This window comes from Sodalis sp. RH22 (assembly GCF_047324165.1).
Classification (GTDB): Bacteria; Pseudomonadota; Gammaproteobacteria; order Enterobacterales; family Enterobacteriaceae; genus Acerihabitans.
Genome location: NZ_CP178731.1, coordinates 3048025 through 3104160, shown reverse-complemented (window position 1 = coordinate 3104160; position 56136 = coordinate 3048025). Strand labels below are relative to the sequence as shown.

Below are 56136 nucleotides of genomic sequence, written 5' to 3'. Positions count from 1 at the left end.
CTGGTGCAGCGATTTCAGCAGCGTGGGTAAATTAACCTGGGGCAGGCTGAAGGTCACCGCAATCGGCTGGGTCTGGGTAATAGTGACAATGCCGGTGGTATCGCTGCTGTGGACCATATTGCCGGGGTCCACCAGCCGCAGCCCCACCCGGCCGGACACCGGCGCGGTAATGCGCGCGTACTCCAGATCCAGCTTGGCGGCATTGATTTGCGCCTGATCGGCTTTGATCGTGCCCAGGTACTGGCCGACCGTGGCGGTTTGGGTTTCCAAATCCTGCCGCGACAGCGAGTCCTGCGCAAACAGGGTCTTGTAGCGCGCCAGGGTCAGCTGGGCGCTTTTCAGCAATGCCTGGTTTTGCGCCAGTTCGCCCTGATATTGCTCCAGGGTGGCCTGGTAGCTCCTGGGGTCGATTTGCGCCAGCAGCTGGCCTTTGGCCACTTTCTGGCCTTCGACGAAATAGACCTGCATCAACTGGCCGTCCACCCGGCTGGTCACCGTGACGCTGGCGTTGGCCACCACGGTGCCGAGCGCGGAAAGATATACTGGCACATCCGCCTGTTTCGCCGTCCCGCTGTGCACCGGCGTGGCCAGGCCGCCCATGCCGGCGCCCGCCCTTCCCGGCCCGCCCGCCCGGGGATCGGCATTCGTGCCGCCGCTATGCCTTGGCAGAAAATAGAACAGGGCGGCTGCAATCAACAGCACGACGATTAACAACAACAGAATATTGCGCCATTTGATTTTACGTTGTGAGCGGATTTTCATGCGATACGGGCGGCCATCAGTGGTCAGGGAATTATCATCGTACTAGGATAAAGTAATTCAGGCCGCGTTATTGTAAAAGTTTCGTCAAAAAGCATTTCACTTATACGGGGAAACAGGCATAACGATAAAGATTCTCCCCGCCATCAGCGCTGCTTTAACCACGCTTTTACCCGAGATAAAGACTCTGCTGAGCAGCACAATGAAGGATGAGAGTGATTGATTTAAAATAACATTAGGTAACCAGGTGCATTAAATATGCAGGCAAATGGCGCGTTGTCACCCCCGGTGTTTGTAAACTTGATAATATAATTGTCGGGTTTTTGCCCTGTTGGCCAATGATGCCGGTAACCGCTGGGAATCGCTGGCTTTTTAATCGCTGCTCACGGATTTTGCGGCATATTGACGGTTGTTTACCCCGGGCTATCATGTTTCACTCTGGTTAAAAATGTTAACGTTATGTTTTTAATGGTGGCGAATCCCCATTTTTATTCGCTATTTTGTACTGCAATTCACGTTTGTTATTGTTATTCCCCACCGCTTATGGAGATAACTTTACTTTTCCCCCGCCGGCTTATTTGACAGTAAGCGTGCTCACTATATAATCCGTTTTAATTTTACAGGGCGTCCCAGCAAAAAATAATTTATGCCTTGGGTGTATGATTGAATATATTCATTTTTTTAATACACAATATATGAAATGGAATTAATATTTTTTCGGCAACGATGCTCACTGTATTGTTAAAATAAAGAATAATTTATTAATTTTTTGATCTGCCCTGCAAATATGGATACCGTATCCTTGTAAGCTGGCGTTAAATGAACCGGGCCTTAATCCTCCAGCATAAATCGTGGTTTGCGGCAGACTTTAACGCTGGGTTGACGCTGGGTTTAAGCATAATCGCCCGGCGATGCATATATAACACCAAGGTGGATTAATGTAATTAACATAAACCCCATCTGGTTACATAAATAATAACTTCTCTCATTGTTAAAGTGGATCATTAATTTTTGTATAGTAGTTTTAATGTAAGGCTATTGTGGGCGGCAAAAGGCTATATGAATAAGAAATGATCGGTGTATTGATGAAATGTGCACAGGTCATGCCCTAGGCTTATCCAGGGGCGAACCGCCATTTTAATCCGTCGTCATTCTCGGGTAGGAAGAAAATATGAGTAATGTATTTAATCGACCGCGTGCCATGAATATTCCACCGACGCCTCTGCCGATCAAAGGGATCAGGAAAGAGGTGGTGAACCATTTTAAAGTCCAGTACAGCTTTGGTGATTTTATCCTTCACTCTACCCGCGTTCTGTTTCATAAAGATCGGAAAATCAGCGTGTCGCCAAAAGAGCTGGGGGTGCTTATCCTGCTGCTGGAATCCGCCGGCGAGGTGGTCAGCAAGGACCGGCTGATCAATGAAGTCTGGTCCGGCGGCAATGTCGGTGAAGAATCCCTGACGCGGTGTATCTATGTCCTGCGCCGTATTTTGCAGGAAGGCAAGCATAACCGGTTTATCGATACCGTTTATGGTAAAGGCTACCGTTTTACCCTGCCTGTTACCCGCGTCACGCCCCGTGAACGCATGACCACGGCCAGCTGCATTTTTGCGGTGCTGCCATTTCACCTGGACGCGCATCTGGATACGCTGGAACTGCATGATGCAATAGTGCAGGAAATGACCGGCTACGCTGCGGCCGGGCTGCACGTTCTGCCTTCGTCGCTGACGCTTGGCTGCACATCACTGCAAACGACCCTGGAATTGATGGAAAAGATCAAGCCGGATTATTACCTGACCGGCTACCAGCTGAGCCAGACAAGCGGGCCGCTGATGCGTGTTGAACTGATGCGCGCGCAGGATCATCTGGTGCTGCACCGGGAGGCGATAAACCTTGACGGCCGGCTGACGGTGGCGTGCATAAACCGCCGTATCAAGCCGCTGCTGTTGAAGCATATTCCCTGTCTGCGCGAGGACGGTCAAACCCTAAACACGCCTTCGTCCACGCTTGATGCGCGGGCCGTTCACCGTGCGGGGCGCGACGCCTTCCTGGCCTACACGCCGGAAAGCCTGGGCAAGGCCCTGGACCTGCTGCAACAGGGGCGCCGGCAGGCCCCGGATGATATCGACCTGCAATACCATCTGGCGGAATGTTATTTCGCCCTCGGGCAAATGGGCATGATGGATTTTGATCATGCGTTGCGCGAATGCGGCGCGCTGATCGACGGCGTACTGGCGCGCACGGCGGATCACCCCGAGGCGCTGGCGTTAAGCGGGGTGCTGCAGGGACTGAATCGCGCTTTCAGCGAGGCGGCCGAACGGTTTAAACAAGCGCTGGCGATGTCCGGGGATAATCCTTCGGTTAATTATTATTATGCATGGCATCTGCTTATTGTCGGCGACACCGGCAGAGCGCTGTATTTCGCGCGCCAGGCCCGGAAAATGCTGCCCGAGATGATGGCTGTTCAGGTATTGATGATGTGGCTGGAATATTGCGACGGTAATGCGCAGGCGGCGCTGGATATCGCCGGGGGCCAATCACCGGAGGAGCGCGCTCATCCGGTGCTGCTCAGCATGCGGGCGGTCATCCTGTGCAGCGAGGGGCAACCCGGCCGGGCCGCGGAGCTGATCCCCCATCTGATGAACGGCAGCGAACAGGACGGCATTGTCTACCTGAACGCGCTTTATACACGCATGTTCTCGCAGTCGGCGGCGGTCAACGGCGAGCAGGTCGCCACGTTGATGCGGCGGGCCACGCATATGATGCCGTCGGCGCTGCTGCCGGTTATCCTCCAGTGCCAGGGATACCGGGCGGCAAAAAAATGGTATGACCAGCTTTCCAGCACTTCCTCGCCCTGCCTGATGTTATGGCGCAACGACCCCCGGGTTAAACCCCTGCGGGCCGAGGTCCCGGAGTGTTGAGCACCATGCCCGCAGGTAAATATTTCATCGCGCTCGGTTTGCTGTTAAGCGCCACCGCCGTGTCGGCGGACTGCTGGTCGCAGGCGGAACGTCATTTTTCCATCGAATCCAGGCTGCTGCAGGCCATTGCGCTGACGGAATCGAATATGAACCCGCGCGCCACGGGCAAAAACGCCAACGGCACCCGCGATATCGGCCTGATGCAGATCAACAGCCTCCATTTGCCCCGGCTGAGGACGTTGGGCATTGATGAGCAACGGCTGTATGAAGATAGCTGCGTCTCGGTAATGGTGGGCGCCTCGGTGCTCGCGGACATGATGAAGCGCTACGGTTATTCCTGGGAAGCGGTGGGTGCTTATAACGCGGGAACCGCCGCGGGCCGCAAACACCTGCGCATGCGTTATGCCCAACGCGTTTGGGAACACTATAAACGCCTGGATACGAGCAGCGCGCCGGTGATGGCGCGACCGGCTGCATCCTGAATATGTGATTAATCAATATATGCAAATGTATATTAGTCCTGGTTATTAATGTTTTGTTTAACGACTTTCGCTCTGGGCGGTTTTATACATCATTAAATTTAACTCGATGAATCAGATTCCCATCATGATTTATGGAAGACACAAAGGCATTATCATGAGTATCAAGGTTAATCAAAAACGCATGGGGTTAATAATGAACAAAGAGAATATCATATTGCCCCACAGGCCGCTCGCGGAAAATTATAAACAGGATATAACCGAACCCACATGCTGGCTGATGCAAACCCATAATCAGGCGTGCCGCATCCATTTCCAGTCGGGCCAGGAATCCTCCACCCTGAATCTGTCGCAGGATTGGCACGGTATTCTGGTCATGAATAAAATCAACCTGGAAATTATTTCCGGTGCGCCCATCCAGCAGGAGCTGCCTTTATTTGCGCTGGTGAAATTGCAGGTATTTATTGATGAATCACGCCGGGTGTCATTGAAATACGATCCCTTACAGCCTTGGGACAGCATTAAACTTAACAGCGATCCGCTTATTGCCAACTGCGGCGATGTCGAGCGCTGGCTGTTGACGCAAAGCAACCTGCTGCCCACCGAAATGGGCATGCTGGCATCTTTTCTGCGCCGGACGGAATGGTATTGGCTCATCCGCTTTTTATTAAATGAATCGGTCAGCCACGGCAAAATACATGAGCTGGGCGCGCGTTATGGTTTGTCCTATTCGCATTTCCGGCGGTTATGCCGTAATGCCTTGGGCAATTCAGCTAAAAACGAGCTGCGCGGCTGGCGTATCGCCAGGGCCTTGCTCGATGTGGTCGAAGAGGGGCAAAGCCTGACGGAGGTGGCGATGCGGTACGGTTACGCGTCCTCATCCCATTTATCCAATGATATCAGGGATGCTTTTGGCGTTTCCCCCCGGGGATTGTGGAACATCATCAACAAGAAACTGGAAAAATGAAAGCGCAAAAATTTATACAGCAAAGCCTGATATGTTGGTGCCTGATCGGCGGAATGGTTCCCCTGCTGGCGCAGGCCAATCCACTCACCGGGGGAGCTATCGCCGCCGAAGGTTATGTCGCCAATAAAGACGGCTTAAAAATGTTTTTCGACGCGCTGTCGTCGCGTCTGGGCAAGCCGGTCATTGTCAGCAAGCTGGCGGCGCGCAAGCAAATCAGCGGCGAGTTTGACTTCAGCAATCCCCAGGATCTGCTGGAGAAAATTTCCCAGCAGCTGGGCCTGATTTGGTATCACGACGGCCAGGCGATTTACGTTTACGACGCCAGTGAAATGCGTAATTCGATGATGTCGCTGAATAATACGTCCTTTACGGCGCTGGACAACTTCCTGCGCAAATCCAAGCTGCTCGACAGCCGCTATCCGCTGCGCGGCGATGACAGCAGTGGCACGTTTTATATTTCCGGGCCGCCGTTCTATGTCGATCTGGTGATGAATACCGCCAAAAATATGGACGAGCAGTCCGCCACCGGCATCGGATCCGGTGATGAGAAAACGGCGGTTATCCATCTCAGCAATACCTTCGTCACCGATCGGGTCTATGAGCAGCGAGGAGAAAAAATTACCATCCCCGGCGTGGCCACGGTGATTAACGAACTGCTGAAGGGCGGCACGAAAACGGCCGGCACGGCGGTGCACTCGCTGATGCCGGACGCCATGCCGGCGCCGAAAATGCCCGAGTTCAATCTTGAGGCGCTGGGTGCCGGGACCACGGTCTACCAGCCCCGGTCGAGCCTGGCGGAAGCGCTGCGCGTCGAATCCGCCGCCAGTCCGATCAACGTGATTGCCAATCCCAATACCAACAGCCTGCTGGTCAAGGGTACCGCCAAACAGGTGCAGCTGATCACCAATCTGGTGGCGGCGCTGGATACGACAAAGCGGCATGTCGAGCTCTCCTTATGGATTGTCGACATACAACGGGACGATCTGGATCAGCTTGGCGTCAATTGGCAGGGGAGCGTGAATATCGGCAACCAGTTAGGCGTGTCCTTTAACGGCGGTTCCTATTCCACCCTCGACGGCGCGCGTTTTGTCGCCTCCATCCAGGCGCTGTCGCAGAAAAACCGCGCCAATATCGTCTCGCGTCCGGTGGTGCTGACCCAGGAAAATATCCCGGCGATCTTTGACAATAACCGCACTTTTTATACCCAGCTTATCGGCGAGCGTAACGTCGAGCTGCAGCATGTTACTTACGGCACCATGGTGAACGTCCTGCCGCGCTTTACCGCCGACGGGCAAATTGAAATGGTGCTCAATATCGAGGACGGCAACGAACTCAATGAGACCACGGTATCCGCCGGCAATATTCTTCCCAAGGTCGGGCGCACCAATATCAGCACCGTGGCCCGGGTGCCCCAGGGAAAAAGCCTGCTGATCGGCGGTTATACCCGTGATGAAATCTCCGGGCGTGAGGGCAGGATCCCGGGGTTGGGCAGCATCCCCCTTATCGGCGGCCTGTTTAACTATAAGCAGAATACCCAGTCCAATATGGTGCGTATTTTCCTCATAGAGCCGCGGGAAATCACCGAGCCCCTGCAATCCGACGCCAGCAACGTGGCGGACAGCCTGATTGCCGGCCGCCGATCCGCCCCCTTGCCGGACTGGTCGCGCAACCTGCTGGATAGCCAGAAATGGCGGTAAACGCCACCGGCGGCATCGGCAACGCCGGCGCGTTCAGCCTGCCAGACGCCAGGTTGCCCGGCCGGCAGCCCGGGCAGGATGTCGCCACCAAGGTTAAGGTAAAACGCAGCGCCGCCAGCCTGGTCAAACTGGCGGAACAATCCGGCAAAAGCGCGTCGTCGGCGGCGGCCCAATTCGCCAGCAGGCGGCAGTACGAGAAATACGCGCGGGATACGGAGATGAATTTCGCCCGTATCCTGGAAAACGATGCCATCCCCAAGGTGGATCAGCTGCTGCGTATGCTTAACAGCGGCAATCTGTTCCAGAAGAACGCGTTTTTGCTTTTTGCCCGCTCCCTGTTTCCTGATGATAGTGATTTGGTGGTGGTGCTGCGCGAACTGCTGCGGCGCCGTAAGCTGAACGAAACGGTGGGAAAAGAACTTGCGCAACTGCTGGACGAGGTGGAGGCGCAGGCCGACCCCCGGCTTGTCAACGCCGGCATTAACTGTGCGCTTAAGGCCCGGTTATTCGGGCAGGCCCATCTGGAACTGAATCCGGCGATGTTGCGGGGAAGCTACCGGCTATTTTTACAACAGGAACGCCGGGCGCTGGAGGAGTACCAGGACTGGATCGCCTGTTATGGACACCAGTATCGCAACGTGATACTGGCGTTTATCGAGGCCGCCCTGATGGCCGATGTGTATGCGGTAACGCCCAGCTCGGCATCGGTATACGGCGATTTTATCGGTAAATTGGGCCAGCTCAGGTTGATACGCTCCGGGGATGATCTGTTTATGAAACAGCTATTATCAAATAAAGTGATTAATGGTTTAAATAAAAGTGAAACGGATTGGCTGATATTTTTATTCTCGCTATTGCAGTTCCCTGAAGATATAGATGATCATCTTCATTATTTAATTGGGGAAACGTTTTTATTGCGCCGCCATGACGAACGCTCCGCTATTTTGCAGCCTCTGTTTCGTGCATGTAAATTATTGCCACATGAATTATTTGTCTGCAATGAATCTGCGCAGCGTATGTTTATTGAGTTCGAATATCTTGCCGGCCTGGCGTATAAGCGCGAAGTCATTGAAAACAGATTAAATCGAAAATGACGGTGAAAGTTCATCGTCTTTGCATGGGATAACGACGTGTTGACAAAATTTCTGCATAATATGCATTCCCGCCCGGAGCTGCTTATCCTGGCGCTGGTGATCATGATCATCAGTATGTTGATTATTCCTTTGCCGACATACTTATTGGATTTTCTTATCGGGCTGAATATCGTTATCGCCGTGCTGGTGTTCATGGGCGCGTTTTACATTGATCGCATCCTGAGCTTTTCCACTTTTCCCTCCGTGCTGCTGATCACCACGTTGTTCCGGCTGGCCCTGACCATCAGCACCGCCCGTCTGATCCTGACCGACGCCGACGCCGGTGACATCATCGCCTCCTTCGGCCAGTTTGTTATCGGCGATAACCTGGTGGTGGGCTTTGTCATCTTCGCCATCGTCACGGTAGTGCAGTTTATTGTCATCACCAAGGGGTCGGAACGCGTGGCGGAGGTCGCGGCCCGTTTCTCACTTGACGGCATGCCCGGCAAGCAGATGAGCATCGACGCCGATCTGAAGGCCGGCACGATCGACGCGGACGGCGCGCGCGAACGGCGCAGCGTGCTGGAGCGGGAAAGCCAGCTGTACGGCTCGTTCGACGGCGCCATGAAATTTATCAAGGGCGACGCCATCGCCAGCATCCTGGTGACGTTCGTCAATCTTATCGGCGGCATGGCCGTAGGCATAAGCCAGCATCAGATGGATATGTCCACGGCGCTGGATACCTACACCATGCTGACCATTGGCGACGGGCTGGTCGGCCAGATCCCCGCCTTGCTTATTTCCATCAGCGCCGGGCTTATCGTTACGCGCGTCAACGGCGACGGCGACAACATGGGCCGCACGATCATGGAACAAATCATGGGCAACCCGTTTGCACTGATGATTACCGCGTTCCTGGCCCTATCGATCGGCCTGCTGCCGGGGTTCCCCTTGCCGGTGTTTATCCTGCTGGCCGGCGCGCTGGCGGCCGTGTTCTATTTCCGCCATCGCAGGCAGCGCAGGGCGCAGGCGGCCGACGTGGATGGCCGTGCCGGAACACTCCCTCACCAGGATGCGCAAGGCGAGAGCGGCATGGACACCCGGCTGAACATTATCGACGATCTTGACAAGGTGGCCGCCGAGACCGTGGCGCTGATACTGGTGGTATCGCGCGCCAATTTTGCCTTATTGCAACAGGAGCGGCTGTGCGAACGCCTGCGCAGCCAGTTTTTTGTCGATTTCGGCGTAAAACTGCCGGAACCGATTCTGCGCGCCGCCGAAAATGTCGATGAATCCACCGTCATGGTCTTGATCAACGAAATTCGCGCCGACGCCTTCACCATTCATTTCGATATGCTGCGCGTGGTCAATGCCTCCGATGAGATTCAACATCTCGATATCGACATGCGCGTCGACAAAGATTGTATCTGGGTGGCGCGCGAGGCCAGGGAAACCCTGCTGCAGCTGGGCTTCCAGCTGCGTCCCGCCGTGGATGAGGTATACCACTGCTTTGCGGTATTGATGTCCCATCACGTCAGCGAGTTCCTCGGCGTACAGGAAACCAAACATATGCTGGACCTGATGGAGAATAAATATCCGGACTTATTGAAGGAGGTGCTGCGCCATGCCACGGTGCAACGTATTGCCGAGGTGTTGCAGCGCTTATTAATGGAGCGCATATCTACCCGCAATATGAAATTGATCATGGAGTCGCTGGCGCTGTGGGCGCCCAGGGAGAAAGACGTCATTACCCTGGTGGAGCATGTCAGGGGCGCGCTGGCGCGTTATATATGCCATAAATTCGCTATTAATAATGAGCTAAGAGTAATTATTCTGTCGGCGGAGGTGGAGGAAACGATCCGCGGCGGTATCAGAAATACGTCGTCCGGGGCATTTTTACACCTGGACCCGTCGGTCTCGGATGAATTAATGGATTTGTTTACCGTAGGTTTAGAAAGCATATTGATTGCTCAAAAAGATATGGTTTTATTAACCTCGGTGGATATCAGACGCTTCGTCAAAAAACTCATCGAGTCGCGTTTTCGCGATCTCGAGGTCATGTCTTTTGGGGAATTAACTGAAGCTGTAAATGTTAATGTTATTAAAAGTATCTAATTAACCTGGAGTATAATACATGTATGTTGATATTGCCGCTTTAGTGCGCGAAGCCTTATTGGGAAATGGTTGTGATCCCAAACTGTTGGCTAATTTTGATAGCCATTCAACTATTGCGCTCGATTTTCATGATTTGCCAAGTATCTACATCAGCAGCCAGGATGAGGATATCTGGTTTTGGTCGCGCATTGCCGAATACGATGAGGCGGCCTTGCAAAAATGCGGATATTCCTTATTGAAGGAACATATGGAAGGCGAAGCGTTTATCCGCAGCCAGCAGTTTCAGTTCGCCCAGAATGAAGGCTATCTGGAATTTAAAGCATTATTACATCCGGACTCTCTGCAAAGCGCGGAAAACTTTAGCAAGGCGTTGGAAGGTTATTTTGAGCGTCTGGAACGTATCATCGAGGTTATGCATTAATGACCGCCCGGATGAGGCTGCTGCGGCGCCAGGCCCAGCCTCTGCGTTTAGCGGGGCCGATTATCGAGGCGGAGCTGCCGGGCGTCGCGGTGGGCGAGATGTGCGAAGTGCGCCGCGACTGGCGCACGGCGGAGATTGTCGCTCGCGCCCAGGTACTGGGCTTTCAGGGCAATCGCACGGTGCTGAGCCTGATAGGCCATGGCCGTGGTTTATGCCGGGATGTGGTTTTGCATCCCACCGGCGCCCAGTTGGGCATTACCGTCGGCATGGACCTGCTGGGCACGGTCATTGATCCCATGGGGAATGTGGTCGAACGGCTGCATTCCCCGGCGCCCGGCCCGCAGCCGGAAATCCGCCCCATCGATATCGACGCGCCCCCGTATCTGGATCGCGCCGTTATCGACACGCCCTTTATTTCCGGGATCCGCGCCATCGACGGCCTGCTGACCTGCGGCACCGGGCAGCGGGTCGGCATATTCGCCTCGGCGGGATGCGGCAAGACGGTGTTGATGCATATGCTGATCGACCGGTCCGAGGCGGATGTATTTGTTATCGGACTGATAGGCGAACGCGGGCGGGAAGTGACTGAATTCACCGAATCCCTGCGCCGCTCAGGCCGGCAGGATAAATGCGTGCTGGTGTACGCCACCTCGGATTTCTCCTCCCTGGATCGCTGTAATGCGGCCAGGGTGGCCACCACGGTGGCGGAGTATTTCCGCGATCGCGGGAAAAAAGTGGTGCTGTTTTTAGATTCCATTACCCGCTATGCGCGCGCGTTGCGGGATGTGGCGCTGGCCTCGGGAGAACCCCCGGCCAGACGCGGCTACCCGGCCTCGGTGTTCGACGCCATGCCGCGTATTCTCGAGCGGCCCGGGAACACCCGTCACGGCAGTATTACCGCGTTTTATACCATCTTGCTGGAAAGCGACGACGAGCCGGACCCGATTGCCGACGAAATACGCTCCATTCTGGACGGACATTTTTACCTGAGCCGCAAGCTGGCGGCGCAAAATCATTATCCCGCCATCGATATATTGCGCAGCATCAGCCGGGTCGCCGGCCAGGTGACCGATGGGCAGCACCAATCCCTGGCGGGCGAAGTGCGCCGCCTGATGGCCCGGCTTGAGGAATTACAGATATTCCTGGATATGGGCGAGTACCGCCCCGGCGAGAACGCTGAAAACGATCGCGCCATGAATAAGCAGCAGGCACTCATGGCCTTGCTGCGTCAGTCCACGCAGGAAAGCACCGACTTCGCCACCACGCTGCGGATGATGCATGCCGTCGTTGCGTAATATCAAAGTCCTCATCGGCCGCTGCGACGCCGGCCTGCGGCGCTGTGATATGCGGCGCATCGCCGCCGAGCGCCAATTGCGGGAGAACGAGGCGCAAGCCGATGCGCTGGGCCAACAAAAAAGCGGCTTGCGGCAATTGATTGAGCAGGAGCGCCCCAGCGGCAGGCTGGACAAAGCCCGGATTTTTTTGTGTCAGCACCGTATCGCGGTATTCCGGCAAAAAATTAAAGAGCTGGAAGCACAGGAACACACATTGCTGCATAAGCGCGAGGAATTCACGCGGCAGCTCTCCGACCTCAAGGCGGAAAAGCAGCATTGGCAGCGTAAACATGAAAAGTACCTGACATGGGCCGAAAAGCAGAAAAAAGCGCTCAGGCTTGCCGGCTTACGTCAGGATGAAAATGAAACGCAGGAGATTATTACATGGTCGCCGTAACTAACTTCGGCCGCGGGCATAATTACCCGGTCAAATTCGTGCAGGATATCAAGGATATTGCCCGCCAGCGGCAAAGCGATGTGAATGAGCGCCAGCGTCTTAAGAAACCATTCTCGCCAACTGAGCACCAGCACCCCGCCGGCGCCTTCATCGCGCAGATGATAGCGCGCGAAGACGGTGTCTTTTCCAGCCTGGGCGCATTATCGGCGGTGGAAACAATGATGGGCATGCATTCGGCCCTGGTGTCTGATCAAGCCCATGCCGAGGGGGCGAATGCCGGCGCGGCCAGTGCCCGCCCGGCCCACGTCTCTGCGTTTCTGGCGCAGCGGAATCTGGGTTCGGCGCCATCAAACCTCATCGCCGGCGGCAGCGAATTACTGCCAGGCCAGGTGGAAGAACCTGGCGCCGCGCCTGCGGGCGATGTGAATAACAGCGCTCAGCCCGGAAAGGGGACGCGCGCCCTGGCTGCACACACGCCGGCGGTGTTAGCGGAGGGGAATAAAATAATTGCGCCTGACGCGCACGTCGCAGGCAACCTTGCACCGACCGATGGCACCTTGGGCGAAGCCGCCGATGCGCGCCTGTTAGCCGATTTGCTATCAAGCGCGGCCGCGGGCGCGACAATCCCGGCGAATAATCATGCCGCCGAGGTTAGGGCCGGCCAGCCGGCCGTGGATCGGCCGGCGAACCACGGCCACGAGGCAACGATGCCTCAGCCAAACCAGGCTGCCAACACCGACCGCACCCTGACCTATGCCTTCAGTTCGGTGCCGGGCCATCATCACGTACAGGTATCGGCCGGTCAGAACATCACGCTGTTGCCGTCGAGTCAGGAAGTGATTAAGCAAATGGCTACTCATCCTATGCCGGAAAATTACCAGCTGTTGCCCGTGCGGGATGAGCAACACGGGCAACAGCCGAACCAGGATCCGGAGCAGGAGGAGGACGAGTGAGTACACTTTCGCTGCGCAAGCTGCCAAAGGCGCAGGCGTCCTGGCACCCGGCTCTGGCGGGATGGCGGGCGGGCGGCGTCGCTGTCGCTCTGGCATTACCTCCGGCGGCGGGACCACTGATGATGGTCATCGCCGACGATGGCGAGTGGCGGGCGCTGCTGGATCCCCGTGAATGGCTGGCGCAGACCGCGCCGGCGCTGGCCGCCATGGCTGTCGCCGCCTGCGACGACCGGCAAATCATGGCGTTGTTTAACGCCATGCCCCGGCCGCTGACATTTGCCGACGGCGCGCTGGACTACCGACATATACAGGCGTGGGAGCCTGCTGCGTCTAGCCAGGGCCGCGACCTGCCATTGCCCCGGCTCAGCGCCCGGGAATGCCCGGTCTGGGTGACGGCGCTGGATCGCAGCAGGATCAGGCTGCCGGATCCATCCTGCCACGGCCTGCAGGACCTGCCGCTGGCGGTGGAATTTATTCTTGGCGCCAGCCGGCTGCCGGTGGCAATAGCGCGCGATGTGGCGGTTGGCGATGTGGTATTGATTGCCGCGCTTTCGCGCTATGTGAAATGCCAGGGACGGCGGATAGGACATTTTTGCCAACGAGAGGACATGATAATGATCGATGAAAGCCAAGATGGAATGTATGAAGAATATCCTTTGACGGAGAGTGACCCTGCGCCCTCATTGGATAACACGGCCTTGCCCGGCGTACTGACCGAGCTGCCGCTGAATGTGGAGTTTATTTTGCAGCGGCGCTTCCTGTCGATAGGCGAGGTCAACGCGCTGTTTGCCGGCAAAATTCTGGAGTTAGACCCGGCGTGCGAGCACAGGATCGAGCTGCGAAGCAACGGCCATTTGCTGGCGCGGGGTGAATTAGTGCAATTGGACGATCGCCTGGGGGTCGAAATAATGCAACTTTACCCGGATGATCCCCATGCCTAATGAAATCGGGATAATTGCCTCACTGGCGTTTTTATCATTATTGCCGTTTTTGATTGCTGCCGGTACCTGTTACGTTAAGTTTTCCATTGTATTCGTCATCGTGCGTAATGCCTTGGGGCTGCAACAGGTGCCTTCGAATATGACCTTAAACGGGGTGGCGCTGATATTGGCCATGTTTGTGATGTCCCCGGTGGCGCGGGATGCTTATAACGCTTTTACTGAAGAAAAAGTCCAGTTCAACAGCGTGGAGACGGTGGTCGACTTTGTCGAAAACGGCATGAGCGGCTATAAAGCCTATTTGCAGAAATATGCCGATCCCGACCTGGCGCAATTTTTTGAAAAAGCGCAGTCCCGGCAGGGCAGAGACGACCCCTCCTATGAAGATGAGGAAACAACGCCTTCAATGCTGGCTTTGCTGCCGGCCTACGCATTAAGTGAAATCAAAAATGCCTTCAAAATCGGCTTTTATCTGTATCTGCCGTTTGTGGTGGTGGACTTGCTGATTTCCAGTATTTTGCTCTCATTGGGCATGATGATGATGAGTCCCATAACCATATCCGTACCTATTAAGCTCATTCTTTTTGTGGTGCTTGACGGCTGGACATTACTCTCCAAGGGATTGATTCTGCAATATATCGATCTCGCTACCTGAAAAAGTATTAATAGGGTATAAAAATGAATGACGTGGTATTTGCCGGTAATAAAGCCTTGTACCTGGTGCTTATTCTCTCCGCGGGGCCGGTATTGGTGGCAACGGTGGTAGGGCTAATGGTCGGGTTATTACAAACCGTATTACAGCTCCAGGAACAGACATTGCCCTTTGGTATCAAGTTACTGTCCGTTACGCTATGTCTTTTTATTTTGTCAGGCTGGTATGGCGAGACATTGCTCGGTTTTGGCCAGGAAGTGATCAGAATGGCGATGAGCCGCTAGCCTATGAACGATTTGTCTGCATGGCTTGATGTCCAGCATTGGCTCAGTGTCATGATTTTAACCTCCGCCAGGATTATGCCGGTGTTTCTATTATTGCCCTTTTTAACCGGCAATATCGTCAGCGTTAATATCCGCATGCCGGTGGCTATCTTTATCGGCGCTTCGCTGTGGCCTTATTCCCTTGAGCGGATGCCGGTGGAAGAAATCAATTTTTGGGGCGTGCTGGCGCAGGAACTGTTTATTGGTTTGATCCTGGGCGTCCTGTTCGCCCTGCCGTTCTGGATTATGCACGGCGTCGGCTGCGTGATTGACCATCAGCGCGGGGCCACCGTCAGCAGCACCTTTGATCCCATGAGCGGGGTGGATACCTCTGAACTGGCGAATCTGTTTAATCTCTTCGCCGGCGCCCTGTTCCTGGCCGGCGGCGGCATGCTGCTGCTGATGGAAACATTCCAGCAAAGCTATCGGCTCTGCGATCCGCTGCAAACCTGCACCCCGGCGCTAAAACCGGTGCTTGGGATCCTGGGCCATTTAATGACCAGGATTATCATATTGGCGAGCCCGGTGCTGGTCTGCCTGCTGTTATCGGAGGTAATTTTGGGGTTGCTATCGCGTTTTGCGCCGCAAATGAACGCATTTTCCATTTCATTGACGATAAAAAGCCTTATCGCATTTGTGGTGCTGATTCTCTATTTCTCACCCTATTTACCCGACGCTTTCAAAACGCTGGCGCCGCATCCCGGCGTATTGGACATATGGCTGAAACCTGATTAACCATGGCAAACAAAACGGAAAAACCAACGCCGAAAAAGAAAAAAGACGCGGCGAAAAAAGGGCAGACCTTTAAATGCCGCGAGTTGATTATCGCTTGTCTGCTGTTAAGCGGTATCGTCTTCCTTACCAAGACCACCACGCTGGCGCCGTTGCTTGAGGCCTACAGAAATATCATTGCCGGCAACTTCCACATGGATATCAAGGCTTATAGTGCGGCCATTATGCTGCTGGGGCTAAAAATAACCCTGCCTATCGTGCTGGTCTGTCTGCTGGCGTCCGCGCTGCCCACTTTGCTGCAAACCGGATTTATGCTGGCCACCAAGGCACTGAAAATCAATTTCGGCGCGTTAAATCCCATCAAAGGATTTAAAAAAATCTTCAGCATCAGGACTATTAAAGACGGCATAAAAGCCATCCTGCATCTGGGCTGTTTCATTGCGGCGGCCATCATCTTCTGGCACAACAATAAGCTGCTGATCTTCGCCCAGTTGCACGGCACCGTGGGCACTATGATCACTATCTGGCGGGAACTGCTGCTGTCGCTGGTCATCACCTGCCTGCTGTGCATTATCCTGGTGTCGATATTGGATGCCCTTGCGGACTATTTCCTGCATATCAAAGAATTAAAAATGGAAAAACACGAGGTTAAACGCGAGTACAAGGAGCAGGAGGGAAATCCGGAGATGAAGCACCGCCGCCGCCAATTGCACCGGGAAATCCTCTCGGAGCAAACCAAGGCCAATATCAAGGATTCCCAGTTTATCCTGGTGAATCCGACGCATATCGCCATCGGCGTGTATTACGATCCGGATGTGGTGCCAGCACCATTTATTTCGATTAAGGAGTCTAATCAGCGGGCATTGGCGGTGCGGGCTTATGCGGAAAAAATCGGCGTGCCGGTGGTGACGGACATCAAGCTGGCAAGGAAGATTTATAAGAGCAACAAGTTGTATTCCTATGTTCATCCAGAAGATTTTGAGAAATTTATCGATATCCTTGTTTGGCTGAAAGAAGTTGAGAACGCTTGGCGCGATGAAACCTTAGCGGTGGGCGCGGAACCTCTTCCCGGCGATATGGTGCCGCCATCCGCCACACCTGCGGCCGCAGTGCCAGGGATTGAGCGGCAACTTAACGAATCGGCGGCGAAAGGAACGGATCAATAAAGAACGCCATGGCACTGGCCCGTCAAGGATCGAACTGATTTGTGCATGGGGTTTTGCCGGTGGCGGAAATGCCACCGCGGCCAAGGCAATATTAATTAAGCGATAATTGAAAGTTTTCCATTCCCCTTAATGTTTCAATCAAATCACCATCATTGTCGGTGATAACAAATTCAGGAGTTATATATGAGTGTTGTTGATAACGTCAGTGAAGACCGCATCGCAGAATTGCTGTGGAATGCGGTAAATAGCGGTATTACGTTAAAAGAAGTGCATGATATACCTCAGGTAATGATGGAGGGTTTATACACGCATGCCTATGATTTTTACAACAAAGGGCAGTTGGATGAAGCGGCTACCTTCTTCCGTTTCCTGTGTATCTATGATTTCTATAATCCGGATTATTACATGGGGCTCGGCGCGGTATATCAGCTTAAAAAAGAATTTCAAAAAGCAGCGGATATTTATGCCGTGGCTTTTTCACTGGCGGAAAATGATTATCGCCCGGTGTTTTACAGTGGACAGTGTCAATTAATGTTGAGCAAGGCCAACAAAGCCAGGCAATGCTTTGAACTTGTTATTGAACAATCCCACGACGCGATGTTAAAAAAACGCGCCGAGGTTTATATAAATAACTTGAAATGCCCCATGGACGAACAAAAAGACCCCTCTCAAAGCGAGGATATAACATGACGCAATTCCACGGAATTTTAAATGGATTAAGTGCCATGCCTAATGTCAATAATCGTCTTGACGCCATCGAGAATACCGGTGCTCAAGATAATAATATTAATACACCCTTATCGCGGGAACAGACTCTGACGCTGAATGCTCAGTCACGCCAGGCGACGGAAGCGCTGTTAGCGACCATCAGCGCCAGCAGCGATTTGCAAGCGAATATGCCCGCCGCACAGGCGACCGCGGCTGACCTTCCATTAGCGGCCCCATCCGGTAACGTGCAAACCCCGAACAATAACCGGATATCTTTGCAAGAGATATTCAATACCGTTAAGGAATTATTGGTCGATGTATCGCTGGGGAAACTGGCCGATCGACTGACGCTATTGCTATCGCAAAAAGCGGCATTTGACCTTTTCAATTCTGCTCTGTCAGCGGAATATCAACAGGCAATCGAAGCGAGTCAAATTGCGCTGGATACTGCCGAAGCGGATAGGATTGCGCTGCAAAATGCTGAAAATGAACTGGCGGAAAAGCAACGGGCGCTAGATCGGGCAAACGTGGCGCTGAGTCAATTGTCACCTGAGGATGAAGGCTTCGCGACGGCACAGCAATCCGTGCGCGAGGCGCAGGATGAACTTAACCAGGCCTCTGCGCAACGGGACTTGGCGCAAAGTAAGATGGCTGCGTCTTATCAGGCCGCCAGGGAAAGCATTACAAAGCTGGACGATATATATAACCAAGGCAAAAACGCGAATGCGCTTCCATTGGATGCGACTGAAGTGGATAGCGCTATAAACCGCTTATTAGCGTTAATGAACACATTTAACAAGTTGGTGCAAAAGAACCGCCAGCGGGCATTGGAGGAGGATTCCGCGCTATTCAGGCGCATGCAGGAAAGCCTGCATGTCGAAATGAAACATAAAGCCGCTAAAGCCGCCGAGGATATGCGTAAGTCCGAAGCATTGAATAAGACCATGGGGTGCGTCGGTAAAATTCTCGGCGCGCTTATTACCGCCATCAGCGTAGTGGCGGCGGTTTTCACCGGCGGCGCCAGCCTGGCCCTGGCGGCGGTGGGATTGGCTTTGATAGCGGCGGACGCGATAGGCAAGGCTATCACCGGCGTATCCTTCCTGGAACAGGCTATGCGACCGCTGATGGAAGGGATTATCCAGCCGTTGATAAGCATGTTGTCCAAGGCTATTACCAACCTGCTCGCAAAGCTGGGCGTCGATGCCAACACCGCGGCCATGGTGGGAGCGATTGTCGGCGCTTTGGTTGCTGCGGCGCTCATCGTAGCCGTTATGGTGCTGGGTAAAGCCGCCGGCGGTAAAATCGCCTCTTCCGCGCTGGGTAAAATGATAGCCGAAGCCATCAAGAAATTGGTGCCCGATGTGTTGAAAAATCTGGGCAGGCAAACCAGTGCCGCCATTACCGATAGCTTTAAGCGATTGATGGATAAGCTGTCTTTAAAAACCGATCGGCTGTCGAAGGCGACCTTCGCCAATCGGCTGGAAAAGCTTAACAATACCGTGACCTATGGTTCAAGCATGTTTCAATCGGTCGGCTCGATACGCCAGGGCGTCATTCAAAAAAGATTGGCGGAAACATTGGCTGCCTACGGTCTGTTACTTGCGGAAGATAAGCAATGGAAAAAAATGCTGCTGGAAGCCATAGATTATTTTAAAGGGGATATGGAATTAGTCCAGCAACAATTCAGAGAGATGTCCAGCCGCCAGGCTCAAACATATTCAAATACCTTGAGTTTGTTTAGTAATAACAGTCTTTCGGCTTAATTAACAGGAGTAATGCCATGAACGATATAACCCATAACAGCGGAATCAATTTCCATCAGGAAAATATACTGAACACCTCGACGGTAACAGAGCCTGTTGAAGACCGTCGAAAAAACTCATCCGTCTCTTTGACGCCAGAGGCATTGGATATTGCCGCGAGTATTTTCGGTAATAAACTATTATCAGACGGATCACAAATTGTGAATTTACGCCGCCCCGATTCAACGGTCGAACCCGTGACCGTCGCAACAATGGAAAAGATGATTAAGACCGGATTAAATCTGATGCCCGCGACGCCGGAGAAAATAATCGCGTCAAGTCATGAGGGTAACAATGATGTCACTATCCATAAGCTGAGTGGTCAAAAACGGATTGAGGCATTACTCGTGGCTTTCAAAGCCCTAAGTGAAGGGAAAGCCGTTAGTAATGGTGAGGTAGCGAGATTGGCGCTACTGGAAAATGAATCGGTAAAAAGCGCCGCCGCAGCGAAGATTAAACAGGGTATGGACGCGTTTACAGGAGGGATGAGCCAAGGCGTAATCGGCGGCGTGATGGCGACAGGCGTGTATAGGAAACAAACCAAAGCGAATAATATGGATCTCGCGACCATAAAACATGATAAAACCGCCCTTATCAAAAAACAGGGAGACCTGAATATTGCCACGATGAAAAGCACGCAGGGCAATATCGATTTGCAGCAGAGGCAGGCAGGACAAATCAGCTCCCAGCATCAATCGCATTTAGATGAGGCGGCTAAGCGGCATTTAGAACGCGATATTGCAGCCACACAGCATGATATCGAGCTTAAGGACAATAAGACCGCCGCCATCCGGAATGAAGCAAATATGGCTATGGCGGCAGGCCAGCAGTTGCCGGGCTTTATCAATGGCATGACCCAAATGAATCAAGCACACCATGGCGCCGAGGAGTTCCTCAACACGCACTATGCCCAATCGTTCTCCTCTATGTCTGAAACGGCCAGGGCCAATGTTAAAGAACTGGCGGATGCCATGCAGTCGATTCTGGAACAGGTCAAAAAAGTACTGCAAGACAATGTCGCCACACTTGGCCAATTGGCCAGCCGCGCTTAATCTTTCACAGGCGCCGTCTGTAAATTCAGCACGGCGCGAGGCAATCTCTATGACTAGCATCTCTCAATATACCTTACCTCCCCACGGTTTAAATAAGCCTGACTTATCGCCCGCCTCTTTAGATACCTCTCGGGAACACCTCATGAGGACCCAGGCAATAAATGACGGCGAAAGAAGCTCTGGCCCGCCACGAAGTTTAATGAATGTATTTCATTGTCTCGACAAAGTAACAGATAATACGGAGCAGCTGGCAAAGCTCCTTGACGCGCCGAATGCACCAGCACACCAAACGTTGACTGAGCAATTACCCGCCGCGATGCTGCTTATGCGTGATGCCATGGCTAATATCAAGAGTAGCAGCGCCTTATTCGACAATGATCCGGAACTCAACACTCTTAAGAGAAACACTCCTGAACTGGCTGATTTATTGGATAAAGGCCACACGTTAACGTCTACCGAGGACAAGACCAATCCCTGGCTAAGCGGTATGGGGCTGGTGGAAGACTATGTTGCTTATTATCGTACCTATGAAACCGGGACAACGCGCAACACTAATTTTTTTAGCGCCTTCAATGAATTTTTGAAAGTGAAGAGCAAATACCTGGATGTCCGCACGGATGATAAAGGCAATCAATTCATGTACTTCAAACCTGGAATTGAAGCTGAATTGACAGCATTAATCGAAAAATATACCAAAACGGAAGCTGGGATTCTATTTCCTGTTTCCGGGGTCGCCAGTGAAGCGGAGGCGAAATCATGGGCGGAGGAATGGGGATTGGATCCCACATGCGTAAAGCCTAGCGGTAGCGGTTATGTCGTTAGGGTCGATATCTCGCCCCTGCAGTCCATACTTGCGCTTTTCAAAGAAAAAATAGACGAGGGCGGGGGTAAATTTAAAGAGTTGAACTCTATAGAATATAATGCATTTGACAGCGCTTTTAATGGGCTGGCGGAAAAATTAAAAAACCAGGTGCAAATATTCATGACCAAACTGAGTGATACCCTCGGGAGGGTTGAAACTTGGACAAAACAGGTCAATACCTGGATTGAACAGAAAAAAGATCTGCTAATGCGCCTTTTTTCTTAATAACAGCGGGATAACATTGATGATAACGAATTCAATAATTCATATCCCTAATGTGGGAATTATACAGTCAGGACCCGCGGGCAATAAAACGGCTAAACACCAACGTGTCCCGGTAAATTTACGGAATGTTCCTTTACGGATTAATTCCGCCGGCAGGCGGCGTAGCGGGTCTGGGCAGAACACTGCGCCGGAAGAGGCCACGGTCGAGAACTGCCTGAGTGCGCACGAGCGGGCATCGGTAAAGCCGTGTATCAATATTAACGATTTTGAGCGGCAATACCGGCAAAATAGTATGAATGCCCTATTTACCTGCGCCGGGGACCAACGTGAAACATTGGCGCAGCTGTTTCAGAATTCGCGTAGTTTACTGGTCCAAAGCCATCTGGAGCATATTGCCAACGCCCATTTTCTTGCCAGGCAGCTCGGCCCTACCGAAGAATCGGCCGCGAAACTGGACGGCATCATGCATGAATTGACCGACATGATGTTAAAAGATGGACTGGGTGAAAAGTCGGTATTCGGCGGCTACCGTCCTGAGCGGGAAGCGGCCTGCTTACGCCGCCAGAGCCTTGAGGAAGAGCTGGCCTCATTGCTCAACGCAATTCAGGGCGAAGGCGGCGCCGAAGCGGGGGCGCGGTTCATCAATGAAAAAATCAAGCCGTTTGTGGTCGACTATATCGTACAAGAAACGGGGAGCGATGGCGACGTGGTGCAAAAAGAACACATTGCGCAGCTCGTCGAGAAAAACGCCTATCAATGTTTTCAGAATATCCGCGCAGGTATTCAGACTTATCAGGCTTCATCGCTGGAAAAAATCTTTCGTGATACGGATATGATATTAAAGCTGCCCAATTTACTGGCCGCTTTAAATCTCTATAAGGATCATCCGCCGCCATTAAGGACAGGACTGCGAAGCGATGCGGAACAGCAGACAGAAGCCACTCAGCAAAATGATCAGTCCGACAGTACCGATAAGACCGGCGCTACGCAAAAAAACCGGTTAATGCCCAGCGTCGAATTTAACATTAAATATGCGCCGAGAATAACTATTGACGCGTCGGTAAAAATAAACTGGCCGCCAGGAACAGAAAAGAAAGAGGCTGGTAAAACGCAGTCGGTTGATGTGCGGGACAACTTGCAGGATATTTTCGAGCAGCTTAATCAAGCGCCCGATGCCGAAACGCGGGCCGACGTCGGCAGCCCGCCCTCTTTCGCCAAAACACATAGGCCCGCAGCCCGGGGCAGTCATTACGCGCAGGCGGCATTACACGCCGAACTTATCAGCAGCCGAATCCACCCACCTGAGCATAAGCAGAGTATTTTTTCCCAGCCGTTATCGCCCGGCGTAGGACAAAATAACGATCGCTCGCCCGCGAAAAGGGGTGTGACCGTGCAGGAGCCTGCCAACGTCCTGATGAATCCGGGTGCCGAAAAGATATCTTTTACGGCGACGACAACCCAGACCCCGCCCAAGGGGACGGCGCATGGCATTTTCCCGGTCCAGGATAGGGCGCAAGCCGATAAATCCGGCGCGCTATATGCTGCGGCGAAAGAGGTGGCCGAAGCGTTGGGGAATCTTTGGGAGTCTATCCCTGAGTCCGCGTCTTCCTTGTATGCCAATCCGGCACCGGGGAATGGCCGGCCTGATGAGGGCGCCATTTCTGACCTTTATGATAGGGCTCGCAAAAGGGGCGCGGCGCAAAAGGTAACCACTCATGCTGTTTTCGCCGGCCAGGATGCGCCGCAATCCGCTGAGTCCTCCGCGAATAACCTGACCGCGGAAATTCTGCGCCATGCACGGGAAAATCTCACCCCCATTCCGGCCCCAGCCGCTCAATCCACTAAGTCTAGCCCTATGGCGGCCTACCTGATTGAGGCGCGCAACCAACTGAAAGCCACGGTAACCCGGTCCGCCTCCGCCTCCGCCTCCGCCTCCGTGCCGGCGCCGGAGAATGGCCGGATGAAAACAGACGCCCCATCGGTTATCCTGTCCCATCAGGGTGCCCGGCAAGCCAATCATCCCAAGAACGATCATCAGGCGGCGCAGTTTGCTCCGTTAAACCACGATCGCGTAAACCTGGCCGCCGCAAGGGCCGGTTTGAGCAGCACAGGTTATATGCCTCCTTTACGTCAGGCGCAAGTCAATGCTGGCCCCGGCTCATCCACCCCTGTCCCGGCGACCCGAATTAACAAGGGGAAATTTGCTGATGACGAATAATTTGATAACGGGTGTAGCCGTTCCCACCGGCGGTGAATCGCTGCAGCGCGAGCTTTACGCCATGCTGGCCTACCGTTTGGGCCGCAAAGAGTCTGACATTGCCGGCCACCTTAATTTGGCGGCGGAGCTGTATGTCGATTCGCTTGATCTCATGGAAATTGAGATTGGGATAGCGGAAACCTTCGGCGTTGAACTTACAGAAACTGAGTTATTATCAATACGGACGGTTGACGATCTTCAGCGTATCGTCGTCGCAGCGCTTTATGCGTAGCCTCTCACTAAAAACCCCGCGTTAATAAATGATTCATTAACGGGGGTATTTCCAGTAAATAAGACATGTTAACGGCCCTATTCTAATCCGGCGAGTAAAGACTGCTGGCGTTGTTGCGCGTGTAATGTAAATACTGTAAAGTTCTATTTTCGCCATGCCGTGAAATAAGCCATGCTTTTCCATCCCACAGTGTGATCGTAAATAATCAGGGATGGAATTATTTGAAATAATATAGTTAAATAATTCGTTAGGGAATAAATGATTAAATATCTCAGTTTTGATGGATAATTTATCATTTTTTCATCATGAAGTCACCGGCCGCGAGGCGGTAGACTCTTTAGCATGACGAACCCTAGAGTATAAAGAATATTTTACCATGCAAACAGAACAAGGTAAAACAGACCGCCCGGAGAGTGTGGCCATTGTCAGGCTGCTCAATGGTAGTTTGAAGGGTTGCGAATATCCTTTATCCGCGCGGAAAACATTATTTATCGCAGCGGACTGCGGCGCGCTGGAATACGCCGGCGCGTCCCCCTCATTCCCTGAAGACTGCGTGCTGGTCCCCACCGAAGGCGGCGGGGTGAATTTTGAAATTATCCGCACCGACGGCCCGGAACATGGCATTTTGCTGCGCAGGCTGGACAACGACGGCGCGGATGATGTTCCGCTGGCATCCAATCACCCCGTTACCGTGGGCGCGCTGGCGCTGGCGGTAAGGACCGCCGGTGAAACCTGGTCGGAAGACGTCCTGAACTACCGGGCGGGCACGCCGGACATGCCGTCCGCGGTCCCGGCGACAATAAGCAGCAGGCCCGGCAAGCGGGGCATGGCCCTTCTGGCCATCGCGGTTGCCGCCGCCCTGGCGCTGGCGTACCTCTTAACGACGCCGGATGCGCAGCAGCGTGAAATTATCGCCCTGACACAGCAATTTGGCGCTGAACCCGGCAAGTATCAAATATTCCCGGGCCGCGACGGCGTGATGTATGTGCTGGCGGATAATGAGCGCGATGCGGCCTGGGGACGTCAATCCCTGGTGCGTATAAAATCGTCGCAGGCGATAAAAATCAATAGTGAGGATGAGGAAAAACAGCGTATCGAGCGCTGGCTGGGGCAAAATTTCCCCGCTTTAAATCTTCATCAATTGCAATTTGACCGACCGGCGGCGCCGGTACTGTTAGTAAGCAAACAGCGCGGTCAATTGACTGAAACGCAGCGCGACGCTATCAGCAAGGGGTTAATGCGTCTTCTGCCCTATGCTGAAGCTGTCCATTTTGCCGACGTAGACGATGACACCGTGGCACGGCAGGCCGAGGAGGGGATAAAAAAACTGGCGGTGAACTACACCAGAATCGATAACCAGGATAGCGTAATCTTTGTTATTAATGGCGCCATCGACGACGGTGAGCTGCAACGCATCCGTTTCTTTGTCGAGCAATATGCCAGGCAATGGAATGGCAACTATGTCCAATTCGCCATTGAGCTAAAAGACGATTGGCTTAAGGGTAAATCATTCAAATACGGCCATCAGGGCTTTGTGAAAATGACACCCGGACACTGGTATTTCCCTAACATTAAATGAAGAGGATTTTTTTATGAGTACAATCACTGATATTTATTCACGTAATTCAACGGGAGTGAGTGACAAAATGTCAGCCGCGGCAACGGCTCAGCAAGACCTTGAAGCGAATCCCACTGACGAAGCGTTGATATTAAGAGCCAATGGCACCAAGGCGGATTTGTCGACCTTTGTGACCATGTTAAATCAAGCCATGACCCAAAAAAGGGATCTTATTATGGGATTATTAAATGGCGCCAAATAATCGCCGTCTGCATAACGGATTTTATGACCGGCCGGCCATTCTGGCTTGAAAAAGGGTAAGCAGGGACGCTTAGCATGTGAATTTTATTCTTATGCTGCACGATTTTCCGGTTTCACACTAAGCCTCATTGTATTTATTAAGCGTAATTATCAAATTAACCAAGGTGCAACATGAACGAAATTGCCAAAATCGGCCCGCCTCACAGCGTTATTCCGGTCATGCATGACGATGCGGTGGAATCCCTCTCTTTCCTGGCATCGAAAGCGGCCGCCACGGCGGTTGACGCCACACAGGCCCGCAACGAGCTGGATAAACCTTTTACCAAGGACATATCGGCGGAGGCGATGCTGCGAAGAAATGCGCTGAGCTCAGATTTTCAGTTGACGATGAACTGGGTCAGTTCACTGGTAAATAAAGGCGTCAACGTCGTGCGCAGCGTGTTGAGTGGACAATGATGTTAAGACCGATATTTTGTGCCGCCCTGCTGGCGCTCTCACTTACCGCCTGCAACGACGAGCCATTGCTTAAAGGCCTGGATCAACAGCAGGCCAATGAAGTGATAGCCACTTTGCAGCGCAATAATATCCAGGCCTCCAAGGCCGATAAAGGCAAGACCGGCTATAGCGTCGGCGTGGGCAAAGCCGATATTCCGGCGGCGGTGGATTTGCTGCGCAGGCATGATTTGCCGTCGCAGCCGCGCATGGAAATTTCCCGGCTGTTCCCCAGCGACTCGCTGGTGTCGTCGCCGCGGGCGGAAAAGGCGCGGCTTTACTCGGCCATCGAACAGCGTCTGGAACAATCATTGCAGACCATGGACGGCGTGCTGTCGGCCCGGGTGCATGTCAGTTACGACATCGACTCGGGCGACACCGGCAGGGCGCCGGCGCCGATGCACATTTCAACCCTGGTGGCCTATCAAAGCGACGTCGACCCAACCCTGATGATAAGCGATATCAAGCGGTTTTTGAAAAACAGCTTCAACCAGGTGGATTACGACAATATTTCCGTGGTGCTCTCCAAACAGGGGCCGCTGCAGCATTATGCGCCGGTAGCGGTCCAGGCGGACGGTTCCGGTCATTTTCTCCGCTTTGCTCCCGCCGCTGGCGTGGCGCTGGCGGTCGCCGTGGCGGGACTGGCCTGGTACCGGCGCCGTGAAAAAGCCTCAGTGAAGCAGGAGACAGACGCTCATGAAGAGCATCGCGCCGCTTGATGCCATACTCTACGATCCGCTGTCATGGCTGCATCCGCGGCGCCTGCCGCTGCCGCCGGCGTTAAACGGCGCCAGGGCGCGCTCGATAATCAACGGCATCCTTATCCAGGCCCATGATTGGTCGGTGGATTGCCCACCGGCCGCCGTTGACGGACCGGCGGCGTTGTTTATCCGCCACTGGCGCCTTATGCCGCAGGCGGCATTGTTGATAGCCGCGCAGCGCCATCGGGCCTCCCTCGCCCGGCAGGGGGGGCTGTTACAGCTGCCGTCCTGGGTGCGGCAATTCGCCGGACTGGCGATTGTCGATTCTTATGGCGACGATATGCCGGTGGCGATACCGGCCGCCTTAATCGCGCGGGGAAGAGGCGAACTGCTGGCGTTCGGCGCGCAATTGCCGCTAGCCATCCGGCAGCGCATCTCCCTGTTATTCTCACCCGAGCTGGATCGGGAAACGGGCGGTGAACCCCGCCCCGCCCCGAGCCCGCTTTTGATAAAACTGGCTTTCCAACATGCCGAAAAATATTCCACTACGCCGGATGCCGCCGATGTCGGGCGGTGTATTGATCAAGAGCCGGCAGCTGGCGCGCCAACGCGAGGCGCTTGATATCGTCAGTGAAGCGCGCCGTCAGGCGCGCTCTCTGGTTAAGCAGGCGCAGGCCGAGGCCGGACAGCTGCGCCAGCAGGGATTCCGGGAAGGGTACCAGGACGGCATGGCGACCTCGGCCGCCGCGGTGGCCGACTATTTATCGCAGGCGCAACGTCTCGAGGCCGAATTGCAATGTCAGGTTAACGCGCGCGCGCGCCAGTTATTGTCCATGGCGCTGGATCACCCGGATACCGTGCTGGCGCTGGTGGATGAATGGCTGGCGTCATTGCCCGAGGCGACAGCGGCCGAACCGATGATCTTGCTGCTGCCGGAAGCGGCGCGAAGATCCCATGCCCTGCTTAGGCAGCGCATCGACGCGGCAGTTCCGGGCGCCGGCCAGATTGAATATCATCGGGAGAACCGCGTCGTGATGAAGTATGGCCATCAGGTAGCCGAGTTCGCCCCCGAAGCGTTTTTAACCGAGGGCGTGCGGCGACTGGGCGGTTTTAACGCTATGGCGCAAGAGTGCCGCCGCCTTACCCAGGCCGGCCTGCGGCGCCTGCATGAGGTATTTTTGCAGCATCATGCCGTGGGCGGCGCGCACCCGGAGAAAAGTGGCTGAACTGTGATCGGCGCGCTAAAGGTATTTGGCCGTTAGGTTACAATTTACCCTGTTTCGCTATCATCAAATAATGAGCATAAGATGAAACCAACAATAATGATAACGATGGTGCTGGCGCTGCTGGCCTCCGGCTGCGCCACCTCCCCCCGCCCAGGCGCGCCGGGCAAGTCGGCGCAGAGCGCCTATCTGGCGCAGGTAGCCAGCCCGGGCTGCCTGGGTGCCTCCGCCATCAATCCCACCCTTACGCCGCCGGTTTTGTATCAGGGGATGGTCAGCTGTATTAAAGCGGGACGACAAGCCGACGCGGTATTTTTATTCGCCATGGCCGGCACCTACTCCTATTTCGACGCGCTGCGCCTCGACACCGACGCCGCCAGGCAGGCGCACTCCTCCATGCTGGGCGAGGCGTTGAAAATGATCAACGCCAACCAGCAGCAGCTGTTTTGGCAATCCGCCAACGGCACATTAGGCAACAGACAGCAGCTTGCCGCCCTGTGCCGGCAGGTCGACGCCATCGGCAAGCCGGTGTATTTCCCGCAGTACGTTATGCAGCCCACGGGCACGGGAGCGGGGGCGGCGATGCCGGCCAACACCGACCCCTTATGGAAAACCGCCATGAACGGTTATCTGCACTGCGCGACGGATGTGATGAGTATCCGTTAAGCGGCGGCCCTTGGCGCAGGCGCCTATGGCTATTGCCATGGCGGAGCATGTACTATATCCGCCATGATAATTAAACAGGGTTAATTTCCCCGCATGGATACACCGTTACCGTTTAATAACAACGAGCCGGTAAATCAACAAATTTATCGCCTGCTGCGCAAGGATATCGTCGAGTGTGTCATTGAGCCGGGCAAGCTGTTATCGGAAAAGGACATCGCCGCCCGTTTCACCGTGTCGCGCCAGCCGGTAAGGGAAGCGTTTATTAAACTGGCCGAAGCGGGGCTGGTGCAGATCCTGCCCCAGCGCGGCACTTTTGTGATGCGGATTTCCGCCAAACGGGTGGCGGACGCGCGTTTTCTCCGCCAGGCCATGGAATGCGCCATCGTACGCCGCGCCGCGCTTAATATTACCGAACGTCAAATCATGCTGCTTGAGCATAATTTGCATCGTCAGGAATTGGCGGCGCAAAATCAGCAGGCGCGGGAATTTTTCGGCCTCGACGATGATTTCCACCGGTTGCTGACGGAAATAGCCGATTGTCCGCTGGCCTGGGATATTATTGAATCCATTAAGGCCACCATGGATCGGGTGCGTTTTCTCAGCCTGGGCCAGGTCTCGCCGCCGCAGGGGTTAATCAGCCAGCATTACAAAATCTTCAACGGCGTCAAGGCGCGCGATGCCGATGCCGCCGAGCAGGCCATGCGCGACCATCTCCAGGAGCTGATCTTTTCCATTACGCCGATTTCGCGGCAGAACCGCGATTGGTTCGATGAGAAATGAGCATCAGAGATTATTTTTTCATCAAGGACTTTAAATTGGCAAAAGGATTGTGGGTTGCCACGCCCATGTCTTTTTGCGCATCCTCGCCCGCGATCACCGTCGAGCCATACAGATCCGCTTCGGTATATTTGGAATGCTCATGATCGTGGCAATACAGGCAGAGCATTTCCCAATTGCTGCCGTCCTCGGGATTATTGCTGTGATCGTGATCGATATGATGCACCGTCAGCTCGCGCAGGTTGGAATAGACAAACTCCCGCGAGCAGCGGCCGCAGACCCAGGGAAATAGCTTCAGCGCTTTTTCGCGATAGCCGGTTTCAAGCCTGGCGTAGTTTTTTGGAATAAAAGCCATAAGGAACCTGTTTTATCGGGATAGGGGAACACAGGCTATTTTAAACCCAAAACGGTCTCCCGGGCTACGTATTAACCTACGGCGCGCCAAGAGGGCGGACGGGTCCCGTCAATCCTGGTCGTGGCAGGCGGCGATAAGGTCTATGCTTAAGAAACGTTACCTGAATCGACAGGATCGCCTGACATTTTTAAGCTGAAGGGACGCTGACGCCAATGGATATCACGCATTTTATTTCCGTCTACGGTTATTGGGCGCTGTTTATCGGCTGCCTGGCGGAGGGCGAAACGGTCACGTTGCTGGGCGGCGTGGCGGCGCATGAGGGCCTGTTGCATTATCCGGCGGCGGTGGCGGTGGCCGCCCTGGGCGGCAGCGTGGGTGATCTGGCGTTGTATTTTATCGGTCGCCGGTTCGGTAAGCGGGTATTGCGCCGGTTTAAAAAAGCCCAGCCGAATATCGCCCGGGCCAATCAGTTAATTTTGAAATATCCGCTGTGGTTTGTGGTGGGCGTGCGTTTTATGTATGGCTTTCGCCTGATCGGACCGCTGATGATTGGGGCCAGCAGGCTCGATCCGAAAAAATTTATTCCCCTCAATATCCTCGGCTCTGTTCTCTGGGCGCTGATTTTTGTCAGCCTGGGTTATGCGGGCGGCAGGATTATCGCGCCATGGTTGCAGAAGGTGGATCATCACCTGAAATACCTGTTTTTGCTGGCGGCGCTGCTGGCGCTGTTTTGGCTGCTGCCGCGGTTGATTCGTTACCTGCGCCGGCGCCGGGGAGCCTAGCGCCGGACCGGCGGTGGGCGATTATGTGATTCATTTCTCATCAGGTTATTCACCTGCCCAAAAATTCCGCCGCGCCGTGGATAAATCCTGTGCGGCCGACAGCTGTCGCCGGAATAGGGGTTATTTATACTTATTTTCCATAAATAAAATAATCAATGGATTAATATAATAATGAAAATAACCTGTAACCGACGTACCCCACTCAGCCTGCTGCTGCTGGCGGCATTAACGACCACCTTGGCCGGCGCCGCCCATGCCGCGACCTATGCCTATGTTTCCAACGCCGACAGCGCCGATATCTCCGTCTTTAGCCTGAACGAGGCCGACGGCGCGCTCACGCCGGTGCAAACCCTGGCGGTGGGGGGCACCGTAATGCCCCTGGCATTGTCCCCCGATAAACAGCATCTGTATGCCGGGCTGCGCTCCAAACCCTATCAGGTACTGAGCCTGGCCATTAATCCGGCCGACGGCCGCCTGACCCAGCGCCAGGCGGCGCCGCTGGCGGAAAGCATGGCGTATATTGCCACCGACCGCACCGGCCGCTGGCTGTTTTCCGCGTCTTATGGCGGCAACCTGCTGGCGGTTAACGCCATCAATCAGGACGGCCTGGCGGGGGATGTCCGGCAGATTATCAAGACCGGTCCCATGGCGCACGCCATCAGGAGCGCGCCGGATAATCGCTATGTATTCGCCTCGGTGCTGGGCGCCGACGCCTGGCTGCGCCTGCGGCTGGACGCCAAGACCGGGCAACTGACCCAGGACCAGGCGCCCGCCTATACGCTGCCGGCCAAATCCGGTCCCCGCCATTTTGTCTTTTCACCGGATAAACGGTTTACCTATCTTATCGATGAACTGGACGGCAAACTGCATGTGCTGGCGTTCAACCAGAACAACGACCGGGTGAAACCGGTGCAGACGATATCGATCCTGCCGGCGGATTTCAGCGGCGATAAACCCTGGGGCGCGGACCTGCATTTAACCCCCGACGGCCATTTCCTGTTTGCCTCCGAGCGGACGTCAAGCACCCTGGCGGCTTACCGCGTGGATAAAAAATCAGGCCGGCTCACCCGCATAGGAACCTGGCCTACCGAAAAGCAGCCGCGCGGGTTCAATATCGATCCCTCGGGTCAGTATTTGCTGGCGGTGGGGCAGCTGTCGCCGCAAATGAGCGTCTATCGCATTGATAAAGCGAGCGGCGCGCTGGAAAGCCTTGGCCGGTACCCGGTGGGCAAAGGGGCCAACTGGATTGAAATGGTGAAATACTGATCGGCGGGACATGACGCCGCCTGGGGGAACTCTCCCCCGGCAGGCGCGATAATAAAGAAGTGCGCCGGCCCCACCCCTGGCCGGCGCATTTCCCGCTCACTTGCCGCCTTTTGGCGCCGGAAACGTCCCGGCGCCGGTAAGGAACATATTGACCGCGCAGCCAACCATTTGCTGGATGCGGGTCAGGCTTACCGGCTGTAAATGGCGTTGAAAGATGCGGTGCTGGATCTCGGCAGTAAGCAATGAAGTGAATTGCAGCGCTTTCACATAGGCGTCCCCGGGACGCAGCTCGCCCCGGTCCATGGCGGTGGACAGCAGGCCCGATAATTTTTCGATGCTCTCCCTCGGTCCGGAATCATTAAACAGCATACCGATATCGGAATGTCCCGCTTCGCCCACCACCATACGATACACCGCGATCGCGCTGCCGTCGTTGGTTAGCACGGCCAACATTCGTTCGCCGAATCGCGTCAGTTTGGCTTTGAGCGGCTCATCGGGCCGTTCTTCCAGCATCAATGCTACGGTGGCATCGGACAGGTGCTGGGTGGCATAGGCGCGCACGACGGCGGTAAACAATTCCTCTTTAGAAGAAAAATACCCATAGAGCGTCGCTTTCGAACCGCCCAGGCGTTTTGCCAGTTCGTTCATTGATGCGCGCTCATAGCCCATCTCCTGAAAAAGCTGCGCGGCAGCCTCGACAATCGCTTCGCGGCGCTCGTTAGTGCGTACTTTCATTGTTACTCCCGCAATATAAATAAACCCGGTTGTACATTTTCTTGACAGATAAATGCTAATGATGCAAAACTGAACCGTACGGTACTCTTTAGGAGAGTGTCAGTACCGTACCTCCCGGGGCCGGCGTTGTAAAGCCCCGGCCGGTGGCACGCCAAACCGTACCCGTAAGGATCATACGGCCTATTAACCGCGCCTTCAGTCCGATTATCGGTGGCATTTTATACAGGATTACTGACATGTACACATTTTACCAGGCCTATCGTCCGGCAATGCTGACGCTAACCATGCTATTAGCCGGCTGCGCGGGAAACCCGCCTGTGCAGTACGCCGGTATCGATTCCTCATCACAGCTGCGGCCCAACACCGACGACAAGGCATACCGCATCCCTTACCGGTATTCGGTTCCGGTCGATTGGAATAAATATACCAATATCATTATCGAACCGGTGGTTGTCTACCAGGGCGCGGACGGCCAGTTTGACGATATGCCGCAGAAAGACCGTCTGGCGCTGGCCAACTATATGCAAGATAAATTCAGCGCAGCGCTCAGGCCGCGGTTTAGGGAAGTTATCACCCCGGCGGCCAATACCCTCAGGTTAAAACTGACGTTAACCGGGGCGGATACCACGACGCCGTTTATCGGCACCTTCACCAAATTCGATATCGGCGGAGGCCCCTATAACATAGTGCAGTCCATCCGGGGTAAGGAAGGCTTAATGAACGGTTCCGTGAATTACGCGGTGGAAATTTATGACGCCAACACCCATCAACTGCTGAACGCCTTTGTCGCCAGGCAATACCCGAACGCCATGAACGTCAGCGCCAGCATCGGGGCGCTGAGCGCCGCCGAAGTGGGGATTGATAAAGGCGCGGACGAACTGGCCGCCATGCTGCAATAAGCATGATCCAGGCATAAGGGCCGGCCCGGATCTGCGTTGCGACCGGGCACGGCCTTTATTTTTAGACTACCGGAGAAACGTTATGAACAACCTATTCTTGCTGGGCTTAATTGCCGCCACTTTTCTGTTGAGCGGCTGCATTTGCCTGGGATGATCTGGGCTGCGTCCTTGCCTGATAATGCGCCCGTAATGCCATGCGTTTGATGACAGGCTGGTATCAGAAGGTATAACTCAATTGCGCGACCGCGCCATAGGTGCGGTCTTCACCTACCAGGCCGGTCACATCCAGATGAACCACATTAAAGGGCGACAGGCCAAAGCCGGTGGTAAAGACATTATTATCGCTATGACGCATATCCGCGCGATAGCCGGCACGCAATTGCACCCATGTCCAGGCGTTGATTTCGGCGCCGACGCCGGCGTATTGGTTTTTCTCCCGCGCCGAGAAACCACTGGCAGGGGTCAGGTCGATATCAATGGCGCTGGTGAAAAAACCGTTGCTCCAGGAGGTGCCGGCGGTGATCTGCGGGCGTATGTTAAAACTGTCCCGCACTCCGTCTACCTCTTTGGTCTCGACGCTGCGCGCCACCAGGTTCTGCGCGGCCAGGCCGGCAATCCAGTCCGGTGTGATATTGGCGGACAATCCCAGGTCGATATTGGCCCCGTTTTCCGTGCGCCGGAACTCCTCGTTGCGAAAATCCGCTTTATCGTAGTGGTTGATGGCGACATTGTAATTATAGGTGGCGACGCGCTGCAGCTTCGGCGTAATGCCTACCGAGAAAGCATGATCGTTCAGGGTGAATGGCAGGGCCATGGCCACGCCGTATTCCGTCACCAGCGCGCCCATCCCTTCGGCGCGTGACGTCAGCTTGTCCAGATCCGCCGGCACCGGCCTGATCAAGCCCGCCTGGACGGCGTCGAGGTACGCCAGGTCGCGATTGCTGACATCGGCTTTGACGTTGGCCGTTGCCCAATCCCTGGCGACCAGGGCGAAGGGCAGGATCGGGTTGGGTACGGCAATCACGCCATTCACTCCGGCTTCGGCCTTGCCTTTATCGCCGGAGACCTCGCGCAGGGCGTTCTCAAATCTTTTTATCGAGGCGGGCGAGCCCGTGCCTTTGTTGGCGTCGTCTTTTAATCTATCCCAAGAGGACTGTACGTTATCGAACCCATCCTGCAGGTTATCCGGATCCGACACCCTGACGCCCACGGCCGGGAGGATGATACTGATAGCATCATCCTCGCCGTAGCCGGTCAACAGCGCCGGATTCACCAGCGCCGCCGCGCCGTAATGAGAGGATGCCACTCCGGTGCCGCCCATGGCGTCATTACGCGCCTCGCTCCAGGTGCCGGCGGCCAGCGCCGGGGAAATGGACGCCAGCAGGCCGGCGGACAGCAATATATGGGTAATACCGTTACGACTCATCGTGATATGACCTTATCTATCAGAAAAATAAACTGCGGTAAAAGCCATCAATTCATTTCTCCCTTAAATAAATTTCCAGCCGGGTATTTTTTTATCGGCAGCGGAAGGGAATTCATTAATCGTTTGAAACAATCGCGGGCATTCTGACGAATATCAGGCAGGGTAATATATCTACTTAAGCAAAATAGGATGAGCTGACGCGGGGGAATATTGCGCTTTGTTCAAGCGGAAGTAGGGCGGGTGGTTTGGAATGCGGCGTAAAACGTTTTTTGCAAGGGGTAATAAATGATTATTTATTCACAGATGAAATTTTTTTTTATTATATTAATCATTGATAGGATATTGAAAGAACCCGAGGGTGATAAAAAGGCGGATCATCAAGACGCTTGCTGCGCGCAGATCGCTGACAATGATACTGGACAATTGGCGTCCGGCGGCTAGAATAAATACTGGGTATACATACAGGGTAAGCCGATGACAATCGATCTGTTCGAGGATGCGCCGCCGCCGCCGTGGCACGAAACAATCGCCCCCGGCGCGGTGGTACTGCACGGATTTGTCCGCGACCACGGCCCGGCGCTGCTGGCGGCGGTCAATAGCGTGGTGGCGCAGGTGCCGTGGCGGCATATGACCACGCCGGGCGGCCATGTGATGTCGGTGGCGATGAGCTGGTGCGGCAATGGCTGGACCAGCGACAGGCGCGGCTACCGTTATTCAGAGCGGGATTCCCGGACCGGCAAGCCCTGGCCGCCCATCCCTGCTATCCTGATGGCGCTGGCGGATGAAGCCGCCGTAGCGGCCGGTTTTGGCCGCTACGTGCCGGATTCCTGCCTGATGAACCGCTACGATCCGGGCAGCAAGCTCTCCCTGCACCAGGATAAGGACGAACATGACTTTGGCGCGCCCATCGTCTCGGTTTCGCTCGGCCTGCCCGCCGTCTTTCAATTCGGCGGCCTGCAGCGCAGCGACCGCGCCCAGCGTATCCCGCTGGCCCATGGCGATGTGGTGGTATGGGGCGGGCCGTCCCGGCTGAATTATCACGGCATCCTGCCGGTTAAGGAAGGTTTTCATCCGCTGGTGGGATCCCACCGCATCAATATTACGCTGCGCAAGGCGCTGTAATGCTAATTTCAGGCCGCGCGTTTGCCGCTTTTTTTTATCTTTGCAACGCGCGTGCCTGGGGAGTTCTCCGCCTGTATTTTTCGCCATTACCCACATTGATTGCCATGCGTTATATTCACTTTCCGGTCGGGTCGATCGTATTTTTGTTTTAACCCCCTATGAAAATTAGCTGACAAAACCGCTCGAATATTCAGGCGGGCTGGTATAACATCTTTTCAGAGTTATCATACCTTTATAGTGGCTACATTGTTTCCGTTAAGGCAAAGGGCGTTTTATGGCTTTATCTGATTCAAATTCTGAAGATACGCCCAAACAGGACGCCGGTTCGTCACGTATCTCAGGAATGGCGCTCTTGGTTGCCAGCGCCTTTTTTATGGAATTTCTTGACGGAACCGTGATTGCAACCGCATTACCCGATATGGCGAAGGCATTCGGCGTATCGGCCATCGATCTTAATATCGGCATCAGTGCCTATCTCCTGACGCTGGCCGTGTTGATCCCCGCCAGCGGCTGGGTAGCCGAGCGCTTTGGCGCACGGAATGTTTTCAGCCTGGCGTTGCTTATCTTCACTGTCTCGTCGCTATTGTGCGGATTAACGCATACCGTCACGCAATTTGTGCTGATGCGTATTTTACAGGGTATCGGCGGCGCCATGATGGTGCCTGTGGGGCGTCTGGTGGTATTGCGCACCACGCCCAAAGATCAGCTTATCAAAGCCATCGCCACCCTGACCTGGCCGGCGTTGGTGGCCCCCATCATCGGCCCGCCGCTCGGGGGATTTATCACCACCTATGCAAGCTGGCACTGGATCTTTTTCCTCAATGTGCCTCTGGGCGCCATCGCGATCACCCTGGCGTGGATCATGATGCCGAACAAGACGCCGGAAGAAAAGCAGCCTTTTGATGTTATAGGTTTTTTTTCATTAGGCATTACCATGCTGTGCCTGGTGGCCGGGCTGGAAATGTTCAGCCAGGAAAACATTAGCCCCGTTAATGCCGTTGCTTTAATCGTGACCGGCCTGTTAACGCTGGCCTGGGCTATCAGGCACCTGCTGCGCGCCAGGGCGCCTTTGATCCGGCTGCGGCCGCTGTCGGTGCCGACGTTTCGCATTACCATGCGGGGCGGCTTCGTGTTACGCGCCACTATCAGCTCGGCGCCCTTTATGCTGCCGCTGATGTTCCAGGTCGGCTTTGGCCTGGACGCGTTCCATGCCGGCTCGCTGGTACTGGCGGTATTTGCCGGCAACCTGGCGATGAAACCGGCCACCACGCCCCTGATTCGCTACTTCGGTTTCAAAAAACTGCTGCTGGGCAATGGCGTGATGTGCGTGCTGTCGCTACTGTTTTGCGCGTTCCTGACGCCCGAGTCGCCAAAGATGATGACCCTGGTTCTCTTGTTCTGGGGCGGGCTGAGCCGCTCAATGCAATTTACCGGCATCAGCTCGCTGGCTTTTGCGGATGTTCCGCCGCAGGAAATGAGCTCCGCCAATACGCTGTTCAGCACGTCGCTGCAGTTGGCAAGCGGTCTTGGCGTGACCCTCGGGGCGTTGTGTATCCGGGCTGGCGCATGGTTAACGGAGATTCTGGCGTTACCGCCCGCGCCGGGCATGGCTTTCCGGCTGGGATTTGTGGTTATCGCGTTAATTACCGCCCTGGCATTATGGGATATCGCCAAGCTCGAACCCCATGCGGGCAGGAATGTCTCCCAAAAGGCACGGTAGGCCGCATAACCCCCTCCTCCGGTCTCTCAACGGTTGCCCGTTTTAGAGGCCACCGCTTAACGGCCCGATCGCTCCCCCGTCCCTTGCCGCCGGCGTAGAAAACCTGCTGCTTTTTTATCCTGGAGAGGCTGCTTAATAGTTTAAATCACAGGAGTTTAATACTTTTTTACAATTGTACCCGCTGCGTTCCATTATTTTCTAAAGAATAAACTATGCTTATAACTATCACATTAATGATTTTAATCATTCAGTAAAATAGCAATAATGCTTTTATAATCTCATGCTAATTAATAAATTCTAAGTATGTTGAAGTTAAACTTCGGCGCCGCCTCAGGAGCAGATATGGATAACAAAAATGCCCCGGACTCTGACCGCCAGGATAATGATAATAAGATTATTCCGCTGGCGGAAGAACATGCCGAATTAAACATTGCCAGAGTGGTGGACCGCCGGTTGCGCGTGACGCGCACCACCCACTCGGAAGAACAACTGCTGGCAGCGGAATTATATCAGGAACAAATAGATATAGAGCATATTGCTAAAAATGAAGAACTGGAAGAAGGCAGGTTCCCGCCGATCCGGCAGGAAGGCGATATCATGATTATTCCTGTTATTGAGGAGCGGGTTGAAATTATCCGCCGCTATATTCTTAAAGAAGAAGTGCATATACGGAAACTGAAAAAGGAGACGCCTTTTCAGGAAAAGGTAAATGTACGCCGTCAGGAAATAAATATTATCAAAGATGATGAAGAAGAACGATAACCGTAAACCCAAGCAAGAGGAGGATTCTACTATGGCCCATGAAAAAATAGTGACCGCTTTTAAGGCGTTACAGCAGGCGCAAGTGGCGAAAGAGAAACTGATCGCAGAAGGTATTGCGGAACATAATATCGATATCATTTCTGGTGAAAGACTGCGGGTAAAAGACAAGGAAATTCGCCATCCCAGCTTCTGGCAGCGATTGTTTGGCGATGATGTCGATGATGATTATGCCACTGAATATACCCGGGCCGTGCAAACCGGCGGGGTTCTGCTGACGGTGCGTGTGCCGAAAGAAGATGCCGACCGGATAGAAACGCTGCTGGATCAGTTGGCGGATGATTACGTTTCTTCCGGCAACACGGATACCCCGGCCTACAATCGCGGGCTGCCAGGCGATACCGGCGCGGTTTATGGCCGTACGGCGAGCGCCGGCGTGGACACGGGCGCGGCCGTCACCATCCCCCCGGTGGCGACCGGCGGGGCGCTGGAAACGGAAAACCGCGAGTCCCTGAAGCTGGCTGAGGAGCAGGTGGAGATCGGTAAGCATCAGGTCAGCGACGGTACGGTACGCGTGCGCCGTTATACCATTGAAGATGAAGTGGCCGAGGATATCTCGTTATATGACCAGCATGCGGATGTTGTCCTGCGCGCGGTGGACGAACCGGTGTATCTGAGCGATGTCGACTGGTCGGAAAAAACCATTGATATCGAGGAATCCCATGAGGAGCCTGTGGTGAATAAAACGGCGCGGGTAAGGGAAGAGGCGGCGATTCGCAGCGAAGTGAACGAACGCGTGGAAACGGTAAGGGATACGGTGCGCCGCCAGGAAGTCGATGTAGAAAAAAATGACGCGAACCGTTTTGCCAGCGATAAATCCCCCGGCTTGCATAAGTAAATTCCCATCAGCGGCGCTTCGCTGCCCGCGGCTGAGTCATCGGTCTGGCCCGGGTAGTTTGGCGCCCTGACGCCTAACCCGCCGCCCTGGCGGGGCGGCGTTAAAAACTTATGTATCCGCCGTCTGTAAACCTGGCGGCATTGTCCTTCATTACTGCCGGACGGGCTTAAAAATCAGCGCTATGGCTAACAAACCCGCGGTGTCGTCAGGCTGGATTATTTGGCCACATCGGCAACCGGTTCGTGTAATTCAAAGTAATCAATTGATTAATAACATGTATCCTACACAAGGGGCGTGCGGCCATTTGACCGTGGACAGTAATTAACGCTGTTTTTATCAACAATTCCTGCTTTGGTTAAGTTATGTAAAGATTTGTTGGTGCATTTGCCATTATATGACTAACATTAAAAAAGCTAATGTTAGGTTGTCAAAAAAAGGCAATCATTGGCGGGCGAACGCAGGATTCTGCTCAATCTGAACTGCGATTACACCATGAGAAGTTTAGCGATAAAGGGAGATTTTCACATGAGCGAAAGACCAATCACTACATCCGATAATTACCATGAGACATGGGTTGAGCCGGTAACCGGTGTCCCGTTGAAACGTATTTCGTGGAGTGCCATTTTCGCTGGTGTCATTATTTCGATGGTGGTCTATTTACTGTTGGCCATACTGGGTACGGCCGTCGGCGCCAGCACCATAGATCCCTTGAAAGAAAATAACCCCTTTGACGGCCTGGGCACCGGCGCGGCCATCTGGACCGGAGCCAGCATGCTTATTGCTATCGCGGCGGGCGCCTATGCCAGCGGGCGTCTGGCCCAGCGCGAAGGGGCGCTGCATGGTTTATTGATGTTCGGTGTGAATACCTTGATTTGCGCCTGGTTCCTTCTGGTCGTGTTGAATAACGCCATGAGCGGCGCCATGAGTATTGCCGGCACCGGTTTGCAAACCATCGGCAGTGGAATATCCGCCGCCGCGCCTTCGGTAACACAAATGGCGAAAGATAAGCTGGCGGAAAATAATATTAATCTCGACAGCGTGCAAAATGAACTTGAAACGACACTGCGCCAGACGGGTAAACCGGAGCTTCAGCCGGAGAATCTGCAAAATAAAGCCCAGGGCGAGGCTAATAATGCCCAAAATCAGGCGTCTGATACCGCTAATCATCCGCAGACAGCCGATACTGATGTCGCTCAATTTATTCAGGGGCTGATCCAGCGCAATGAAACCACCTTCCAGGCCGCCGATCGCGATGCGCTGAAAAACATCATTAAAGCGCGAACCGGTAAAAGCGATCAGGAAGCGGAGCAGATTGTCGATCAGACGGAAAAAAGTTATCAGCAAGCCCGCGCAAAATATGAAGAGCTGAAACAGCAGGCGGAGCAAAAAGCCCGTGAAGCGGGTGATAAAGCGGCGGCCGCTACCGCTAAAGCCAGCTGGTTCACCTTCTTTATGTTAATTGTCGAAGCGGTTCTGGCCGGGGTCATGGGCATGGTAGGGCGCCGCACGCAGCCCCGCCCGGTGACCGAGCGTCAGCGTCCGCTGTAAGGGGCCCATAGCGTAACGGCGGGTGAACGTTCTGCCCGCCGTTGATAATCTATAACATGCCCGGCCGTTGTTTTCGCGCAAGCTGGGCTCGCCACAGAAATGCTTATCATCCGGGCGGCCTGTTTATTTTTCTGCGCTGCCAAAGCCTCAGATACTGCAACCTATGGCCGGATGGCGCCAACGCGCTTTCGTTTCGGCCATCTGGTTACTGTTCAGCGGCCCAGAGTATGGCATCGGCGCCCGCCGGGATACGCATTGGACTGGCGGGATCGGTCGCCGCGCGCCATACCGCCTGCGCCACATCCTGTGCATAGGTGATTGGGCCGGACTCGCCGAACGACGCGAACAGGTTTTTCACCAGCTCGGCATAGGCCTCGTGGTCAAGGCCCTCCGTATGGGGCTGCGCGTTATCGGCGAAACGGGTTTCGGGCGATCGGCCCGGCAGCACCAGATGGGCGCGCACGCCAAATTGTTCGACCTCCGCGGCCAGCGACTCGGTGAACGCATTTACCGCCGCCTTGCTCGCCCGGTAAGCGCTGAGCAGCGGCAGCGCCTTATAAGTGACGCTCGACGTAACGTTGACGACGACGCCGCTCTTGCGTTGTCTGAATTGCGGCAGCACCGCCTGGGTCAAGGCCATCGTGCCGAAAGTGTTGGTCTCGAAGATTTCACGCACCGTCGCCATCGGCATGCTTTCCAGGGGCGCCGCCGCGCCGACGCCCGCATTATTGACCAGTACGTCAATCGGCCCGGCAGTCGCCACGGCCCCGCGAATACTCTCTGGATCGGTGACGTCAAGGGCAAGTACGCGCAGGTGTTCGGAAGGCGGCAGGATATCTTCGCGCGGTGTGCGCATGGTGGCGATAACCCGCCAGCCCTGGTCGAGGAAATGGCGGGCGATTTCGAGGCCGAAACCGGACGAACAACCGGTGATCAGGACTGTCTTCATAAAAACTCCTTACTGAGTGGGTGGCGATGTCCCGATAATAGACGCTGGGGATCGTACTCGCTACAATCAAAAGTCCATATTTCATTTGCAGGAGTCCGATATGATCGATCCGCTCGCCGAGGTCGTGACCTTGCTGCAGCCGGGCGCCGGGTTCGCGAAGGTGGTCGTCGGCGCCGGGCCCTGGGCCATCAGTCGTACGGCCGCCGGCGAGCCGTTCTATTGCGTGATCCTTGAGGGCGCGTGCCGCCTCGCGGTGGACGGGCATGCGCCGATCGCGCTGCAATCGGGCGACTTCGCCCTCATCCCCTCGGCCTACGGCGTGGCGATGTCCAGCGCCGTGCCGCCACCGGCCGGCACCGAGACGCTGCCCGTCGAGCTGGGCGCGGGCCGGTTCAGGATTGGCCGCGAGGAAGGCCCGGCCGACCTGCGCATGCTGGCGGGCCATTGCAGCTTTGGCTCGCCGGACGCGGCCTTGCTGGTTTCGCTGCTGCCGCAGCTGATGCACGTGCGCGGCGAGCCGCGGTTGGCCACCCTCGTGCAACTCGTGAGCGAGGAAACGCGCGAGCAACGCCCGGCGCGCGAGGTGGTGCTGGCGCGCCTGATCGAGGTGCTGCTTATTGAAGCGCTGCGATCGACCGCGGGCACGGCGGCGTCTCCCGGCCTGGTGCATGGCCTGACCGACTGCCGCCTCGCGGTCTCGATCCGGGCGATGCATGAGCGCCCGACATATCCCTGGACGGTGGCGGAGCTGGCGAAGGCGGCGGCGCTTTCGCGCTCGGCGTTCTTTGAGCGGTTCAGCCGCGCCGTGGGCGTGACGCCGATGGAATATCTGCTTAACTGGCGCATGGCGATCGCCAAGGATCTGTTGCGCCGTGAGCAGGGCAGCATTGCCCAGATTGCGGAGCGCGTCGGCTACAGCTCCGCAAGTACTTTCAGCGTGGCGTTCACGCGCCACGTCGGGATGGCGCCGACACGCTATGCGCGGCTGTCATCCGCAGGGGAAGGTCAGCCTGGCATGCGTGGCGGAGGCGGCACGTAGCGTGCCCAGGCCGGACAGCACGACGACCACCATAACCAGCCCCGCGGCAACGGCCACGCTGAATCCTGCCCGCGCGCCATAGGCGTCGACGATCTGGCCGGCCAGCGCGCCGCCGAGCGCGACGCCGACGCTGATGCCCGTCGTCATCCAGGTCAGGCCTTCGGTGAGCCTGGACGGCGGCAAAATAATGGTGCCGAGATTCAGGACGATGACCATCGTCGGCGCGAAGGACATGCCCGCCACAAAGATCATTGCCATCATGATATAGACATCCGGGGAAAGAATGGGCAATACGGCCGTGAGCGCCGTCGCCAGTATTCCAATAAGGAATTGCCTGTCAATCGCTATGGCAGTCCTTAACGCGCCGAACGCCAGGCCGGCGGTCATCGAACCGAATGCGTAGGCCGCGAGGATGAAACTGGCGGCCGTCGGCCAGCCTTGCGCGTTGGCGAAGGCAACGACGGCCACATCGATGGAGCCGCCAATCACGCCCATCGCCAGCAGCGCCAGCACGATGATACGCAGGCCGGGGAAGCGCAGTGTCGAGATCCCGCTCTTGCCGTCGCTCATCGTCGCCTTCGGCTCCGTGCGCCGCTGCAAAAGAAAGGCCGTCATGCCCACCGCCAACAGCAAGACGGCGGCAAGAGGTCCGGCTTCGGCGAAAAGGCCGGTGCTCAGGCCGATGGCCAACGGCGGGCCGACAATATAGGCCAGTTCCGTTAGCACCGAATCAAGGGAAAAGGCGGTGTGTAATTGCGGTTTGCCGCGAAACAGCCCCGTCCAGCGCGCCCTTATCATGGCGGGCATGTTCGGCATCGTACCGGCCAGTGCGGCAAGGATAAACAGCAGCGGAGCGGGCGCCGCCATATGGGCGGCAATCATCAGCGCCAGCAGCATAGTGATACTGAAGGCGGTAACAATGGGCAGTACCCGGCTTTGGCCGTGTTGATCAATGCGTTTCGATACCTGGGGGCCGATAAGCGCGTTCGCCAGCGTAAAGGTGGCCGCCACCGAGCCGGCCAGCCAGTAAAGCCCCCGCTGCTGCACCAACATCGTAATGATACCGATGCCTACCATCGCCTGCGGCAGGCGGACAATGGAACCCGCGACGGCCAAGCCCACGACGCCGGGGGTGGCCAAAATGTCGCGATAGTGATTTGCCATGATTTCTCCAAAACGTCATCCAGCGCCGATTAGAATCCCGTAGTGCCGTTGAAAATGCAAGCAGGCGAATCAGGCCCTGCCTGATTCGCCGTTGCCGGGGTCACTTTCATAGAAGGGCTGGCTATTGATGGTTTTTATTTGCCGAGGGCATTGTTGCTCTTTTGCCGCTATTCGGGGCGCTATTGCAGAATGTCTGTTTTCCCTAATGGTTCTCGCGCACATGGATAACCTTGCGCAACTGGGCCACATCCTTCAGGGGCGGCAGGCCGAAGATGCGGGCGTAATCCCTGTTGAACTGGGGAACGCTTTTGTAGCCCACTTCCTGCGCAACAAAGGTGACGCTCTGTTGCCTGCCTAATAACATCGTCCTGGCATGAAGCAGCCGCACGCGCTTTTGATACTGTAACGGACTCATGGCCGTGACGGCTTTAAAATGGCGATGAAAAGCCGAGACGCTCATCGCCTCCCGCTCGGCTAATGACGCAACGATAAACTCTTCGGCGAAATTATGCCTTAACCAGCGGATGGCATTGCCGATACGGGCCAGCATGGTGCCCGGCGAGGCGATGTCCCTCAGCATCCAGCCATGCGGTCCCTTAAGCACATGGTAAAGAATTTCCCGTTCATAGCCCGGGGCCAGCGCGGCAATGTCGTCAGGGGTGGTCATCAGGCGCAGCATTCTGACCCAGGCATCAAGAAGTTCCGCCGTCACGGAGGCGACGGAAAAACCGCCTTCCGGCCTGTTTTTCAGGGCCGAGGGCGGTAAATCATCCAGCAAGGCGGCGACACGCTGCGGTTCTATGGTCAGGCTCACGGCCAGATAGGGCTCCCCCGTCGCGGACGGATGAACCGCGCCCACCGCGGGTAAATCAACCGACATTACAAAATACGAGGCCGGGTCATAGTTAAAGACCCGTTCTCCCACCGTCATCGTTTTGCTTCCCCTGAGGATCAGGTTGACCATGGGCTCATATACCGCGGCAAGCGCCGCTGGCGGAACATTCCCCTGCACCATCGCCACGCGTGGAATGCCGGTTTCCGTGCGCCAGTGACTGGCATGTGCGGCCAGGCCGCACAGCTCGTCAAGCTGGGATTGCAACGCCATGTCCCACATCCTCGGCATCTGTGTTTAAAAAGAGCATAAAGCAGAAACAGGTAAGAATCGAGCAGGAACACGGAAGCGCGTGTTCCATCCTTCCTTTACTCTCACGTCATGGCTGGCAAAGAGAGAGGAAACATCATGAAAGTTATTCTTATAACGGGCGGAAGCGGCGGTATCGGCGCCAGTACGGCAATCCAGTGCGCGGCGCGCGGCATGGGTGTGATACTCACCTGCCATCATCATGCCGACGCCGCCGGCGGCTACCATATTTAATGGTTTGAGGAGATTTCATGCTCGATCATATCTTTTTATCGGTGAGCGACCTCGATCGTTCGGTGGCGTTTTACACCGCGGCATTGGCGCCGCTCGGCATTAGGACGCGAGTGGACTATGACGGCCGCGACGGACCGCCGGGGCATCCCGATCTCAAGGGTTTTGGCGCGAACGGGCGTATTTTTTTCTGGCTGCGCGCGGGGACCGCCGCCGGCGGTAGCACGCATGTCGGTTTCGTCGCCGAGAGTGAAGCCATGGTTGACGAGGCCTATGCTACGGCAATGCGCGCGGGAGCCGCCGACAACGGCGCGCCGGGCGCGCACCTTTATTATGATCCCCGCTATTATGCCGCCGGTGTTATCGATCCCGACGGCTATACCCTGGAATTCGTCTACAAAAGTTGGCAGCACAACCCATCATGAAAACATTACTTATATACGGCGCCACCGGTTATACCGGGCGCATGATTGCCGAACAGGCAAAAGCAGCCGGTCTTGACGTTGTCATTGCCGGCAGAAATAAAGAAAAACTGGCTGAGTTGGCTCAGATATTAAACGTCGGCGCCGCCGCCTTTGCGTTACAACACGGCGAGGCCCTCTCCCGCAGCCTGGACGGCATAAGCGTGGTGCTGAACTGTGCCGGGCCCTTTGCCAGCACGGCGGAACCATTGATGAGGGCCTGTATACAACGCGGAATCCATTACCTGGACATCACCGCTGAAATCAATGTCTACCGGCTGGCGGAGTCACTGCATGACCTGGCTGCCGGGACCGGGAGCATGCTGCTGCCCGGCGTGGGCTGGGATGTGGTGCCGACCGACTGTCTCGCGGCGACGCTTGCGGTAAAGGTCCGCGAACCGGTACGGCTGAGAATCGCGCTTCAGGTGGCGGGCGCCATGTCGCGCGGATCGGCGGTGAGCGCCGGGGAAATTATCAGCGCTGGCCTGCTGGCCAGGGTTAACGGGTCGCTGATGACCAAAACACAGGCGGAAACCGACTTTTTCGATTTTGGCGCGGGGAAAGTAGCATGCATGCCGCTTTCTTTCGGCGATCTTGTCACTGCCTGGCATTCAACCGGCATCCCCAACATTGAAATGTATGTCCACGTTAGCGGCGACGCCTTTCCTTCAGGGGACTTAACCCGCTTGCCCGATGGCCCCTCGCCGCAAGAGCGCGCAGCCAATCCCGCCCGCGCGGCGGTGGAAATCACGGGCGCCGGCGGCGATAGCCATTATGCCGTCATCGAGACGGTCAATGGCTATTCCTATACGCCGCTCGCTGCCGTCGAAGCCGCGAAACGGGTACTTACCGGCGCCGGCCAACCCGGATTTCAGACGCCGGCGAAAATCTTCGGTGCCGATTTTGCGCTCAGTATTCCGGGAACGCGTATTTTCACCCTCTGACCTTTGAAATCCGGTCCCTGGCGCACCGTTACGAAAACCCCTCCCGAATTAAGTTTAGCGCTGAAGGGGGCCTGTTTTTTCAGCGTGCCGCGAACGCGTAACCGCCTTCTATTTGTAATGAATTCGTCGCTGACAGGCAGATACGCGGCAGTACGGACCATCGCCCGTCGTGATAGCCAACATTTCGTCGGCAAGACAACGCGTTGGTTCCCCGTACCGCGGGTTTTACTGCGGCTGCCTTTTCCCTCAGAACGCGGATTTTCCCGTGGAAGCGCCGCCATCCACGTGCAGCGTTTGTCCGGTAATGAATCCGGCATCTTCCGACAACAGGAAGGCAATCGCGGCGGCAATTTCATCAGGCTTGCCGAAGCGGCCCATGGGAACCGCGGCAAGGTAACGGCGCTCGCCGTCGCTGCCGGGGGCATTGCCGGCGCGAAACAGCGCGGTTTCCGTCGGACCCGGTGCCACGGCATTCACGGTGATGCCGGTTGTGGCCGTTTCCAGTGCCCAGGTGCGCGTGAAGCTCACCAATGCCGCCTTTGCCGCGGCATAGGCAGTGCGTTCGACGGCGCCAAGGACGGTCAGGCTGGAAATGTTCACGACACGTCCCCAGCGGCGCGCCTTCATGCCCGCAAGCGCCGCTTGCGTGGCAATAATGGCCGGATAAAGGTTGACCCGCATCACCTCGGCAAGCTGTTCCAGCGTCACCTCGTCCAGGGGCTGTGGTCTGACCAATCCGACATTATTCACCACGCCGTCAATCTGGAAGCGATCGGCAAGGCGGGCAAATTCCGTCCTCGCCGTTTCAGCCTCGCTGAGGTCCATGGCAACGAAGTGGCCGGGGAAACCTTCCGCCGGGGCGGTGCGGGCTACCCCTATCACCTGGTGGCCGTCCCTGGCCAACCGTGCCGAGAGCGCCAGCCCAATACCTTTGCTGGCGCCGGTAATAAGAAATGTGCGTGACATCGTTTTTCTCCTGCCCCGCCTGGCGCGGGGGTGGTTTTGCTGGTGATCAGGCGCGGTCGTTTGCACGGCGTATGGCGGGCAGCAGATCTCGCGGTTCGGGACGGCGGGTATAATCCGGATTGACCTCGGCATAGACGATAGTGCCGTCCGGCGCCACCACATAGCGTGCCGGCATGGGCAGGGTCCAGCCGGGATCGTCATTGAAGGCGGGCAGATCGTTTTTCAGCTTTTTGTACAGATCAATCAGATAATCGGGTAACGCAAAGCGCAGGCCGAATGCCGCGGCTACGCTATTTTCACCATCGGACAGGATAGGAAATGCCAGTTTATTCTGGCGGACGGATTTGCGGCTGTTGGCCCGGGTTTGCGGGGAGATGGCCACCAGGCTGGCGCCCGCCGCGTAAAAATCGTCCAGCACGGCCTGCAATGCCTGTAATTCCATATTGCAGTAGGGGCACCAGACGCCGCGATAAAAAGTGATGGCCAGCGGCCCTTTTTTGAGCAGCTCAACGGAGGATATCCGGTTGCCGTCGGCATCGTCCAGGGTGAAGGCCGGCGCTTTATCGCCGGCCTGCAACGCCCGTTGCGCGGCGCCGGAAGCAATAAGCTCCGCGGTGGCGCGGTGCATGACGGCAATGTCGGTTGGCGGCATATTGTACGGCGGTTTTCCCGCCTCGAAATCAGCTTTGAACGCATCGAGTTTCATTTGCAGCGACATATTTTTTCCTTTTTGCATAAAAGTGATTATGCGGACCGCCTGGGGCCGTCCGCCGACGGCATGACCAGAACCGAAATCATCGCTATAAATAGCGGGGTCAGTTTTGCCGGGCCATGGCGAGCGCGACGTCCGCTGCGCTGATGCCTTCCAGCGCCAGGCCATACCCGGCCCCTTCATCGACAATGCGGCGCAGTTTTTGCGTTAGGGCGATGCGCGTATAGCGCCCGGTGAGCGGGGGCAGGGCGGCGAGCGATTCGGCTATCTCATGGGCACGGGCCAGCAGGTCGCCCGACGGCACCACTTCATTTACCACGCCCCAGTCCTTGGCGGTCTTGGCGTCCAGTTCCTGCCGGGTGAGCAGGAAATAGCGGGCGCGTATGCTGCCGATAACTTCCGGCCAGAGCAGGTTGACGCCGTCCCCGGGCACGATGCCGAAGTCGAAATGGGGTTTGTCCTGGAATACCGTGGCGGGAGTGGCCAAGACAATATCCGCCAGCAGGACATATTCGGAATGCAGACGAACCGGGCCGTTAAGCGCCGCAATCATCGGTACCTCGATATCCAGAATATTCATCAGCACTTTTTTGCCTTCGCGGAATATTTTGTCGTAGCCGCGGGGTGTGAAAAAATCAAAGCCTTCGGCGCTGATGGTTGCCATAAACGCGTCGCCGGCGCCGGTAAGGATCACCACGCGGTTGTCCGGATCCGCGCCGATGTCATGAAAAAGATCGACAAATTGTTCATGGGTATGGCCGTTGAACTGCAGCGTATCGCCATCGGTATGCAGGGTCACTTCCAGTACGCCGCTGGCGGAGCGTGTCAAACGGGCGTTGGGAAATGAATGGCGATAGTCTTCAAAATGCAACATGGTTTATTACTCCGGTAATGAGAAATCAGGCCTGAGGGACCAGCGCGTTGAGACGTGTAATGGCGCGGCGGACCGCCGGACGCTGGCTCATCTGGTCGTACCAGCGTGCGATATTGGGATGGACATCCAGGGTGACGCCGGCGAATTCGCGCCGCCAGAACCAGCCGAAATGGGCAATGTCGGCGATGCTGTAGATGTCGCCCGCCACGAACCGGCGTTCATGCAACACCCTATCCATCAGGCCGGTAACCCGTTCGGCCTCGGTACTGAAGCGCAGCTCCGCCAGGGGTTGCGGCTCGCTTGCCAGGCGTTTGAAAAATCCCGCCTGGCCGAAGCTTGGGCTCAGCGCCGAGGCATGAAAGAACAGCTGCTCGAAGACCCTTGCGCGTTCGGCGCCGCCGTTCGGCAAGAGCCGGCCGTGCTTTTCAGCCAGATAAACCAGAATGGCCGAGGACTCGGTCAGCACCAGCGGTTCATTCCCTTCGGCACCGGCTTCCACCAGTACCGGCACCTTACCGTTGGGGTTCAGTGCGAGGAACGCATCGCCCTTTTGTTCACCCTGTTTCACGTTGATGGGGCGCAGCTGATAGTCCTGAGCCAGTTCCTCCAGCATGATGACGGCCTTGACGCTGTTAGGCGTGGCGAAGGCGTAAAGGTGGTACATGGCAACTCTCCGTACGTTGTGGGCTAGCGTGTGGACAGAGTATCTGCTATTACTACGCAGGAATGGCAGATGGCACGAAGCGATAACGCTCATTCCCAGGGGGAATATATGGATCGGCTGCAGGCGATGATCGTATTTATTCGAGTGGTGGATGCCGGCTCTTTTTCCGGCGCGGCGAGAATATTAAATATCGGCCAGCCGGCGGTTTCGAAAACCATTGCGCAACTGGAGGCGCGGCTGCAGGTGCGTTTACTGCTGCGTTCAACCCACGGCCTGACGCCCACCGAGGCGGGATTACGCTATTACGAACATGCGCGCGTTGTTATCGAGGGGGCGGATGAAGCCGATGTCGCGGCCAAGGGGATCGCGGCGGGCCTTGCCGGCAATTTACGGATTTCCGCCGCGCCGACGTTCGCCCGCTTGCATGTGATCCCCCACTTGCCGCAATTTTTGGCGCAACATCCCGCCCTGAACGTGGATCTCATCCTCGATGATCGGCCCATTGACCTGCTTGCCGAAGGTATCGACATCTCCCTGCGCATGGGCCGGCTTGCGGATTCGAACGCCGTGGCGCGCAGGCTGGCCACCTCCCGTCGTTCGGTGCTTGCCACGCCTGAATATCTCACCCGGTTCGGGGAGCCGGAAAAACCCGCCGATCTGGCGGAGCATGAGGCGATTGGTTTTAGCCAGACAAGCGACGTCTGGCGTTTTACCCGCGGCGGCAGCGACATTTCCGTCGTTATGCGGGGGCGGGTGCGCCTCAGCGCCGCCGAAGGCATCCGCGCCGCCGTACTTGCGCATATGGGGCTCACCATCGCCTCCGACTGGATGTTTGCCCGGGAATTGGCCAACGGCGGCGTCCGTCGGTTGCTGGAGGCATGGTCGCTGCCGGATATTGATTTATGGGCGGTATTTCCCACAGGGCGGATGACCAGTGCGAAAGCCAGACAGTTTGCGCTTTTCGTGGAAGAGGTGTTAAGGCGATAACAGCCGGGACACAGCAAGGCGGCGGTCGCCGGAAGATCATCAGGAGGCTGGCTATTTCATCTCGATATACAATATAATATTATATTAATTTATAAATTGTTAACAACTATACCTTAAGGCGTCTGACAGCAGATGAACCACCGGAGCGAGCGGGAAAGGATGCGGTTAGCCGCCGCCAGGACCCTTGGCGTATTAAAATCACTGGCGAACGAAGATCGTCTGCTGCTGTTATGCCACCTCAGTCAGCATGAGTCTTCGGTCGGCGAGCTGGCAAGCGCGCTGGGGATAGTTCAGCCGACGTTATCCCAGCAACTGGGCGTCCTGCGCAGAAAAAAAATGGTTGCCACGCGCCGTGAAGGAAAACAGATTTTTTATCGGATAGGCGACCCGGACATCGTGGTATTACTCAAGACATTATATCAGCTTTACTGCCCGGGACCGGCAGAGGAGGGCGTGGGCAATGATCATTGATATGCAGCACTTCACCCCCGGGCAAAGTTTTGCCGGGGGCCTGCTGATCGGTGGGGCGGCGTGGGTTTTGATCCTGTTTTGCGGCCGGATCGCCGGAATAAGCGGCATCCTGGGCGGCTTATTATCGCTGAAAACCGCCGATCGCGCATGGCGGCTGGCCTTTCTGCTCGGCATGGTCGCTTCCCCGCTGGTGTATAAACAATTTTCCCCACTGCCTGAAAGTACCGTCGACGCGTCCTGGCCTCTGCTGATCATTGCGGGACTGCTGGTCGGTATCGGTACCCGCTACGGGTCAGGTTGTACCAGTGGTCACGGGGTCTGCGGCCTCTCACGGTTATCGCCGCGATCGCTGGCAGCCACCGTTACGTTTATGTGTGTTGCTGCGGTGACCGTTTGGCTGAAGGGGTATTTACGGTGATTGCACCCATCCGGAGACGGCAATGAATGTGTTTTTCTCTTTGATCGCCGGGTTATTATTCGGCGTCGGGCTTCTCGTCAGCGGTATGGCGGATCCAGGCAAGGTGATTGGTTTCCTCGATATCACCCGAGTATGGGATCCGTCTTTGGCGTTTGTGATGGGGGGAGCCATCAGCGTCGGTTTTTTGGCGTTCCGTTCCGTAAAAAAACGTTCGCGCCCGGTCTTTGCCGAGACACTGTCTCTCCCCGACAACCGCCGGATTGATAAGCCGCTGATTGGCGGCGCGGCTTTATTTGGCATCGGCTGGGGCCTGGCGGGTATTTGTCCCGGGCCGGCCTTGGTCTTACTGGGCACCGGATCACTCAAGGGGGCCATCTTTGCGGCGGCGATGATAGCCGGCATGGCTCTCTTCGCGCAACGGGAAAACCGCAGGTTAAAGCGCGTTTGAGCATGACTGGACGGCTGGAAGCATTGCCTGAGCGGAATTGAAAAAATGACAACAGCGGGGGAGTTGTGGACAAACACGCGGCAAAAAATATTCTTTCCCTCTACCAGCGCCATGCTGATGCCTTTGCCCGCCAGCGCTCGCGCACGCTCGTTGAAAAAAGCTGGCTGGATAAGTTCATCACCGCGATCGGCGGGAAAGGGCACATTCTCGATATCGGTTGCGGTAATGGTCAGCCCATTGCCGGGTATTTCATCCAACTGGGTTTTCAACTCACCGGTATTGATGGCGCCACAGCGATGCTGGATCGCGCCCGCGCGCGTTTTCCCGCGCAGCGCTGGCTGGCGCTGGATATGCGCAAGCTGGCGCTCGGCGAAACCTTTGCTGGCCTGATTGCGTGGGACAGTTTTTTCCATCTCACCCAGCGGGACCAACAAAAGATGTTCCCGATCTTTGCGCGACACAGCCACCCGGGCAGCGCGCTGATGTTTACCAGCGGCCCAGGGAAGGGGATCGCAATGGGACAATTTGAGGGCGAGCCGCTGTTCCATGCGAGCCTGGCGCCGGAAGAATACCGCGCGCTACTGGATGCGAATGGCTTCGATGTCATCGACATGGTGCCGGAAGATCCCCAATGTTCGGGGCATACGGTTTGGCTGGCGGCAAAAAGATAAGGCGAAAGAGGTAAATCCCAGCCGGATAAAGATGATGAATACAGTCCATGGATTGTGGTCGCGAAGCGTCGCCGTGGATTGTTCTTGTGCCGGCCCGCGCCACAACGTCCAAGTCCGCACCCTCTCCATACGCGTGCCGGCCGTACGGAAAGCCGTGAATTTATAGCTTCACGCCGACGCTCGCCAGGAAGCCATCCATACGGTTGTCAATCTCAGCCTTCGTCTCCGCCCACGCTGGGAACGACTGAAGAAGATTATCGTGCCAAGCGATGAGGTTCGGATATTCCTTGAACGGAAACTTTGCCCGATCGACTTGGGAGAAGGGCGCCGCAATATCAATATCAGCCAAGGTCAACGCTTGGCCAACCATGAACTTACGGCCTGCAAGATGCTGGTCGAGTACCTTCGCCGCGGCGCGAATCTTACCCTCAGCGAACTTAATGAGGGGCTCGTCCTTCGGTAAGCCCATAACCGTCTTCCCGACCCGCTCATCGAAGAGGGTGGTGGTGAAAGTACGCCACTGCTCGCCCGACCAGAACATCCACTGAAGGACCTGAAAGCGCTCCTCCTGCGTGGTTCCGGCCAGCGGCGAATCCACCTTGCTGGCCAGATACAGATTGATCGCTGAAGACTCCCAGAGAATGGTGTCTCCTTCTTCCAGAACCGGTGTCAAACCGTGGGGATTGAGGCGCGATTTGAATTCGGCGGTCTGGCTCTCGCCTTTGAACAGATCAACGTTAACGCGTTCGAGTTCAATGCCCATGATCTTCGCAGCCGTGTTCACGCGACGCAAGCTGCCCGAGCCTGCATCACCATAAATCTTGATTGCCATAATTCTTCCTTTCAATTCGTTTCAATTCTGGACCCTGAGCGGGTGGACGAATGCAGATTCTCATATTCTTCTTGAGAATGAAATTGACGCTAAATGAATACCATCTATTCTTATTTGGAATTATTCGCTGTAGGGTGTTCACAGCGGGCCGTGGCCTGGTCGGCAAGCGCCATCGACATAAAGCGATTCTTTCGGCGATATTCATCGACGATCATGTGTTGATGGTGATGGGAGGGTTTGCGTCGGGAGTCAGAATTCCGCGGGCGGCCATAAAGATCTGCGTTTGCCTGCAGAGCTACGTCGTATAAACAATAAGGTAAGATCGGAACGGTAATGTCTTCTATTCTTCTGGGGAATGAAAATGGTGGATAAGTTGGACACGATGCGGATGTTCGTACGTGTCGTCGAAAGCGGAAGCTTTTCACAGGCAGCGCGGGACCTCAACGTCAGCCAGCCGACCGTCAGCAAACAGCTCGCAGCGCTTGAAGCGCGGCTCGGGACACAACTTATCGCGAGAAATTCCCGTGCCCTTGCCGTGACGCCCGCAGGACAGGACTATTACGAGGCCACCGTCCGCATCCTTCAGGATCTCGACGTTGTCGAAGAGAGAATCCTTGAAGGGCAGTCGGCCCCTTCAGGGCTGGTTCGCGTGACCCTCGCGCCAGCCTTCGGGAGGATGTTCGTTATTCCCCGGCTATTGGATTTCAGGAGTCGTTTTCCCGACGTCGCGATCGAGATGGAAGTTTCCGGGCGGCACGTTGACCTCATCGAGGAGGGAATAGACGTCGCGATCCGTATCGGTCGGCTTTCGGATTCAGCACTCGTCGCCCGGCGCATCGGCGACATGCGGATGATAACCCTGGCCTCCGCCAGCTATCTAGCCCAACACGGTACGCCGCAAACGTTAGGCGAACTGCGTAACCACCAGCGTATCGGCTATGTCTACCAGGGCGATATTATTGGCTGGGGTTTCCACGTAGACGGCCGGCAGGTCACGGTCGACGGTGGGGGAGCGTTTCGCACCAATGACGCCGAGCATGTCCGCGGCGCGGTTCTCGCGGGCCTCGGCATCGCCCATCACGCGAGTTGGTTGTTTACGGATGTGCTGGCCTCCGGCGAGGTCGTACGAATTCTGGACCGGCATGCGCCGGCGCCCTTTCCGATCAACGCCGTTACCGCCGCCGGACGGCGCATGCCCTCCCGGGTGCGGCAATTTATCGATTTCCTCGCTGCGATTTGCGCCGCGGAGCCGGAATTAAGGGTCGGCGAGGGCTAAAGCGCCAGGGAGCGGAATGCTCCGGGTCGGCCTCGCTTGATCGTGGGCACAGCTTATGACAGACGGACACGCAGGGTATCTAACGGCTTCGGTTAAAAACAGACGGCGCTGGGCGTACGCTGATATGACTTTCCGTGTCAAACCAAAATCGCTGGTGTGGCCGTTTTTTTTCATAGGCTAAATTTCCTGAGGGCGACGTAGCAGTAAATCCGACGGTGGATCACGCTGATATTCGCGGGTTGGATACCGCATTACAGAGGTCCGTCATTTGAGCCTGCCACTTTCTTACGACGCGAATTAGCGTTGCCCTGCCGCCGCGAAGCGTAGCCGTGGGTTGCTGTTGTACCGGGCTACGCCGCCTTCAGGAAACGCTCTTCGATAATGCCGGTTCTCTCGTTTCTTGTTCTCTTATGCCATCAGTGTGTTATGTGGCTCCAGCGATAGCGACATCGCCAGACGGCCAATATCCCAGATAAAGCCGGCCAGCTCCCGGGCGACGGCCGCAATGGCAAGATTTGCATTCTTCCCTTTTGCAAAGAGCCTGCGGTATCTCCGGCACGTAAGGAGCGTAAAATCCATGATATTCATGTGCGCCATCCGTCGCCGGCCACTACCGAGGCCCTGAGCCGGATCGGT

At 55.7% G+C, this 56136-nt stretch carries 60 protein-coding genes and 1 pseudogene (2 of these 61 cut by a window edge); 48 read left to right on the top strand and 13 right to left on the bottom strand.

Going from position 1 to position 56136, the window contains the following annotated elements; translation table 11 throughout:
• Positions 1-762 carry the 5' portion of an MdtA/MuxA family multidrug efflux RND transporter periplasmic adaptor subunit gene (locus ACL2XN_RS14255; RefSeq protein WP_410012241.1) on the bottom strand. Its footprint begins 450 nt before the window's first position, so the window shows 762 of its 1212 coding nt (coding positions 1-762); the start codon lies at positions 760-762; the stop codon falls past the left edge of the window.
• A gap of 1168 nt (positions 763-1930) precedes the next feature.
• On the opposite strand from ACL2XN_RS14255, the gene ACL2XN_RS14250 reads away from it, so the two are divergent.
• From ACL2XN_RS14250 to ACL2XN_RS14110, 29 genes are all read left to right on the top strand, one after another.
• The gene (locus ACL2XN_RS14250; protein WP_413728926.1) at positions 1931-3679 is read left to right on the top strand and encodes a winged helix-turn-helix domain-containing protein; all 1749 of its coding nucleotides are present in this window, start codon (positions 1931-1933) and stop codon (positions 3677-3679) included.
• Between the two features lie 5 nt (positions 3680-3684).
• Positions 3685-4161, top strand: a complete 477-nt coding sequence (gene iagB / locus ACL2XN_RS14245; RefSeq protein WP_413728925.1) for a type III secretion system invasion protein IagB — start codon at positions 3685-3687, stop codon at positions 4159-4161.
• Between the two features lie 154 nt (positions 4162-4315).
• A complete protein-coding gene (locus ACL2XN_RS14240) occupies positions 4316-5125 on the top strand; it encodes a helix-turn-helix domain-containing protein (protein WP_410012238.1) in 810 nt (269 codons plus the stop codon).
• Entirely contained in the window at positions 5122-6822 is a 1701-nt protein-coding gene (gene sctC, locus ACL2XN_RS14235; RefSeq protein ID WP_410012237.1) for a type III secretion system outer membrane ring subunit SctC, read from the top strand. Before ACL2XN_RS14240 ends, sctC begins: the two co-directional genes overlap by 4 nt.
• A complete protein-coding gene (sctW, locus tag ACL2XN_RS14230) occupies positions 6813-7916 on the top strand; it encodes a type III secretion system gatekeeper subunit SctW (RefSeq protein WP_413722041.1) in 1104 nt (367 codons plus the stop codon). The genes sctC and sctW overlap by 10 nt, the downstream gene beginning before the upstream one ends.
• Positions 7917-7976: 60 nt before the next feature.
• Positions 7977-10010 carry an EscV/YscV/HrcV family type III secretion system export apparatus protein gene (locus ACL2XN_RS14225; protein WP_410016634.1) on the top strand — a complete coding sequence of 678 codons (2034 nt, stop codon included), beginning with the start codon at positions 7977-7979 and terminating at the stop codon, positions 10008-10010.
• Between the two features lie 19 nt (positions 10011-10029).
• Positions 10030-10431, top strand: a complete 402-nt coding sequence (gene spaK, locus ACL2XN_RS14220) for an SPI-1 type III secretion system chaperone SpaK (protein ID WP_410012235.1) — start codon at positions 10030-10032, stop codon at positions 10429-10431.
• The gene (sctN, locus tag ACL2XN_RS14215) at positions 10431-11726 is read left to right on the top strand and encodes a type III secretion system ATPase SctN (RefSeq protein ID WP_410012234.1); all 1296 of its coding nucleotides are present in this window, start codon (positions 10431-10433) and stop codon (positions 11724-11726) included. The genes spaK and sctN overlap by 1 nt, the downstream gene beginning before the upstream one ends.
• Positions 11710-12162, top strand: a complete 453-nt coding sequence (locus ACL2XN_RS14210) for a hypothetical protein (protein ID WP_410012233.1) — start codon at positions 11710-11712, stop codon at positions 12160-12162. Before sctN ends, ACL2XN_RS14210 begins: the two co-directional genes overlap by 17 nt.
• Entirely contained in the window at positions 12150-13115 is a 966-nt protein-coding gene (locus tag ACL2XN_RS14205; RefSeq protein WP_413722042.1) for a hypothetical protein, read from the top strand. The genes ACL2XN_RS14210 and ACL2XN_RS14205 overlap by 13 nt, the downstream gene beginning before the upstream one ends.
• Complete coding sequence (gene sctQ / locus ACL2XN_RS14200; protein ID WP_413728924.1) at positions 13112-14056, top strand: type III secretion system cytoplasmic ring protein SctQ; 945 nt, start codon at positions 13112-13114, stop codon at positions 14054-14056. Before ACL2XN_RS14205 ends, sctQ begins: the two co-directional genes overlap by 4 nt.
• Positions 14049-14708, top strand: coding sequence for an EscR/YscR/HrcR family type III secretion system export apparatus protein (locus ACL2XN_RS14195; protein WP_410012230.1), 660 nt, complete (start codon positions 14049-14051; stop codon positions 14706-14708). Before sctQ ends, ACL2XN_RS14195 begins: the two co-directional genes overlap by 8 nt.
• Positions 14709-14731: 23 nt before the next feature.
• A complete protein-coding gene (locus ACL2XN_RS14190) occupies positions 14732-14989 on the top strand; it encodes an EscS/YscS/HrcS family type III secretion system export apparatus protein (protein WP_410012229.1) in 258 nt (85 codons plus the stop codon).
• A 3-nt stretch (positions 14990-14992) separates the two neighbouring features.
• Positions 14993-15763, top strand: a complete 771-nt coding sequence (sctT, locus tag ACL2XN_RS14185) for a type III secretion system export apparatus subunit SctT (RefSeq protein ID WP_410012228.1) — start codon at positions 14993-14995, stop codon at positions 15761-15763.
• 2 nt (positions 15764-15765) lie between these two features.
• Complete coding sequence (locus tag ACL2XN_RS14180) at positions 15766-16926, top strand: EscU/YscU/HrcU family type III secretion system export apparatus switch protein (RefSeq protein WP_413727221.1); 1161 nt, start codon at positions 15766-15768, stop codon at positions 16924-16926.
• 183 nt (positions 16927-17109) lie between these two features.
• Complete coding sequence (gene sicA / locus ACL2XN_RS14175) at positions 17110-17616, top strand: type III secretion system translocator chaperone SicA (protein ID WP_410012226.1); 507 nt, start codon at positions 17110-17112, stop codon at positions 17614-17616.
• Positions 17613-19397, top strand: coding sequence for a type III secretion system translocon subunit SctE (sctE, locus tag ACL2XN_RS14170; RefSeq protein ID WP_413728923.1), 1785 nt, complete (start codon positions 17613-17615; stop codon positions 19395-19397). Before sicA ends, sctE begins: the two co-directional genes overlap by 4 nt.
• Before the next feature lie 17 nt (positions 19398-19414).
• On the top strand, positions 19415-20488 hold the full coding sequence (locus ACL2XN_RS14165) for a hypothetical protein (protein WP_413728922.1): 1074 nt from the start codon (positions 19415-19417) through the stop codon (positions 20486-20488).
• A 49-nt stretch (positions 20489-20537) separates the two neighbouring features.
• A complete protein-coding gene (locus tag ACL2XN_RS14160) occupies positions 20538-21575 on the top strand; it encodes an IpaD/SipD/SspD family type III secretion system needle tip protein (RefSeq protein ID WP_413722047.1) in 1038 nt (345 codons plus the stop codon).
• Positions 21576-21867: 292 nt separating this feature from the next.
• Positions 21868-23793, top strand: coding sequence for a hypothetical protein (locus ACL2XN_RS14155; protein ID WP_413728921.1), 1926 nt, complete (start codon positions 21868-21870; stop codon positions 23791-23793).
• Positions 23783-24064, top strand: coding sequence for an acyl carrier protein (locus ACL2XN_RS14150; RefSeq protein ID WP_410012221.1), 282 nt, complete (start codon positions 23783-23785; stop codon positions 24062-24064). Before ACL2XN_RS14155 ends, ACL2XN_RS14150 begins: the two co-directional genes overlap by 11 nt.
• A gap of 376 nt (positions 24065-24440) precedes the next feature.
• Positions 24441-25643, top strand: coding sequence for a PrgH/EprH family type III secretion apparatus protein (locus ACL2XN_RS14145; RefSeq protein WP_410012220.1), 1203 nt, complete (start codon positions 24441-24443; stop codon positions 25641-25643).
• 13 nt (positions 25644-25656) lie between these two features.
• On the top strand, positions 25657-25884 hold the full coding sequence (locus ACL2XN_RS14140; RefSeq protein ID WP_410012219.1) for a hypothetical protein: 228 nt from the start codon (positions 25657-25659) through the stop codon (positions 25882-25884).
• A 170-nt stretch (positions 25885-26054) separates the two neighbouring features.
• Positions 26055-26339, top strand: coding sequence for a hypothetical protein (locus tag ACL2XN_RS14135; RefSeq protein WP_410012218.1), 285 nt, complete (start codon positions 26055-26057; stop codon positions 26337-26339).
• Positions 26336-27094 (top strand): EscJ/YscJ/HrcJ family type III secretion inner membrane ring protein, encoded by a 759-nt coding sequence (locus ACL2XN_RS14130; protein WP_410012217.1) that lies wholly within the window; start codon positions 26336-26338, stop codon positions 27092-27094. The genes ACL2XN_RS14135 and ACL2XN_RS14130 overlap by 4 nt, the downstream gene beginning before the upstream one ends.
• Complete coding sequence (locus ACL2XN_RS14125) at positions 27072-27698, top strand: type III secretion apparatus protein OrgA/MxiK (protein ID WP_410012216.1); 627 nt, start codon at positions 27072-27074, stop codon at positions 27696-27698. The genes ACL2XN_RS14130 and ACL2XN_RS14125 overlap by 23 nt, the downstream gene beginning before the upstream one ends.
• A complete protein-coding gene (locus tag ACL2XN_RS14120; protein WP_413722049.1) occupies positions 27640-28302 on the top strand; it encodes a hypothetical protein in 663 nt (220 codons plus the stop codon). Before ACL2XN_RS14125 ends, ACL2XN_RS14120 begins: the two co-directional genes overlap by 59 nt.
• Before the next feature lie 81 nt (positions 28303-28383).
• Positions 28384-28965, top strand: coding sequence for a hypothetical protein (locus ACL2XN_RS14115; RefSeq protein ID WP_413722050.1), 582 nt, complete (start codon positions 28384-28386; stop codon positions 28963-28965).
• Positions 28966-29058: 93 nt separating this feature from the next.
• Positions 29059-29745, top strand: a complete 687-nt coding sequence (locus ACL2XN_RS14110; RefSeq protein ID WP_410012213.1) for a GntR family transcriptional regulator — start codon at positions 29059-29061, stop codon at positions 29743-29745.
• Positions 29746-29755: 10 nt separating this feature from the next.
• Here the strand turns inward: ACL2XN_RS14110 and yajD are convergent, their stop codons facing one another.
• On the bottom strand, positions 29756-30097 hold the full coding sequence (yajD, locus tag ACL2XN_RS14105; RefSeq protein ID WP_410012212.1) for an HNH nuclease YajD: 342 nt from the start codon (positions 30095-30097) through the stop codon (positions 29756-29758).
• 212 nt (positions 30098-30309) lie between these two features.
• Here yajD and ACL2XN_RS14100 point away from each other — a divergent pair, with 212 nt between their 5' ends.
• Both ACL2XN_RS14100 and ACL2XN_RS14095 read left to right on the top strand, forming a co-directional pair.
• Positions 30310-30879 (top strand): DedA family protein, encoded by a 570-nt coding sequence (locus ACL2XN_RS14100; protein WP_410012211.1) that lies wholly within the window; start codon positions 30310-30312, stop codon positions 30877-30879.
• A gap of 171 nt (positions 30880-31050) precedes the next feature.
• Positions 31051-32145, top strand: coding sequence for a lactonase family protein (locus ACL2XN_RS14095; RefSeq protein WP_413728920.1), 1095 nt, complete (start codon positions 31051-31053; stop codon positions 32143-32145).
• A gap of 96 nt (positions 32146-32241) precedes the next feature.
• Here ACL2XN_RS14095 and ACL2XN_RS14090 read toward each other — a convergent pair whose 3' ends face one another.
• On the bottom strand, positions 32242-32880 hold the full coding sequence (locus ACL2XN_RS14090) for a TetR/AcrR family transcriptional regulator (RefSeq protein WP_410012209.1): 639 nt from the start codon (positions 32878-32880) through the stop codon (positions 32242-32244).
• Between the two features lie 236 nt (positions 32881-33116).
• Here ACL2XN_RS14090 and ACL2XN_RS14085 point away from each other — a divergent pair, with 236 nt between their 5' ends.
• Positions 33117-33779 (top strand): DUF3313 domain-containing protein, encoded by a 663-nt coding sequence (locus ACL2XN_RS14085; protein ID WP_410012208.1) that lies wholly within the window; start codon positions 33117-33119, stop codon positions 33777-33779.
• A gap of 217 nt (positions 33780-33996) precedes the next feature.
• Here ACL2XN_RS14085 and ACL2XN_RS14080 read toward each other — a convergent pair whose 3' ends face one another.
• Complete coding sequence (locus ACL2XN_RS14080; RefSeq protein WP_410012207.1) at positions 33997-35205, bottom strand: conjugal transfer protein TraF; 1209 nt, start codon at positions 35203-35205, stop codon at positions 33997-33999.
• Between the two features lie 474 nt (positions 35206-35679).
• On the opposite strand from ACL2XN_RS14080, the gene alkB reads away from it, so the two are divergent.
• The 5 genes from alkB (at position 35680) to ACL2XN_RS14055 (ending at position 41252) form a co-directional block, all read left to right on the top strand.
• Positions 35680-36327: a DNA oxidative demethylase AlkB gene (alkB, locus tag ACL2XN_RS14075; protein ID WP_410012206.1), complete on the top strand. Its 648-nt coding sequence runs from the start codon at positions 35680-35682 to the stop codon at positions 36325-36327.
• Positions 36328-36601: 274 nt separating this feature from the next.
• Positions 36602-38047, top strand: a complete 1446-nt coding sequence (locus ACL2XN_RS14070) for an MFS transporter (protein ID WP_413728919.1) — start codon at positions 36602-36604, stop codon at positions 38045-38047.
• 342 nt (positions 38048-38389) lie between these two features.
• Entirely contained in the window at positions 38390-38809 is a 420-nt protein-coding gene (locus tag ACL2XN_RS14065; RefSeq protein WP_413728918.1) for a DUF2382 domain-containing protein, read from the top strand.
• A gap of 31 nt (positions 38810-38840) precedes the next feature.
• Entirely contained in the window at positions 38841-39704 is an 864-nt protein-coding gene (locus ACL2XN_RS14060) for a YsnF/AvaK domain-containing protein (protein ID WP_413728917.1), read from the top strand.
• A 525-nt stretch (positions 39705-40229) separates the two neighbouring features.
• Positions 40230-41252 (top strand): hypothetical protein, encoded by a 1023-nt coding sequence (locus ACL2XN_RS14055; protein ID WP_410012202.1) that lies wholly within the window; start codon positions 40230-40232, stop codon positions 41250-41252.
• Positions 41253-41457: 205 nt separating this feature from the next.
• Here the strand turns inward: ACL2XN_RS14055 and ACL2XN_RS14050 are convergent, their stop codons facing one another.
• Positions 41458-42201 (bottom strand): SDR family oxidoreductase, encoded by a 744-nt coding sequence (locus ACL2XN_RS14050; protein ID WP_410012201.1) that lies wholly within the window; start codon positions 42199-42201, stop codon positions 41458-41460.
• A gap of 100 nt (positions 42202-42301) precedes the next feature.
• Between ACL2XN_RS14050 and ACL2XN_RS14045 the strand changes: the two genes are divergently transcribed.
• Positions 42302-43240, top strand: a complete 939-nt coding sequence (locus ACL2XN_RS14045; RefSeq protein WP_413727214.1) for an AraC family transcriptional regulator — start codon at positions 42302-42304, stop codon at positions 43238-43240.
• On the opposite strand, the gene ACL2XN_RS14040 is transcribed toward ACL2XN_RS14045, so the two are convergent.
• Both ACL2XN_RS14040 and ACL2XN_RS14035 read right to left on the bottom strand, forming a co-directional pair.
• Positions 43190-44404 (bottom strand): MFS transporter, encoded by a 1215-nt coding sequence (locus ACL2XN_RS14040; RefSeq protein WP_413728916.1) that lies wholly within the window; start codon positions 44402-44404, stop codon positions 43190-43192. The two genes, ACL2XN_RS14045 and ACL2XN_RS14040, sit on opposite strands and share 51 nt — an antisense overlap.
• Before the next feature lie 202 nt (positions 44405-44606).
• Entirely contained in the window at positions 44607-45509 is a 903-nt protein-coding gene (locus ACL2XN_RS14035; protein WP_410012198.1) for an AraC family transcriptional regulator N-terminal domain-containing protein, read from the bottom strand.
• A gap of 135 nt (positions 45510-45644) precedes the next feature.
• Here ACL2XN_RS14035 and ACL2XN_RS14030 point away from each other — a divergent pair, with 135 nt between their 5' ends.
• From ACL2XN_RS14030 to ACL2XN_RS14020, 3 genes are read left to right on the top strand one after another with little or no spacing between them, the layout of a single operon-like run.
• On the top strand, positions 45645-45779 hold the full coding sequence (locus tag ACL2XN_RS14030) for an SDR family NAD(P)-dependent oxidoreductase (protein ID WP_413728915.1): 135 nt from the start codon (positions 45645-45647) through the stop codon (positions 45777-45779).
• Positions 45780-45796: 17 nt separating this feature from the next.
• Positions 45797-46201, top strand: a complete 405-nt coding sequence (locus ACL2XN_RS14025) for a VOC family protein (RefSeq protein ID WP_413728914.1) — start codon at positions 45797-45799, stop codon at positions 46199-46201.
• On the top strand, positions 46198-47181 hold the full coding sequence (locus tag ACL2XN_RS14020) for a saccharopine dehydrogenase family protein (RefSeq protein WP_413728913.1): 984 nt from the start codon (positions 46198-46200) through the stop codon (positions 47179-47181). The genes ACL2XN_RS14025 and ACL2XN_RS14020 overlap by 4 nt, the downstream gene beginning before the upstream one ends.
• Positions 47182-47427: 246 nt before the next feature.
• Here ACL2XN_RS14020 and ACL2XN_RS14015 read toward each other — a convergent pair whose 3' ends face one another.
• The 4 genes from ACL2XN_RS14015 to ACL2XN_RS14000 all read right to left on the bottom strand — a co-directional run bounded on the left by ACL2XN_RS14015 (position 47428) and on the right by ACL2XN_RS14000 (position 50397).
• Positions 47428-48147 (bottom strand): SDR family oxidoreductase, encoded by a 720-nt coding sequence (locus ACL2XN_RS14015; protein WP_410012194.1) that lies wholly within the window; start codon positions 48145-48147, stop codon positions 47428-47430.
• A gap of 46 nt (positions 48148-48193) precedes the next feature.
• Positions 48194-48865 (bottom strand): peroxiredoxin-like family protein, encoded by a 672-nt coding sequence (locus tag ACL2XN_RS14010; protein WP_413722058.1) that lies wholly within the window; start codon positions 48863-48865, stop codon positions 48194-48196.
• Positions 48866-48962: 97 nt separating this feature from the next.
• Positions 48963-49733 (bottom strand): enoyl-CoA hydratase/isomerase family protein, encoded by a 771-nt coding sequence (locus ACL2XN_RS14005; protein ID WP_413728912.1) that lies wholly within the window; start codon positions 49731-49733, stop codon positions 48963-48965.
• 25 nt (positions 49734-49758) lie between these two features.
• Positions 49759-50397: a glutathione S-transferase family protein gene (locus ACL2XN_RS14000; RefSeq protein WP_413728911.1), complete on the bottom strand. Its 639-nt coding sequence runs from the start codon at positions 50395-50397 to the stop codon at positions 49759-49761.
• 69 nt (positions 50398-50466) lie between these two features.
• Here ACL2XN_RS14000 and ACL2XN_RS13995 point away from each other — a divergent pair, with 69 nt between their 5' ends.
• The 5 genes from ACL2XN_RS13995 (at position 50467) to ACL2XN_RS13975 (ending at position 53392) form a co-directional block, all read left to right on the top strand.
• Positions 50467-51384, top strand: a complete 918-nt coding sequence (locus ACL2XN_RS13995; protein ID WP_413728910.1) for a LysR substrate-binding domain-containing protein — start codon at positions 50467-50469, stop codon at positions 51382-51384.
• A 132-nt stretch (positions 51385-51516) separates the two neighbouring features.
• A complete protein-coding gene (locus ACL2XN_RS13990) occupies positions 51517-51855 on the top strand; it encodes a metalloregulator ArsR/SmtB family transcription factor (RefSeq protein WP_410012189.1) in 339 nt (112 codons plus the stop codon).
• Positions 51845-52273, top strand: a complete 429-nt coding sequence (locus ACL2XN_RS13985; RefSeq protein ID WP_413728909.1) for a YeeE/YedE family protein — start codon at positions 51845-51847, stop codon at positions 52271-52273. The genes ACL2XN_RS13990 and ACL2XN_RS13985 overlap by 11 nt, the downstream gene beginning before the upstream one ends.
• 22 nt (positions 52274-52295) lie before the next feature.
• Positions 52296-52721 (top strand): DUF6691 family protein, encoded by a 426-nt coding sequence (locus tag ACL2XN_RS13980; protein ID WP_413728908.1) that lies wholly within the window; start codon positions 52296-52298, stop codon positions 52719-52721.
• Between the two features lie 65 nt (positions 52722-52786).
• Positions 52787-53392, top strand: coding sequence for a class I SAM-dependent DNA methyltransferase (locus ACL2XN_RS13975; protein WP_413728907.1), 606 nt, complete (start codon positions 52787-52789; stop codon positions 53390-53392).
• 160 nt (positions 53393-53552) lie between these two features.
• On the opposite strand, the gene ACL2XN_RS13970 is transcribed toward ACL2XN_RS13975, so the two are convergent.
• Positions 53553-54224 carry a glutathione S-transferase family protein gene (locus ACL2XN_RS13970; RefSeq protein WP_413728906.1) on the bottom strand — a complete coding sequence of 224 codons (672 nt, stop codon included), beginning with the start codon at positions 54222-54224 and terminating at the stop codon, positions 53553-53555.
• A gap of 361 nt (positions 54225-54585) precedes the next feature.
• Between ACL2XN_RS13970 and ACL2XN_RS13965 the strand changes: the two genes are divergently transcribed.
• The gene (locus ACL2XN_RS13965) at positions 54586-55500 is read left to right on the top strand and encodes a LysR substrate-binding domain-containing protein (protein WP_413728905.1); all 915 of its coding nucleotides are present in this window, start codon (positions 54586-54588) and stop codon (positions 55498-55500) included.
• Between the two features lie 408 nt (positions 55501-55908).
• Here the strand turns inward: ACL2XN_RS13965 and ACL2XN_RS13960 are convergent, their stop codons facing one another.
• Complete coding sequence (locus ACL2XN_RS13960) at positions 55909-56088, bottom strand: hypothetical protein (protein WP_413723550.1); 180 nt, start codon at positions 56086-56088, stop codon at positions 55909-55911.
• Here ACL2XN_RS13960 and ACL2XN_RS13955 point away from each other — a divergent pair.
• Positions 56056-56136, top strand: a pseudogene (locus ACL2XN_RS13955) (IS66 family transposase); its annotated part runs 478 nt beyond the window's last position; the annotation flags it as partial. The gene ACL2XN_RS13960 and the pseudogene ACL2XN_RS13955 sit on opposite strands and share 33 nt — an antisense overlap.

Bases quoted from the DNA above. Each gene is read 5' to 3' on its own strand.
- ACL2XN_RS14250 (WP_413728926.1), top strand. From the start codon at position 1,931: ATGAGTAATGTATTTAATCGACCGCGTGCCATGAATATTCCACCGACG.
- iagB (WP_413728925.1), top strand. From the start codon at position 3,685: ATGCCCGCAGGTAAATATTTCATCGCGCTCGGTTTGCTGTTAAGCGCC.
- ACL2XN_RS14240 (WP_410012238.1), top strand. From the start codon at position 4,316: ATGAGTATCAAGGTTAATCAAAAACGCATGGGGTTAATAATGAACAAA.
- sctC (WP_410012237.1), top strand. From the start codon at position 5,122: ATGAAAGCGCAAAAATTTATACAGCAAAGCCTGATATGTTGGTGCCTG.
- sctW (WP_413722041.1), top strand. From the start codon at position 6,813: ATGGCGGTAAACGCCACCGGCGGCATCGGCAACGCCGGCGCGTTCAGC.
- ACL2XN_RS14225 (WP_410016634.1), top strand. From the start codon at position 7,977: ATGCATTCCCGCCCGGAGCTGCTTATCCTGGCGCTGGTGATCATGATC.
- spaK (WP_410012235.1), top strand. From the start codon at position 10,030: ATGTATGTTGATATTGCCGCTTTAGTGCGCGAAGCCTTATTGGGAAAT.
- sctN (WP_410012234.1), top strand. From the start codon at position 10,431: ATGACCGCCCGGATGAGGCTGCTGCGGCGCCAGGCCCAGCCTCTGCGT.
- ACL2XN_RS14210 (WP_410012233.1), top strand. From the start codon at position 11,710: ATGCCGTCGTTGCGTAATATCAAAGTCCTCATCGGCCGCTGCGACGCC.
- ACL2XN_RS14205 (WP_413722042.1), top strand. From the start codon at position 12,150: ATGGTCGCCGTAACTAACTTCGGCCGCGGGCATAATTACCCGGTCAAA.
- ACL2XN_RS14195 (WP_410012230.1), top strand. From the start codon at position 14,049: ATGCCTAATGAAATCGGGATAATTGCCTCACTGGCGTTTTTATCATTA.
- ACL2XN_RS14190 (WP_410012229.1), top strand. From the start codon at position 14,732: ATGAATGACGTGGTATTTGCCGGTAATAAAGCCTTGTACCTGGTGCTT.
- sctT (WP_410012228.1), top strand. From the start codon at position 14,993: ATGAACGATTTGTCTGCATGGCTTGATGTCCAGCATTGGCTCAGTGTC.
- ACL2XN_RS14180 (WP_413727221.1), top strand. From the start codon at position 15,766: ATGGCAAACAAAACGGAAAAACCAACGCCGAAAAAGAAAAAAGACGCG.
- sicA (WP_410012226.1), top strand. From the start codon at position 17,110: ATGAGTGTTGTTGATAACGTCAGTGAAGACCGCATCGCAGAATTGCTG.
- sctE (WP_413728923.1), top strand. From the start codon at position 17,613: ATGACGCAATTCCACGGAATTTTAAATGGATTAAGTGCCATGCCTAAT.
- ACL2XN_RS14165 (WP_413728922.1), top strand. From the start codon at position 19,415: ATGAACGATATAACCCATAACAGCGGAATCAATTTCCATCAGGAAAAT.
- ACL2XN_RS14160 (WP_413722047.1), top strand. From the start codon at position 20,538: ATGACTAGCATCTCTCAATATACCTTACCTCCCCACGGTTTAAATAAG.
- ACL2XN_RS14155 (WP_413728921.1), top strand. From the start codon at position 21,868: ATGAATGCCCTATTTACCTGCGCCGGGGACCAACGTGAAACATTGGCG.
- ACL2XN_RS14150 (WP_410012221.1), top strand. From the start codon at position 23,783: ATGACGAATAATTTGATAACGGGTGTAGCCGTTCCCACCGGCGGTGAA.
- ACL2XN_RS14145 (WP_410012220.1), top strand. From the start codon at position 24,441: ATGCAAACAGAACAAGGTAAAACAGACCGCCCGGAGAGTGTGGCCATT.
- ACL2XN_RS14140 (WP_410012219.1), top strand. From the start codon at position 25,657: ATGAGTACAATCACTGATATTTATTCACGTAATTCAACGGGAGTGAGT.
- ACL2XN_RS14135 (WP_410012218.1), top strand. From the start codon at position 26,055: ATGAACGAAATTGCCAAAATCGGCCCGCCTCACAGCGTTATTCCGGTC.
- ACL2XN_RS14130 (WP_410012217.1), top strand. From the start codon at position 26,336: ATGATGTTAAGACCGATATTTTGTGCCGCCCTGCTGGCGCTCTCACTT.
- ACL2XN_RS14125 (WP_410012216.1), top strand. From the start codon at position 27,072: ATGAAGAGCATCGCGCCGCTTGATGCCATACTCTACGATCCGCTGTCA.
- ACL2XN_RS14120 (WP_413722049.1), top strand. From the start codon at position 27,640: ATGTCGGGCGGTGTATTGATCAAGAGCCGGCAGCTGGCGCGCCAACGC.
- ACL2XN_RS14115 (WP_413722050.1), top strand. From the start codon at position 28,384: ATGAAACCAACAATAATGATAACGATGGTGCTGGCGCTGCTGGCCTCC.
- ACL2XN_RS14110 (WP_410012213.1), top strand. From the start codon at position 29,059: ATGGATACACCGTTACCGTTTAATAACAACGAGCCGGTAAATCAACAA.
- yajD (WP_410012212.1), bottom strand. From the start codon at position 30,097: ATGGCTTTTATTCCAAAAAACTACGCCAGGCTTGAAACCGGCTATCGC.
- ACL2XN_RS14100 (WP_410012211.1), top strand. From the start codon at position 30,310: ATGGATATCACGCATTTTATTTCCGTCTACGGTTATTGGGCGCTGTTT.
- ACL2XN_RS14095 (WP_413728920.1), top strand. From the start codon at position 31,051: ATGAAAATAACCTGTAACCGACGTACCCCACTCAGCCTGCTGCTGCTG.
- ACL2XN_RS14090 (WP_410012209.1), bottom strand. From the start codon at position 32,880: ATGAAAGTACGCACTAACGAGCGCCGCGAAGCGATTGTCGAGGCTGCC.
- ACL2XN_RS14085 (WP_410012208.1), top strand. From the start codon at position 33,117: ATGTACACATTTTACCAGGCCTATCGTCCGGCAATGCTGACGCTAACC.
- ACL2XN_RS14080 (WP_410012207.1), bottom strand. From the start codon at position 35,205: ATGAGTCGTAACGGTATTACCCATATATTGCTGTCCGCCGGCCTGCTG.
- alkB (WP_410012206.1), top strand. From the start codon at position 35,680: ATGACAATCGATCTGTTCGAGGATGCGCCGCCGCCGCCGTGGCACGAA.
- ACL2XN_RS14070 (WP_413728919.1), top strand. From the start codon at position 36,602: ATGGCTTTATCTGATTCAAATTCTGAAGATACGCCCAAACAGGACGCC.
- ACL2XN_RS14065 (WP_413728918.1), top strand. From the start codon at position 38,390: ATGGATAACAAAAATGCCCCGGACTCTGACCGCCAGGATAATGATAAT.
- ACL2XN_RS14060 (WP_413728917.1), top strand. From the start codon at position 38,841: ATGGCCCATGAAAAAATAGTGACCGCTTTTAAGGCGTTACAGCAGGCG.
- ACL2XN_RS14055 (WP_410012202.1), top strand. From the start codon at position 40,230: ATGAGCGAAAGACCAATCACTACATCCGATAATTACCATGAGACATGG.
- ACL2XN_RS14050 (WP_410012201.1), bottom strand. From the start codon at position 42,201: ATGAAGACAGTCCTGATCACCGGTTGTTCGTCCGGTTTCGGCCTCGAA.
- ACL2XN_RS14045 (WP_413727214.1), top strand. From the start codon at position 42,302: ATGATCGATCCGCTCGCCGAGGTCGTGACCTTGCTGCAGCCGGGCGCC.
- ACL2XN_RS14040 (WP_413728916.1), bottom strand. From the start codon at position 44,404: ATGGCAAATCACTATCGCGACATTTTGGCCACCCCCGGCGTCGTGGGC.
- ACL2XN_RS14035 (WP_410012198.1), bottom strand. From the start codon at position 45,509: ATGGCGTTGCAATCCCAGCTTGACGAGCTGTGCGGCCTGGCCGCACAT.
- ACL2XN_RS14030 (WP_413728915.1), top strand. From the start codon at position 45,645: ATGAAAGTTATTCTTATAACGGGCGGAAGCGGCGGTATCGGCGCCAGT.
- ACL2XN_RS14025 (WP_413728914.1), top strand. From the start codon at position 45,797: ATGCTCGATCATATCTTTTTATCGGTGAGCGACCTCGATCGTTCGGTG.
- ACL2XN_RS14020 (WP_413728913.1), top strand. From the start codon at position 46,198: ATGAAAACATTACTTATATACGGCGCCACCGGTTATACCGGGCGCATG.
- ACL2XN_RS14015 (WP_410012194.1), bottom strand. From the start codon at position 48,147: ATGTCACGCACATTTCTTATTACCGGCGCCAGCAAAGGTATTGGGCTG.
- ACL2XN_RS14010 (WP_413722058.1), bottom strand. From the start codon at position 48,865: ATGTCGCTGCAAATGAAACTCGATGCGTTCAAAGCTGATTTCGAGGCG.
- ACL2XN_RS14005 (WP_413728912.1), bottom strand. From the start codon at position 49,733: ATGTTGCATTTTGAAGACTATCGCCATTCATTTCCCAACGCCCGTTTG.
- ACL2XN_RS14000 (WP_413728911.1), bottom strand. From the start codon at position 50,397: ATGTACCACCTTTACGCCTTCGCCACGCCTAACAGCGTCAAGGCCGTC.
- ACL2XN_RS13995 (WP_413728910.1), top strand. From the start codon at position 50,467: ATGGCACGAAGCGATAACGCTCATTCCCAGGGGGAATATATGGATCGG.
- ACL2XN_RS13990 (WP_410012189.1), top strand. From the start codon at position 51,517: ATGAACCACCGGAGCGAGCGGGAAAGGATGCGGTTAGCCGCCGCCAGG.
- ACL2XN_RS13985 (WP_413728909.1), top strand. From the start codon at position 51,845: ATGATCATTGATATGCAGCACTTCACCCCCGGGCAAAGTTTTGCCGGG.
- ACL2XN_RS13980 (WP_413728908.1), top strand. From the start codon at position 52,296: ATGAATGTGTTTTTCTCTTTGATCGCCGGGTTATTATTCGGCGTCGGG.
- ACL2XN_RS13970 (WP_413728906.1), bottom strand. From the start codon at position 54,224: ATGGCAATCAAGATTTATGGTGATGCAGGCTCGGGCAGCTTGCGTCGC.
- ACL2XN_RS13965 (WP_413728905.1), top strand. From the start codon at position 54,586: ATGGTGGATAAGTTGGACACGATGCGGATGTTCGTACGTGTCGTCGAA.
- ACL2XN_RS13960 (WP_413723550.1), bottom strand. From the start codon at position 56,088: ATGAATATCATGGATTTTACGCTCCTTACGTGCCGGAGATACCGCAGG.